47 protein-coding genes and 4 tRNA genes (1 of these 51 running past the window's edge) are annotated in these 57,671 nt (G+C 59.3%); 25 read left to right on the top strand and 26 right to left on the bottom strand.

The window, feature by feature from the left end:
* The 5 genes from N1078_RS09760 to nadE form a co-directional block, all read left to right on the top strand.
* Positions 1 to 488, top strand: the 3' portion of a protein-coding gene (locus N1078_RS09760) for an LEA type 2 family protein (protein WP_274088012.1). It extends 10 nt beyond the left edge of the window; 488 of the gene's 498 nt are visible here — the last part of the coding sequence; its start codon lies off the left edge, out of view; the stop codon is at positions 486 to 488.
* A 5-nt stretch (positions 489 to 493) separates the two neighbouring features.
* On the top strand, positions 494 to 697 hold the full coding sequence (locus tag N1078_RS09755) for an SEC-C metal-binding domain-containing protein (RefSeq protein ID WP_274087971.1): 204 nt from the start codon (positions 494 to 496) through the stop codon (positions 695 to 697).
* A 7-nt stretch (positions 698 to 704) separates the two neighbouring features.
* On the top strand, positions 705 to 1,169 hold the full coding sequence (locus N1078_RS09750) for a DUF2489 domain-containing protein (RefSeq protein ID WP_274087970.1): 465 nt from the start codon (positions 705 to 707) through the stop codon (positions 1,167 to 1,169).
* Between the two features lie 155 nt (positions 1,170 to 1,324).
* Positions 1,325 to 3,838 carry a penicillin acylase family protein gene (locus N1078_RS09745; RefSeq protein ID WP_443218105.1) on the top strand — a complete coding sequence of 838 codons (2,514 nt, stop codon included), beginning with the start codon at positions 1,325 to 1,327 and terminating at the stop codon, positions 3,836 to 3,838.
* Positions 3,839 to 4,122: 284 nt separating this feature from the next.
* Positions 4,123 to 4,950: an ammonia-dependent NAD(+) synthetase gene (nadE, locus tag N1078_RS09740; RefSeq protein ID WP_274087968.1), complete on the top strand. Its 828-nt coding sequence runs from the start codon at positions 4,123 to 4,125 to the stop codon at positions 4,948 to 4,950.
* Between the two features lie 90 nt (positions 4,951 to 5,040).
* On the opposite strand, the gene dcd is transcribed toward nadE, so the two are convergent.
* Positions 5,041 to 5,607: a dCTP deaminase gene (gene dcd / locus N1078_RS09735; RefSeq protein WP_274087967.1), complete on the bottom strand. Its 567-nt coding sequence runs from the start codon at positions 5,605 to 5,607 to the stop codon at positions 5,041 to 5,043.
* A 321-nt stretch (positions 5,608 to 5,928) separates the two neighbouring features.
* Between dcd and N1078_RS09730 the strand changes: the two genes are divergently transcribed.
* Positions 5,929 to 6,138 carry a cold-shock protein gene (locus tag N1078_RS09730; protein WP_090242762.1) on the top strand — a complete coding sequence of 70 codons (210 nt, stop codon included), beginning with the start codon at positions 5,929 to 5,931 and terminating at the stop codon, positions 6,136 to 6,138.
* Between the two features lie 108 nt (positions 6,139 to 6,246).
* Here the strand turns inward: N1078_RS09730 and apbC are convergent, their stop codons facing one another.
* On the bottom strand, positions 6,247 to 7,338 hold the full coding sequence (gene apbC, locus N1078_RS09725) for an iron-sulfur cluster carrier protein ApbC (protein WP_274087966.1): 1,092 nt from the start codon (positions 7,336 to 7,338) through the stop codon (positions 6,247 to 6,249).
* 157 nt (positions 7,339 to 7,495) lie between these two features.
* Here apbC and metG point away from each other — a divergent pair, with 157 nt between their 5' ends.
* The 9 genes from metG to N1078_RS09680 all read left to right on the top strand — a co-directional run bounded on the left by metG (position 7,496) and on the right by N1078_RS09680 (position 16,793).
* Entirely contained in the window at positions 7,496 to 9,538 is a 2,043-nt protein-coding gene (gene metG / locus N1078_RS09720; protein WP_274087965.1) for a methionine--tRNA ligase, read from the top strand.
* Positions 9,539 to 9,694: 156 nt separating this feature from the next.
* Entirely contained in the window at positions 9,695 to 10,279 is a 585-nt protein-coding gene (gene rsxA, locus N1078_RS09715; RefSeq protein WP_274087964.1) for an electron transport complex subunit RsxA, read from the top strand.
* Entirely contained in the window at positions 10,276 to 10,851 is a 576-nt protein-coding gene (rsxB, locus tag N1078_RS09710) for an electron transport complex subunit RsxB (RefSeq protein WP_274087963.1), read from the top strand. The genes rsxA and rsxB overlap by 4 nt, the downstream gene beginning before the upstream one ends.
* Entirely contained in the window at positions 10,848 to 13,349 is a 2,502-nt protein-coding gene (rsxC, locus tag N1078_RS09705) for an electron transport complex subunit RsxC (protein ID WP_274087962.1), read from the top strand. The genes rsxB and rsxC overlap by 4 nt, the downstream gene beginning before the upstream one ends.
* Before the next feature lie 140 nt (positions 13,350 to 13,489).
* Entirely contained in the window at positions 13,490 to 14,521 is a 1,032-nt protein-coding gene (locus N1078_RS09700; protein ID WP_274087961.1) for an RnfABCDGE type electron transport complex subunit D, read from the top strand.
* A gap of 2 nt (positions 14,522 to 14,523) precedes the next feature.
* Positions 14,524 to 15,165, top strand: coding sequence for an electron transport complex subunit RsxG (gene rsxG / locus N1078_RS09695; protein WP_274087960.1), 642 nt, complete (start codon positions 14,524 to 14,526; stop codon positions 15,163 to 15,165).
* The gene (locus N1078_RS09690; RefSeq protein WP_274087959.1) at positions 15,158 to 15,871 is read left to right on the top strand and encodes an electron transport complex subunit E; all 714 of its coding nucleotides are present in this window, start codon (positions 15,158 to 15,160) and stop codon (positions 15,869 to 15,871) included. The genes rsxG and N1078_RS09690 overlap by 8 nt, the downstream gene beginning before the upstream one ends.
* On the top strand, positions 15,868 to 16,506 hold the full coding sequence (nth, locus tag N1078_RS09685) for an endonuclease III (RefSeq protein ID WP_274087958.1): 639 nt from the start codon (positions 15,868 to 15,870) through the stop codon (positions 16,504 to 16,506). Before N1078_RS09690 ends, nth begins: the two co-directional genes overlap by 4 nt.
* Before the next feature lie 107 nt (positions 16,507 to 16,613).
* Positions 16,614 to 16,793, top strand: coding sequence for a PA3496 family putative envelope integrity protein (locus N1078_RS09680; protein WP_274087957.1), 180 nt, complete (start codon positions 16,614 to 16,616; stop codon positions 16,791 to 16,793).
* Positions 16,794 to 16,850: 57 nt separating this feature from the next.
* Here the strand turns inward: N1078_RS09680 and gloA are convergent, their stop codons facing one another.
* From gloA to N1078_RS09665, 3 genes are all read right to left on the bottom strand, one after another.
* Positions 16,851 to 17,243, bottom strand: coding sequence for a lactoylglutathione lyase (gene gloA / locus N1078_RS09675; RefSeq protein WP_274087956.1), 393 nt, complete (start codon positions 17,241 to 17,243; stop codon positions 16,851 to 16,853).
* 76 nt (positions 17,244 to 17,319) lie between these two features.
* Positions 17,320 to 18,537, bottom strand: a complete 1,218-nt coding sequence (locus N1078_RS09670; RefSeq protein WP_274087955.1) for an argininosuccinate synthase — start codon at positions 18,535 to 18,537, stop codon at positions 17,320 to 17,322.
* A 130-nt stretch (positions 18,538 to 18,667) separates the two neighbouring features.
* Positions 18,668 to 19,579: a flagellar protein MotY gene (locus tag N1078_RS09665; protein WP_274087954.1), complete on the bottom strand. Its 912-nt coding sequence runs from the start codon at positions 19,577 to 19,579 to the stop codon at positions 18,668 to 18,670.
* Between the two features lie 205 nt (positions 19,580 to 19,784).
* Here N1078_RS09665 and pyrC point away from each other — a divergent pair, with 205 nt between their 5' ends.
* Together pyrC and rnt are read left to right on the top strand one after the other, a co-directional pair.
* Positions 19,785 to 20,831, top strand: a complete 1,047-nt coding sequence (gene pyrC, locus N1078_RS09660; RefSeq protein ID WP_274087953.1) for a dihydroorotase — start codon at positions 19,785 to 19,787, stop codon at positions 20,829 to 20,831.
* Positions 20,828 to 21,502 (top strand): ribonuclease T, encoded by a 675-nt coding sequence (gene rnt / locus N1078_RS09655; protein WP_274087952.1) that lies wholly within the window; start codon positions 20,828 to 20,830, stop codon positions 21,500 to 21,502. The genes pyrC and rnt overlap by 4 nt, the downstream gene beginning before the upstream one ends.
* 103 nt (positions 21,503 to 21,605) lie before the next feature.
* Here rnt and N1078_RS09650 read toward each other — a convergent pair whose 3' ends face one another.
* Positions 21,606 to 26,447, bottom strand: a complete 4,842-nt coding sequence (locus N1078_RS09650; protein ID WP_274087951.1) for an NAD-glutamate dehydrogenase — start codon at positions 26,445 to 26,447, stop codon at positions 21,606 to 21,608.
* Between the two features lie 173 nt (positions 26,448 to 26,620).
* Between N1078_RS09650 and N1078_RS09645 the strand changes: the two genes are divergently transcribed.
* The 6 genes from N1078_RS09645 to N1078_RS09620 are packed head-to-tail and all read left to right on the top strand — an operon-like array spanning position 26,621 to position 33,445.
* The gene (locus tag N1078_RS09645) at positions 26,621 to 27,580 is read left to right on the top strand and encodes an AAA family ATPase (protein WP_274087950.1); all 960 of its coding nucleotides are present in this window, start codon (positions 26,621 to 26,623) and stop codon (positions 27,578 to 27,580) included.
* A 5-nt stretch (positions 27,581 to 27,585) separates the two neighbouring features.
* Positions 27,586 to 28,527, top strand: coding sequence for a DUF58 domain-containing protein (locus tag N1078_RS09640; RefSeq protein WP_274087949.1), 942 nt, complete (start codon positions 27,586 to 27,588; stop codon positions 28,525 to 28,527).
* Positions 28,524 to 29,018 (top strand): DUF4381 domain-containing protein, encoded by a 495-nt coding sequence (locus N1078_RS09635; RefSeq protein ID WP_274087948.1) that lies wholly within the window; start codon positions 28,524 to 28,526, stop codon positions 29,016 to 29,018. The genes N1078_RS09640 and N1078_RS09635 overlap by 4 nt, the downstream gene beginning before the upstream one ends.
* A complete protein-coding gene (locus N1078_RS09630) occupies positions 29,011 to 30,039 on the top strand; it encodes a vWA domain-containing protein (RefSeq protein ID WP_274087947.1) in 1,029 nt (342 codons plus the stop codon). Before N1078_RS09635 ends, N1078_RS09630 begins: the two co-directional genes overlap by 8 nt.
* On the top strand, positions 30,036 to 31,808 hold the full coding sequence (locus N1078_RS09625) for a VWA domain-containing protein (RefSeq protein ID WP_443218101.1): 1,773 nt from the start codon (positions 30,036 to 30,038) through the stop codon (positions 31,806 to 31,808). The genes N1078_RS09630 and N1078_RS09625 overlap by 4 nt, the downstream gene beginning before the upstream one ends.
* A complete protein-coding gene (locus N1078_RS09620) occupies positions 31,805 to 33,445 on the top strand; it encodes a BatD family protein (RefSeq protein WP_274087946.1) in 1,641 nt (546 codons plus the stop codon). The genes N1078_RS09625 and N1078_RS09620 overlap by 4 nt, the downstream gene beginning before the upstream one ends.
* A gap of 460 nt (positions 33,446 to 33,905) precedes the next feature.
* Here N1078_RS09620 and N1078_RS09615 read toward each other — a convergent pair whose 3' ends face one another.
* The 10 genes from N1078_RS09615 to N1078_RS09570 all read right to left on the bottom strand — a co-directional run bounded on the left by N1078_RS09615 (position 33,906) and on the right by N1078_RS09570 (position 48,253).
* Entirely contained in the window at positions 33,906 to 36,260 is a 2,355-nt protein-coding gene (locus N1078_RS09615; RefSeq protein WP_274087945.1) for an efflux RND transporter permease subunit, read from the bottom strand.
* A 15-nt stretch (positions 36,261 to 36,275) separates the two neighbouring features.
* Entirely contained in the window at positions 36,276 to 37,361 is a 1,086-nt protein-coding gene (locus N1078_RS09610; RefSeq protein WP_443218100.1) for a WD40/YVTN/BNR-like repeat-containing protein, read from the bottom strand.
* Between the two features lie 195 nt (positions 37,362 to 37,556).
* Positions 37,557 to 38,927: a DUF1329 domain-containing protein gene (locus N1078_RS09605; RefSeq protein ID WP_274087944.1), complete on the bottom strand. Its 1,371-nt coding sequence runs from the start codon at positions 38,925 to 38,927 to the stop codon at positions 37,557 to 37,559.
* Between the two features lie 66 nt (positions 38,928 to 38,993).
* On the bottom strand, positions 38,994 to 41,021 hold the full coding sequence (locus N1078_RS09600) for a DUF1302 domain-containing protein (RefSeq protein WP_274087943.1): 2,028 nt from the start codon (positions 41,019 to 41,021) through the stop codon (positions 38,994 to 38,996).
* 629 nt (positions 41,022 to 41,650) lie between these two features.
* On the bottom strand, positions 41,651 to 44,326 hold the full coding sequence (gene pepN / locus N1078_RS09595) for an aminopeptidase N (protein WP_274087942.1): 2,676 nt from the start codon (positions 44,324 to 44,326) through the stop codon (positions 41,651 to 41,653).
* Between the two features lie 54 nt (positions 44,327 to 44,380).
* Entirely contained in the window at positions 44,381 to 45,217 is an 837-nt protein-coding gene (locus N1078_RS09590; RefSeq protein WP_274087941.1) for a DUF2797 domain-containing protein, read from the bottom strand.
* Positions 45,217 to 45,480 (bottom strand): YeaC family protein, encoded by a 264-nt coding sequence (locus tag N1078_RS09585; protein WP_274087940.1) that lies wholly within the window; start codon positions 45,478 to 45,480, stop codon positions 45,217 to 45,219. Before N1078_RS09585 ends, N1078_RS09590 begins: the two co-directional genes overlap by 1 nt.
* A gap of 45 nt (positions 45,481 to 45,525) precedes the next feature.
* Positions 45,526 to 46,395, bottom strand: coding sequence for a rhomboid family intramembrane serine protease (locus N1078_RS09580; protein ID WP_274087939.1), 870 nt, complete (start codon positions 46,393 to 46,395; stop codon positions 45,526 to 45,528).
* Entirely contained in the window at positions 46,392 to 47,366 is a 975-nt protein-coding gene (locus tag N1078_RS09575; RefSeq protein WP_274087938.1) for a metallophosphoesterase, read from the bottom strand. Before N1078_RS09575 ends, N1078_RS09580 begins: the two co-directional genes overlap by 4 nt.
* Positions 47,366 to 48,253, bottom strand: a complete 888-nt coding sequence (locus tag N1078_RS09570) for an NAD(+) kinase (protein ID WP_274087937.1) — start codon at positions 48,251 to 48,253, stop codon at positions 47,366 to 47,368. Before N1078_RS09570 ends, N1078_RS09575 begins: the two co-directional genes overlap by 1 nt.
* Positions 48,254 to 48,348: 95 nt before the next feature.
* Here N1078_RS09570 and N1078_RS09565 point away from each other — a divergent pair, with 95 nt between their 5' ends.
* A complete protein-coding gene (locus N1078_RS09565) occupies positions 48,349 to 49,296 on the top strand; it encodes a DUF1853 family protein (RefSeq protein WP_274087936.1) in 948 nt (315 codons plus the stop codon).
* Positions 49,297 to 49,316: 20 nt separating this feature from the next.
* Here the strand turns inward: N1078_RS09565 and N1078_RS09560 are convergent, their stop codons facing one another.
* From N1078_RS09560 to N1078_RS09540, 5 genes are all read right to left on the bottom strand, one after another.
* The gene (locus N1078_RS09560) at positions 49,317 to 50,426 is read right to left on the bottom strand and encodes a cyclic nucleotide-binding domain-containing protein (RefSeq protein ID WP_274087935.1); all 1,110 of its coding nucleotides are present in this window, start codon (positions 50,424 to 50,426) and stop codon (positions 49,317 to 49,319) included.
* A 45-nt stretch (positions 50,427 to 50,471) separates the two neighbouring features.
* Positions 50,472 to 51,395, bottom strand: a complete 924-nt coding sequence (locus tag N1078_RS09555; protein ID WP_274088009.1) for a 1-aminocyclopropane-1-carboxylate deaminase/D-cysteine desulfhydrase — start codon at positions 51,393 to 51,395, stop codon at positions 50,472 to 50,474.
* Positions 51,396 to 51,403: 8 nt separating this feature from the next.
* Positions 51,404 to 52,774: a chromosome partitioning protein ParA gene (locus N1078_RS09550; protein WP_274087934.1), complete on the bottom strand. Its 1,371-nt coding sequence runs from the start codon at positions 52,772 to 52,774 to the stop codon at positions 51,404 to 51,406.
* Positions 52,775 to 53,037: 263 nt separating this feature from the next.
* Positions 53,038 to 53,451, bottom strand: a complete 414-nt coding sequence (locus tag N1078_RS09545) for a nuclear transport factor 2 family protein (protein WP_411912009.1) — start codon at positions 53,449 to 53,451, stop codon at positions 53,038 to 53,040.
* 82 nt (positions 53,452 to 53,533) lie between these two features.
* Positions 53,534 to 55,567 carry an NADPH-dependent 2,4-dienoyl-CoA reductase gene (locus tag N1078_RS09540; protein WP_274087933.1) on the bottom strand — a complete coding sequence of 678 codons (2,034 nt, stop codon included), beginning with the start codon at positions 55,565 to 55,567 and terminating at the stop codon, positions 53,534 to 53,536.
* 230 nt (positions 55,568 to 55,797) lie between these two features.
* Between N1078_RS09540 and N1078_RS09535 the strand changes: the two genes are divergently transcribed.
* Positions 55,798 to 56,838, top strand: coding sequence for an AraC family transcriptional regulator (locus tag N1078_RS09535; RefSeq protein ID WP_411912005.1), 1,041 nt, complete (start codon positions 55,798 to 55,800; stop codon positions 56,836 to 56,838).
* 6 nt (positions 56,839 to 56,844) lie between these two features.
* On the opposite strand, the gene N1078_RS09530 is transcribed toward N1078_RS09535, so the two are convergent.
* From N1078_RS09530 to N1078_RS09510, 5 genes are all read right to left on the bottom strand, one after another.
* Positions 56,845 to 56,982 carry a hypothetical protein gene (locus tag N1078_RS09530; RefSeq protein ID WP_274087932.1) on the bottom strand — a complete coding sequence of 46 codons (138 nt, stop codon included), beginning with the start codon at positions 56,980 to 56,982 and terminating at the stop codon, positions 56,845 to 56,847.
* Between the two features lie 127 nt (positions 56,983 to 57,109).
* Positions 57,110 to 57,186 (bottom strand) — tRNA-Asp (locus N1078_RS09525).
* A gap of 98 nt (positions 57,187 to 57,284) precedes the next feature.
* A tRNA-Asp gene (locus N1078_RS09520) sits at positions 57,285 to 57,361 on the bottom strand.
* A gap of 98 nt (positions 57,362 to 57,459) precedes the next feature.
* Positions 57,460 to 57,536: transfer RNA gene (locus N1078_RS09515), tRNA-Asp, on the bottom strand.
* Between the two features lie 38 nt (positions 57,537 to 57,574).
* Positions 57,575 to 57,650: transfer RNA gene (locus N1078_RS09510), tRNA-Val, on the bottom strand.
* Positions 57,651 to 57,671 lie beyond the last annotated feature (21 nt).

Genomic DNA, 57,671 nt, shown 5'->3' with positions numbered 1-57,671 from the left:
AGGCGCAAACGATAAGAATTCTCAGCCTATTGCTTTTTTTTGGCCTCCTTTCCGGCCTAGGCGGTTGTTCCTCTTGGTCATCAGGGGACTTTAAAGACCCCGCGGTCAGCTTGGTCAAAGTCGATGTGGTCAAAGCCAAACTGCTGGAGCAGCACTTCACGCTGCGCTTTCGCATCGACAACCCCAACAGCTTCAGCCTGCCGGTGCGCGGGCTGGACTACGTGGTGCACCTGAATCAGGTGAAACTTGCTGAGGGCGAGTCGAATGCGTCCTTCACCGTACCCGCTCATGGCCACTACATCTTCGACGTGCCGGTGCGCACCAACCTCTGGCGACACCTACGGCAAATCGTCAAGGCACTGGAAAAACCCGATAGACCCATACCCTATCGATTACAGGGTGCGGTCAAAACTGGCTGGTTATTCGGACGGAGCGTGCACATGTCGCGCAATGGCGAGATAATTCCCGGCAATTACATCCAGGAGTAACTCGCATGACCCAGCAAGAACACGTTCACGGCCCTGACTGCAATCATGACCACGATCACGCCCACAGCCATGATCACGGCCACGTACATGGTCCAGACTGCAATCATGGCCATCAGGAACCTGTGCGCAACGCGCTGAAAGACGTTGGCCGCAACGACCCTTGCCCATGCGGCAGCCAGAAAAAATTCAAGAAATGCCACGGCGCATAACCCTGCGATGAACAACCTCACTCTGCTCGCATTGATCACCAGCGCAGCGCTGATTACGGCGCTGGCACTCTACGCCCTGTATCTGTGGCGTCGCGTTTGGGCCAAGGAAAAAACGCAAACCGAGGCGCTCAATGCGCAGCGTGAGCGCATTGGTGGTGATCTACAGATTCTTGCCAGCAGTTTGCTCGACGGTCAGCTCCCGCTTATCGAGGGTGCGATTCGAATCAAGGTGCTGCTGGATAACTACGACAGCACCCTTAGTCAGAATCCGCGCTGTGAGGTTTTTCACCAGCTGTTCGTGGCAACCGCCCAAGTGCCGACCCACGCCGAGTGGAAAGCCTTGGAGAAAAGCGTGCGGCGCCAGCACGAGCAGCACTTCAGTGAATTGGAGCTGCAGCACAAAGCAGCTGCGCGCGCGGCCGCGCGCTGGCTGCTCGATGAAGCCTTGCCGGCAGGCCGCAAACACGCCTGATTTCACCCGCCACGCGCCTTGTCAGGCGCGTGGCCCCTGGCTAACGTAGTACGTCCGCACCTGCGCGCCCACGCACTTGCCGGAAGGCGCACACTCACCCGATCGTTTTCCATCCGCAAGGAGCCAGCTGCATGCTAGCGCGCGCGTTACGCCCCATGGCCCACCTCAGCCTCGCCGCCGTACTCACGGCAGTGGTCGCGCTGACTGGCTGCCAGTCACTCCTGAACAGCCGCTACAGCGACAGCGTGCCCGCGGATCAGGGAATTGTCAGGGTAAAAGGCCTGGCGCAAAGCGTGGTGATTCGTCGCAACCCTCTGGGCATGCCACTCATCGAAACCACCACCTTCCATGACGCGCTGTTCGCCCTCGGCTATGTACATGCCAGCGACCGCCTCAGCCAAATGGTCGGCCTGCGCTTGATGGCCGAAGGTCGCCTGGCTGAAATGGCCGGCCCCGGCGTGTTGGAAATGGACCGTTTCATGCGCGCGGTCAATTTGAAAAAGAGCGCTGAGGTGCTCTACAGCAGTGCATCGCCGCGGATCAAACGCTTCTTCGAGGTCTATGCTCGTGGGGTCAACGCCTACCTGTTCCGTTACCGTGACAAGCTGCCGATGGATCTGGCCGAATCCGGTTATCGCCCGGCGTACTGGAAGGCCGAAGACTCTGTATTGGTGTTCTGCCTGCTGAATTTTGGCTTGTCGGTCAACCTGCAGGAAGAAATCGCCGCCCTGGTACTCGCGCAAAAGGTCGGCAGCGAGCAGCTCGCCTGGTTGCTGCCGACCTACCCCGATGAGCCCTTACCAATTGAAGAAGCCAGCAAACTCCGCGGGCTTGACCTCAATGGACAGCTGGCCGGGCTAAGCGACGTTAGCGCGGCCGTCAGCCAATTTGCGGATACGCACATGCTCGGTGTGGCGGCATCCAACAACTGGGCGTTTACCCCTCAGCGCACGCGCAGCGGCAAAAGCTTGTTGGCCAACGACACCCACTTGCCATTGTCGATGCCATCCGTGTGGAATTTCGTGCAAATTCGCTCGCCCAAATACCAGGCCGCCGGCGTCTCGATTGCCGGCGTGCCCGCTGTGGTGGCGGGTTTTAACGGTAAGCTGGGCTGGGGCATGACCATGGTCATGGGCGACAACCAAGATTTATTCCTTGAGCAAGTCAAACGTCAGAACGGCCGCCTGCATTACCTGGCAGACGGTAAATGGTTACCCGCCCAAGAACGCCAAGAGACATTCTTCATCAAAGGGCAACGCCCCATCCGCGAAACCATTTTTGAAACCCGCCACGGCCCACTGCTGAATTCGGTGCTCAACGAGCGTAAGCACGCACTACAACCCATGCAGCTGAGCAGCGGCTATGGCCTGGCGCTGAAAACCACCCAATTCGAAGCGGATCAGACGCTCGATGCGTTTTTCGATCTGTCGCGCGCCCAGTCGGTCGAGCAGGCCTTTGAGGTCACCCGTGAAGTGCGTGCCATGCCGCTGAATATCGTCTTCGCCGATGCGCAGCATATTGGCTGGCAGGTCACCGGGCGCTTCCCCAATCGCCGCGCAGGTCTGGGTCTGATGCCCTCCCCCGGCTGGGACAGCCAGTACGACTGGGATGGGTTTGCCGACCCCATGCTGCACCCCTACGATCAAGACCCACCAAGCGGCTGGCTGGGCACCGCCAACCAGCGCACGGTACCGCGTGGCTATGGCATGCAACTGTCCAACTCCTGGTTTTACCCCGAGCGCGCCGAGCGTATCGCCGCACTGGCAGCAACGGGCAAGCATGACACCCAGAGCATGATCGCCATGCAGTACGACCAGACCTCGCCCTTCGTTGCCAAACTGCAGAATATGTTCAGCGCGCCCGGCATGGCGGAAGGCCTGAAGGCGGCTATCGACGCCCTGCCTGCAGCAGAACGCAGCAAAGCCCGTGAAGCGCACGGCCGGCTGATGAAGTTTGACGGCAAAATGGCCGCCACCTCGGCAGACGCCGCGCTGTATAGCGCCTTTCTCCACCAAAGCGCCAGGGAGACCTTCCTCGACGAGTTGGGCCCCGAAAGCAATCCAGCGTGGAAGGCTCTGGTCGAAACTGCCAACAGCTCCTACTCCGCCCAGGCCGACCACTTGCTGGGCCGGGAAGACAGCCCCTTCTGGAATGATCGCCGCACCGCACAGCAAGAAGACAAACCAACCATCCTCGCGCGCAGCCTCGCCGGCGCAGTGACGCTACTGGAAAACAAACTAGGCCGTGACCGTAGCGCCTGGCAGTGGGGCAAGTTGCACACCTACAACTGGACCACCGAGACCAGCCAACTGGCGCCCTACATGAGTGCCAGCCAGCGCAGCAGCATCAACGCCATCAAGGGCTACCTGGACCGCGGCCCCTACCCGGCCGGTGGTGATCACAGCACGCTGAATGTGGCGGCCTACAACTGGGGCGAGAACTTTGACACCTGGTTGATCCCAGCCATGCGCATCGTCGTCGACTTCGGCCGCGAAGAGCCGCTAATAGGCCTCAACAGTTCCGGCCAATCAGGCAACCCCGCCAGCAAACACTACGCCGACGGCATCGACGCCTGGCTCAAGGGCGGCTATATGAGCTTCCCGTTCCAGTCGCAAAACCTCGACAAGGTGTATGGCAGCAAGCGCCTGCTACTGATGCCGACAAACTGAAGCGCAGCAGCGACTGACCGTTCGTCGGCAACCACTGAACCAATTCAGCGGTCACCGTTCAGACAAGGCGGACTTACTCCACAGATCATCGTTTTAGGGCGCTTTTTAGCGCCCTTTCTTTTGCCTGCGATTCAGTCACCCTCCGGCATGCAGCTCTAGCGTGCACTTTGCCGCTGGTTCAACGTAAGCTTTGCACTTTGTCTTAACGCTTGATGCTGACAGCCGGGTAGTTGTGCCGCGCGACCGCATAAGCCATGTGTTCTGCTTCCCGTGAGGACTTTGAAATGAGCAACCGCCAAGCTGAAATTGCCGCTGCCCTGGATGTGATACCGCCTTTTTCTGACGAAGCCGCACTAGTCGCCGAAGTCGAACGACGCAAGACCTTTATCAAGCACTGCCTGCGCAATTCGGGCCTGAAGGTACTGGTGCTGGGCATCAGCGGCGGTGTCGACTCATTGACCGCCGGACGCCTGGCACAGCTATCAATTGAAGAGTTGCGTGAAGAAACCGGCGACTCGGCCTATCGCTTTATCGCCGTCCGCCTGCCCCATGGCACCCAGCACGACGAACATGACGCCCAAGCCTCGCTGCAATTTATCCGCGCGGATGAAGAAGACACGGTCAATATCGCAGGCAGCGTAACGGGTCTGGGCGAGCAGGTGACTCACCTGCAGAAGCTAAGCGACGCCCGCCGCGACTTTGTCATGGGTAACGTCAAGGCACGCATCCGCATGGTCGCCCAGTTCGCCATCGCTAACGCCAACAACGGCCTGGTCATCGGCACTGACCACGCCGCCGAAGCTGTGATGGGCTTCTTCACCAAATTTGGTGACGGTGCTTGCGACCTTGCCCCGCTCTCCGGCCTGGTCAAAGGCCAGGTACGTGCAATCGCCAAGCACTTGGGCGCGCCTGATAACTTAGCGTTCAAAGTGCCGACCGCCGACCTGGAAGAGCTGCGCCCCGGCAAACCGGATGAGGAAGCCCACGGCGTTAGCTATGCAGAAATAGACGCTTTCCTACACGGCCAACCGGTGCGCGAAGAAGCCTACGCCATTATCGTGCGCACCTTTGACGCCACCCGCCACAAGCGCGAACTGCCATTAGCACCATGAAAACCTAGGGGCTCACCAAGGATGGCGCCCCATAAAAATTACGGACAATAAAAAGCCGGGCATCGCCCGGCTTTTTATTGGATCAACCACTCAGGCCCTTGGCAGGGTCACGCCCAGCTGACCTTGGTACTTGCCACCCCGGTCCTTGTAGGACACTTCACAGGCCTCATCAGACTGCAGGAATAGCATTTGCGCGACGCCTTCGTTGGCGTAGATTTTCGCCGGCAAGGTGGTGGTGTTAGAGAATTCCAAGGTCACGTGGCCTTCCCATTCCGGCTCCAGCGGCGTGACGTTGACGATAATACCGCAGCGCGCATAGGTGCTTTTACCCAGGCAGATGGTCAACACATCACGAGGAATACGGAAGAATTCCACAGTGCGCGCCAGCGCAAAAGAGTTCGGTGGAATGATGCACACATCGCTTTTCACATCGACAAAGCTCTTCTCATCGAAGTTCTTAGGGTCGACAGTCGCCGAGTTGATGTTGGTGAACACCTTGAATTCATCAGCGCAACGTACGTCATAACCGTAGCTGGAAACGCCGTAAGAAATCAGTGGCTGCGCACCCTCAACACGTACCTGGCGCTCGACAAACGGCTCAATCATGCCGTGCTCTTGAGCCATGCGGCGAATCCACTTATCCGATTTGATGCTCATGGCGACTGTCCTGCTATAGCGAAGGGTGAAAAGTGCACGCATCTTACCGGGCCGCGCGACTGGGTTCAAAGGCTCTGAAAACAGCCGTAGGGCAAATCGCCAAGAGCAGCCCATCGCTAAATAACAGAAAGATGCACAGAGCATTCGCGCTTAGCGCTAAAAGCGGGTATCGTGTTCCCCACTGTGCTGCATGTGTCACCGCGAATCGCTTCATGATGCCTAGATTTCGATCCAAACATCGTCCGACTCCTAGTACTCGTTGCACTCAGTCCCGGCCTGGGCTTTTCCAGGGCTGTTAATAAAATCTTTAGGAGACATAACATGTCGAATCGTCAAAATGGCACCGTTAAGTGGTTCAACGATGAGAAAGGCTACGGCTTCATCACCCCACAGTCCGGTGACGACCTGTTCGTTCACTTCAAAGCGATCCAGAGCGATGGCTTCAAGAGCCTGAAAGAAGGCCAGGCAGTGACTTTCGTCGCTACCCGCGGCCAGAAAGGCATGCAGGCTGAGGAAGTTCAGGTTGTATAACCTGATCTAACTCGCTTGATAAAAAGCCCCGCCTAGTGCGGGGCTTTTTTATGGGCGCGCATTTATCTGCGAGCAAGATGTGGCGCACGTGCGTGCGCCACTGCCAAATCAATCTTCGCTGATCACAATGCTCGGCATCGCCTGCTGCGCGCCACCTTGAGCAATGCGTGCACCCACATTACGCGCAGTTTCCTGATAGATCATCGCGATCTGGCTTTCCGGATCAGCGATAGTGGTTGGCTTACCGCCATCAGACTGCATGCGAATGGCCATCGACAGCGGCAAGGATGCCAACAGATCGACGCCAAACTGCGCCGCCAGCTTCTCACCACCGCCTTCACCGAATAGATGCTCGGCATGACCGCAGTTCGAGCAGATATGTACGGCCATGTTTTCTACAACGCCAAGCACCGGAATGTTCACTTTACGGAACATCTCCACGCCCTTCTTAGCATCCAACAGGGCCAGATCCTGCGGCGTGGTGACGATTACCGCACCGGCCACTGGGACCTTTTGCGCCAGGGTCAGCTGGATATCACCGGTGCCCGGCGGCATGTCCACCACCAGGTAATCCAGGTCATTCCAGGCGGTCTGGGTGATCAATTGCAGCAGCGCACCGGAGACCATCGGCCCGCGCCAGACCACCGGGGTGTTTTCATCGGTGAGAAAGGCCATGGACATCACTTCCACACCATGGGCCTTGAGCGGCACAAACCACTTCTGGTCTTTCACCTCTGGCCGCGTGCCTTCGGGGATACCAAACATGATGCCCTGGCTCGGCCCATAGATATCGGCATCCAGAATGCCAACCTTGGCACCCTCACGAGCCAGCGCCAACGCCAGATTGGCGGCAGTGGTGGATTTACCCACCCCGCCTTTGCCGGATGCCACGGCAATCACGTTTTTCACATTCGCCAGCGCCGGCACCTGATCCTGCGCCTTGTGCGCCTCAATCACGCAATCGACCTGCACCAGCACACGCTCGACGCCATCGAGCGCCTCCAGTGCCATCTGCAGCATCTGCGCCCAGCCAGCCTTGAATAACCCGGCGGCATAGCCCAACTGCAGGCGCACCTTGACTTGACCACCCTGAATATCCACCTCACGCACGCAGCCGGCGCTGACCGGGTCCTGATTTAGGTGGGGGTCGGCGTATTGGGACAGCGCGGCTTCAACCGCTGCACGGGTAACGACACTCATGGAAGACTCCGAAAGACTGAGTAAAGCAGGCGGACATCCTACCCGAGCGCGCTTGCTGGCGCATGCCCATAGCCTGGCGCAGCGCTCATGGATGAAAAATATCCGCTGCACCTATATAGTTACCGGCTTCTCTGAGTTACCAGTGCAGCCAATTCCCATGAGCCAAGCCCGCAAAATTCTCGTCACCAGCGCCCTGCCCTACGCCAACGGTTCGATCCACCTCGGCCATATGCTCGAGTACATCCAGACCGACATGTGGGTGCGTTTCCAGAAGCTGCGCGGCAACCAGGCTATTTATGTGTGCGCCGACGATGCGCATGGCTCGGCAATCATGTTGCGCGCCGAGAAAGAAGGCATCACCCCAGAGCAGTTGATCGCCAATGTGCAAGCCGAGCACACCGCCGACTTCGCGGGCTTCGGGGTGAACTTCGACAACTACCACTCGACCCACTCGGATGAAAACCGCGAGCTGTCGGAGGCAATCTACTTAAAGTTGCGCGACGCTGGGCATATCGCTACGCGCTCGGTCACGCAGTACTTCGACCCTGAAAAGGGTATGTTCCTCGCTGACCGTTTTATCAAAGGCACCTGCCCGAAATGCGCGACCGAAGATCAGTACGGCGATAACTGCGAAAAGTGCGGCGCCACCTACGAGCCAACCGAGCTGAAGAACCCGCGCTCGGCGATCTCCGGCGCGATACCGGTACTGCGCGATTCCAAGCACTTTTTCTTCAAACTGCCTGATTTTGAGGCCATGCTGAAAAGCTGGACCCGCAGCGGCGCACTGCAAGACCCCGTCGCCAACAAGATTGCCGAATGGCTGGACTCCGGCCTGCAGGAATGGGACATCAGCCGTGATGCGCCGTACTTCGGTTTCGAGATCCCCGACGAGCCAGGCAAATACTTCTACGTTTGGCTGGATGCGCCAATCGGCTACATGGCCAGCTTCAAGAACCTCTGCGCGCGCACACCTGAACTGGATTTCAACGAGTTCTGGGGCAGCGATTCGACCGCCGAGCTGTACCACTTTATCGGCAAGGACATCGTCAACTTCCACACCCTGTTCTGGCCGGCCATGCTCGAAGGCGCGGGCTACCGCAAGCCTACCGCAGTCGCTGTGCACGGCTACCTGACGGTCAACGGGCAAAAAATGTCCAAATCGCGCGGCACCTTTATTAAAGCGCGCACCTACCTCGACCACCTTAACCCCGAGTACCTGCGCTACTACTACGCAGCCAAACTGGGCCGTGGCGTGGATGACCTTGACCTCAACCTCGAAGACTTTGTGCAGAAGGTCAATTCCGACCTAGTCGGCAAAGTGGTGAATATCGCCAGCCGCTGCGCCGGTTTTATCCACAAAGGCAATAACGGCCTGCTCTTGGCCGGCAACATCGCCCCCGAGCTGACCGAGGCCTTTGCCGACGCTGCGCCGTCTATCGCCGAAGCCTATGAAGTCCGTGACTTCGCCCGTGCCATGCGCGAAATCATGGCCCTGGCCGACCGCGCCAACGCCTGGATCGCCGACAAAGCCCCGTGGGCGCTGAACAAACAAGAAGGCAAGGAGGCCGAAGTACAGGCCATCTGCGCCCTGGGCGTGAACCTGTTCCGGCAGTTGGTGATTTTCTTGAAGCCGGTGCTGCCGCAACTGGCTAAAGATGCCGAAGCCTTCCTCAATGTGGCGCCACTGACCTGGGACGACCATCAGTACTGGCTGGCGGACCACCAGCTCAACCCATTCAGCGCCCTGCTAACCCGTATCGAGCCTGCGAAAATCGACGCCATGATCGAAGCCTCAAAAGAAGACCTGGCCGCCAGCGAAGCCGCTCCGGCAGCCGCTGGCAATGGCGAGCTGAGCAAAGACCCGCTGGCTGCCGAGATCGCCTTTGATGCCTTTGCCGCCGTCGACCTGCGCATTGCCCTGATCGAGAAGTGCGAGTTCGTTGAAGGGGCCGACAAATTGCTGCGCCTGACCTTGGATATCGGCGATTCCAAGCGCAACGTGTTCAGCGGCATCAAGAGCGCCTACCCGGACCCAAGCAAGCTGGAAGGCCGCCTGACCCTGTACGTGGCCAACCTGGCCGCACGCAAGATGAAGTTCGGCGTCAGCGAAGGCATGGTCCTGGCTGCTGGCCCTGGCGGTGAAGAAATCTACCTGCTCAGCCCTGACAGCGGCGCTAAGCCGGGCCAGCGGGTTAAGTAAACTCTGCGACGGATCAGCGCAGTCAGGACTCTCTGCCTGCGCTAGCCTTATGCCCACACCTCAGGAACGCTGATCCGGCTTGTATGGCCGCATCGGCTTATCGATAATAAGCGCCCTTTTCCTGCGGCCTTTGCCCGTCCATTAACGGAACCTGCAATGACCGAACTCGCCTTGATCATGGTCAGCGCCATCCTGGTTAACAACTTCGTGTTGGTCCAGTTTCTCGGCCTGTGCCCATTTATGGGGGTTTCGAAGAAAATCGAGACCGCCATCGGCCTGTCCCTGGCCACCACTTTCGTGCTGACCCTGGCTGCTATGTGCAGTTATCTGGTGCAGCAGTACGTGCTCAAGCCGCTGGATATCGAATACCTGCGCACCATCAGTTTTATTCTGGTGATTGCCGTGGTGGTGCAGTTCACCGAGATGGTGGTGAACAAGACCAGCCCCTTGCTGTACCGCGTGCTGGGCATCTTCCTGCCGCTGATCACCACCAACTGCATTGTCCTCGGCGTAGCCCTGCTCAACGCCAACAAGGCCGAATTCACCTTTATCACCGCCACCGCCAATGGCTTCGCCGCCGGCCTGGGCTTCTCCCTGGTGCTGGTGTTGTTTGCCGCCATGCGTGAGCGCATTGCCATTGCCGACGTGCCGAAGTCCTTCCAGGGCGCGGCCATCGGCATGATCACCGCCGGGCTGATGTCCCTGGCCTTTATGGGCTTTAGCGGGCTGATCAAGCTATGAGCCTGGTGCTGATCGCCGTTCTGGCATTGCTCGCCCTGTGCTTGGTGGCCGGCGCCATTCTTGGCTTCGCAGCCGTACGCTTCAAGGTCGAAGGCAACCCGATTGCCGAACAAATCAACGCCTTGCTGCCACAAACCCAGTGCGGCCAGTGCGGCTACCCCGGCTGTAAGCCCTACGCCGAGGCGATTGCCGGCGGCGACAAGATCAATAAATGCCCGCCGGGCGGCGAATCAACCATCCAAGCGCTGGCGGATCTGCTCGATGTTGAAGCCGAGCCACTGGACGCCGTGGAAGGCGAAAAACCGCAGATGGTCGCCTACATCCGCGAAGCCGAATGCATCGGCTGCACCAAGTGCATTCAGGCCTGCCCGGTGGACGCCATTGTCGGCGCGGCCAAGCAGATGCACACCGTGATCGTCAGCGAATGCACCGGCTGCGACCTGTGCGTCGAGCCCTGCCCGGTGGATTGCATCGACATGCTCGAAGTGGGCAGCAGCGTACAAAGCTGGAAATGGGAAAAACCCCTGCCCCCCGGCCAACTGATTGCCAGTGACCGGGAGCAAGCAGCATGACCGCACAACAACGTATCTGGGATATCCCCGGCGGCATTCACCCGGCCGAGCGCAAAGCGCTGTCCAACCGCACGCCGATCCAGCAAGCACCGCTGGCCAAGCGCCTAACACTGCCGCTGAACCAGCATATCGGCGCGCCGGCCGAGCCGGTTGTCGCCGTCGGTGAGCGCGTACTGAAAGGTCAGCTGATTGCCGCTGCCAATGGTTTTGTCAGTGTGCCCGTGCATGCGCCCACCTCTGGCACCGTGAGTTTTATCGGCCCGCAGCCTTACCCGCACGTATCCGGCATGCTCGCCCCGGCCATCGTGATCGACAGCGACGGCCTGGAGCAGTGGTGCGAACTGACGCCATGCCCGGACTATCGCCACCTGGAACACAGCGCCCTGGTTGAGTTGATTCGCCAGGCCGGCATCAGCGGCCTCGGTGGTGCGGGTTTTCCTACGGCCGTCAAAGTCAATGCGCGGCCAACGCAGAAAATTCACACGCTGATCATCAACGGCACCGAGTGCGAGCCCTACATCACCGCCGATGACCTGCTGATGCGCGAGCGCGCCAGCGAACTGGTCTCCGGGATCGACATTCTGGTGCAGCTGATCAACCCAGATGGGGTGGTGATCGGCATTGAGGACAACAAACCCGAAGCCATCGCCGCCATGCGCGCGGCGTTGGCCGAGCGCAGCTATCAGCTCAAGGTATTCCCGACCAAGTACCCCTCGGGCGGCGAGAAGCAGCTAATCCAGATCCTCACCGGCGTGGAAGTGCCCAGCGGCGGCCTACCGGCGGATATCGGCATGCTCTGCCAGAACGTCGGCACCTGTGTGGCGATCCACGATGCCGTGCAGCTGGGCAAACCGCTGATCTCGCGCATCACCACCCTGACTGGCGAAGCACTGGCGCGGCCGATGAACGTCGAGGTGCTGCTCGGCACCCCCGTCGGTGAACTGCTGACGTTTGCCGGGCTGGACAAAGCCAAGCTGAACCGCCTGATCATGGGCGGCCCTATGATGGGTTTTACCCTGCCCGACTTCGCCGTACCCGTGATCAAAACCACCAACTGCCTGTTGGCCTCGACCAGCGCCGAGCTGCCGCCACCGCCGCCGGCCATGCCGTGCATCCGTTGCGGCGAATGCGCCGAAGCCTGCCCGGCCAGCTTGCTGCCGCAACAGCTGCACTTCTTCGCCATCGGTCAGGAACACGAGCAGCTCAAGGCACATAACCTGTTCGACTGCATCGAATGCGGCGCTTGCGCCTATGTCTGCCCGTCGAGCATCCCCCTGGTGCAGTACTACCGCGCCGCCAAAGGCGAAATTCGCGACCTTGAGCAGAAACAGCTGAAGGCCGAACAGTCCAAGCAGCGTTTCGAACTGCGCCAAGAGCGCCTGCGCCGCGCCGAAGAGCAAAAAGAAGCCGACCGCCAGGCCCGCGCCGCTAAAGCCGCGCAAGCCAAGGCCGCCCAGGCTCAAGCCGCCCCCGCAGGAGGCAGCGATGCACCTGCCACCAAACCAGCGGGCCTGAGCGACGAACAGAAGAAACTGAAGATCGAAGCCAGCATGGCGCAGGTGGCGCTGAAGAAAGCCGAAAAGCAGCTGGCCACCCACGCCACAAGCGAATTGCAAACCCAGGTCGACGCGCTACGCAGCGCTGCCGCTGCCGCACAACTGGCACTGGATACCGCGCTGGCAGCCAATCCCCCAGCACCTGTGGCAGCCGCAGCCCCCGTAGCCGACGACAGCGCACTGAAAAAAGCCAAGATCGACGCCGCCATGCTCCGCGCCCAAGTGCGCAAGCTGGAAAAACTCGAAGCACCAAGCGGCGAGCAACAGGCCGAACTGCAACAACTGCGCAGCCAACTCGACGCCGCGCAGACATTGCTGGCTAGCCTGCAAGCCGAGGCACCAGCGCCTGCCGCGCCCGCAGCACAAGCCGCGCCCGACGATAGCGCACTGAAGAAAGCCAAGATCGACGCTGCCATGCTCCGCGCCCAGGTGCGCAAGCTGGAAAAACTCGAAGCGCCGAGCGACGAGCAACAGGCCGAACTGCAACAACTGCGCAGCCAACTCGACGCTGCGCAAACGCTGCTGGCGGGCCTTGAAGCCCAAGCCACTGCTGCCCACGCTAAAAACACAGAAGCCACAACCGTCGACCCGCTGAAAAAGGCCAAAGTCGAGTTGGCCATGAAACGCGCGGAGCTAAAGAAAGCTGAGAAAGCCGAGCGCGACGAGGCCACCCTCAACAGTTTGCGCGAAGCATTGACCCAGGCGGAGCAAGCGCTGCACGCAGCTGAAGCGGCGTCCGGCAAGCCGGCACCGGAATTAGTGCGTACCGACAAAAAGCCGATTGACGAAGCCACCCGTGCACTGAAAACCGAAGTCGCCTTTGCCCGCGCCGACCTGCGCAAACTGGAGCGTGACGACAACAGCGCAGCGGATGTGCTCGCCGCGGCCCGGCAGCGTTTGGCGGATGCCGAACAACAATTGCTGAAACAGCAAACACCATAAATTCGTAGGGTGGGTTAGCCCCAGGCGTAACCCACCAAAGGCAGCCAGGCTGCCATAACCGCTGACCACGCGGCCAGTCGGTGAGTTAGGTCGCTACACGGCTAACCCACCCTACAACAGCTTGTTCAACCGGAGCACTCATGGCCCTGCCCCGCATCACCTCGCCCCACGCTAAGGGCAACAACCGCACCCAGCAAGTGATGCTGCAGGTGCTGCTGGCTGCCGTACCGGGCATCCTGGTCATGACCTGGCTGTTTGGTATCGGCACCTTGATTAACCTGCTGTGGGCCAGCGCATGCGCCCTGGGCTTCGAGGCGGCCATCCTGGCCTTGCGCAAACGCCCAGTGGTGTTCTTCCTCAAGGACTACAGCGTACTGGTCACGGCCGTGCTGCTGGCCCTAGCGCTGCCGCCTTACTCCCCTTGGTGGCTAACCCTGGTGGCCACCGGCTTTGCGGTGATTTTAGGCAAGCAGCTGTATGGCGGCCTTGGGCAAAACCCCTTCAACCCGGCCATGCTCGGCTACGTCGTGGTACTGGTGTCTTTCCCAGTAGAAATGACCAGCTGGCCAGCCCCCCATGCAGTGGGCATGCTCGAAGGCCTGCAACAGATTCTCGGCATCGCCAATCTGCCCGATGGCTGGGCCCAAGCCACTGCGCTGGACGCCTTGAAGATCAATAAAAGTCTGACCATAGACGAGCTGTGGACGCAGAACCCGGCGTTCGGCCGATTTGGCGGCGCAGGCAGCGAAGCGGTTAACTTAGCCTTCCTCGCGGGCGGTCTGTACCTGCTGCACAAACGCCTGTTCACCTGGCATGCCCCCGTCGGCATGCTCGCTGCTCTAGCGCTGATGAGCCTGCTGTTTTGGAACGGCTCAGGCTCCGACTCGCACGGTTCCCCGCTGTTTCACCTGCTCACCGGCGCGACCATGCTCGGCGCCTTCTTTATCGTCACCGACCCCGTCAGCGGCGCCACCAGTAACCTCGGCCGCTTGATTTTCGGCATAGGTGTCGGCGTGTTGGTGTATGTGATTCGCGCCTGGGGCGGTTACCCGGACGCGATCGCCTTTGCCGTGTTGCTGATGAATTTGGCCGCCCCGACCATCGACTACTACACACGGCCGCGCACCTACGGCCACCGCAAGCCGACACGCGGCTTCAAGCTGGGAGAGTGACCATGGCCCTGCCTGAAATTAGCCGTTCGATGCTGAAAAACAGCCTGGTGCTGGGGCTTTTTGCCATTGCCACCGTGGGGCTGGTAGCGGTATTGCAGCAAGCCACTGCCGGGCGCATCGCCAACGCCGAGCGCGAAGCGCAGGTGCGCGCCCTGAGTGAAATCCTGCCCCAGGGCAGCTATGACAATCATTTGCTCGACAATAGTATCCAGCTGCACGACCCGTTGCTCGGCAGCAAGTCGCTACAAACCGCCTACATCGCCCTGAAAGACGGTAAACCCAGCGCCATCATCCTCCGCGCGACCGCGCCAGACGGCTACAGTGGCGCGATCCAATTGCTGATTGGCATTCAGGCGGATGGCCGCTTGGCTGGCGTGCGCGTGCTCAATCACCGGGAAACTCCAGGGCTTGGCGACAAAATAGAGCTGGCTAAGAGCAGCTGGATACGCAGCTTTGATGGCAGATCATTGAGCAACCCCGCAGAGGATGGCTGGGCAGTGAAGAAAGATCGCGGCGCATTCGACCAGTTTGCCGGCGCCACCATCACCCCGCGCGCCGTGGTCAAAGCCGTGCACAAAGCCCTGCAGTATTTCGATGCCAATCAGCAACAGCTGTTCGCAGCCCAGGTGAAGTCCAATGGCTAGTCCCAGCTACCGCGAAATCACCCTCAACGGCCTGTGGAAGAACAACCCGGCCCTGGTGCAACTGCTCGGCCTCTGCCCGCTGCTAGGGGTGAGCAACTCGGCGGTCAACGCCCTAGGCCTGGCACTGGCAAGCGCCCTGGTGCTGATTTGTTCAGGCACAGCGGTTTCACTGGTGCGCGGCGTGGTCAATACCGCCGTGCGTCTGCCGGCCTTTGTGATGATCATCGCGGCCCTGACCACCTGCATTGAGCTGCTGATGCAGGCCTTCACCTACGAGCTGTACCAGATACTCGGCATCTTTATTCCGCTGATCACCACCAATTGCGTGATTCTCGGGCGCGCGGATGGCTTTGCGGCGAAAAACGACCCGGCTCGCGCCGCCTATGACGGCCTGATGATGGGCCTGGGTTTTGGCATCGTATTAGTGATGATCGGCGCGCTGCGCGAGCTGTTTGGTACCGGTGCGGTATTTGCCAATATGCATTTGTTGTTCGGCCCGCTGGCCGCCAACTGGCAGCTCACCCTGATCCCCGAATACAAAGGCTTCCTCCTGGCCATCCTGCCGCCTGGCGCATTTATCGTGCTCGGTCTGCTGATTGCCTGCAAAAACCGCGTCGATGAAGTCCTGGCCGAACGGGCCAAGGCGCAACAGGTCGAAGTGCCCGTGCAGAGCCGCCGCGTACGGGTAACCGGAGTGATTGAGTGAACGCTGCCAAACGCCTGGAGATCTTCCGCCGCCTGCACGAAGACAATCCCGAGCCAAAAACCGAGCTGGCCTACAACTCACCCTTCGAGCTGCTGATTGCCGTCACGCTCTCGGCCCAAGCCACTGATGTCAGCGTCAACAAGGCCACAGCCAAGCTCTTCCCAGTGGCCAATACACCAGAAGCCATCTATGCCCTGGGCGTTGAGGGCCTGAGCGAATACATCAAGACCATCGGCCTGTACAACAGCAAAGCCAAAAACGTGATTGAAACCTGCCGCCTGCTGATTGAGCGGCACGGCAGCCAGGTGCCGGAAACTCGCGAGGAACTTGAAGCCTTGCCGGGCGTCGGCCGCAAGACCGCCAACGTGGTGCTTAACACGGCGTTTCGCCAGCTAGCCATGGCGGTGGACACGCATATTTTCCGCGTCAGCAACCGCACCGGCATCGCCCCTGGCAAGAATGTCGTGGAGGTGGAAAACAAGCTGATGAAGTTTGTACCCAAGGAATTTCTGCTCGATTCACACCACTGGCTGATCCTGCATGGCCGCTATGTGTGTCAGGCGCGCAAACCGCGTTGTGGCAGTTGCCGCATCGAAGATCTGTGCGAATACAAGCAAAAGACCTCTGACGATTGAGCAGCTATTCAGCCACTCAATGAGTCGATTGAAAAAAACTTTTTTACCCACTCCGCTTTTGCCGCTATAAGGTGCGCAAATGGCCCTTGTAGCCTGGAGTGAGACAAATGAGCACTGATAAAGAAGATCTTGAGCTCGACGAAGATTTTGTGGCCGATGATGCTGATGAAGCCGAGGCGCCGATTGAGGTGGCCAAAACTAACCTGACCAAACGCCGCATCATCGATAATCTCTTGGATGAGCGCCGCCTGAACAGGCAGCTTTCTGAATACGACTTTGATCTGTAAGTACAAATAAAAAAGCCCCGCTACGATGCGGGGCTTTTTCTTATACGCGCGTAACGATCAATCCGCGCGCGATGGCGACAGCAGTTCGATCTTGTAGCCATCCGGATCTTCAACGAAGGCTAGGATGCTGCTGCCGTGCTTCATCGGGCCAGGCTCACGGGTGATCTTGCCACCGCGGGCGCGAATGTCTTCGCAGGCCTTGTACACATCGGCCACTTCCAGGGCGATGTGGCCATAGCCGGTGCCCAACTCGTAACTGTCTACACCCCAGTTATGGGTCAGTTCGATCACGCTGTTGTGCGCCTCGTCGCCGTAACCGACAAACGCCAGGGTGAATTGCCCTTCCGGGTAGTCCTTACGCCGCAGCAGGGTCATGCCCAGTACCTCGGTGTAGAACGCGATGGATTTGTCCATATCGCCGACGCGCAGCATGGTATGCAGCAGTCTCATCAGGTGTCTCCTCATCGTAAAAATGCAAACCCCGGCTTATGGCCGGGGTCTGTTCAGGCTCAGGTGCTCAGGTTTATCAGAGCATCTTGCGCCCTTTGCCGGCAGCAATGCGCATACGCAGGGCGTTAAGCTTGATAAAGCCGGCTGCGTCCTGCTGATTATAGGCGCCACCATCTTCTTCGAAGGTGGCGATATTGGCATCAAACAGCGAATCATCGGACTTGCGACCAGTGATGATCACGTTGCCCTTGTACAGCTTCATGCGTACCACGCCGTTCACGTTGGCCTGGGAGGCGTCGATCATCTGTTGCAGCATCAGACGCTCTGGGCTCCACCAGAAACCGTTGTAGATCAGGCTGGCGTACTTGGGCATCAGCTCGTCTTTCAGGTGAGCGACTTCGCGATCCAGGGTGATCGACTCAATGGCGCGATGGCCCTTGAGCATGATGGTGCCGCCGGGGGTCTCGTAGCAGCCACGGGACTTCATACCGACGAAACGGTTCTCGACGATATCCAGACGACCGATGCCATTTGCACCGCCGATACGGTTCAGTTCGGCCAGCACGGTGGCTGGGCTCATTTCCTTGCCGTCGATGGCAACGATGTCGCCCTTGCGGTAGGTCAGCTCGATGTAGGTCGCTTGATCTGGCGCAGCCTCAGGGGAGACCGTCCACTTCCACATGTCTTCTTCGTGCTCGGTCCAGGTGTCTTCCAGCACGCCGCCTTCATAGGAGATGTGCAGCAGGTTGGCATCCATGGAGTACGGCGACTTCTTCTTGCCGTGACGCTCAATCGGGATAGCGTGCTTCTCGGCGTAGTCCATCAGCTTCTCGCGCGACAGCAGGTCCCACTCGCGCCAAGGGGCGATGACTTTCACGCCGGGCTTGAGTGCGTAGGCACCCAGTTCGAAACGCACCTGGTCGTTACCCTTGCCGGTCGCACCGTGGGAGATGGCATCAGCGCCGGTCTCGTTGGCGATCTCGATCAAGCGTTTGGCGATCAACGGACGCGCAATAGAGGTGCCCAGCAGGTACTCGCCTTCGTAGACGGTATTGGCACGGAACATCGGGTAGACGAAGTCGCGAACGAATTCTTCGCGCAAGTCATCGATGTAGATTTCCTTGACGCCCATGGCCTGAGCCTTGGCGCGGGCCGGCTCGACTTCCTCACCTTGGCCGAGGTCAGCGGTGAAAGTCACCACTTCGCAGTTATAGGTATCTTGCAGCCACTTGAGGATCACGGAAGTGTCCAGGCCACCGGAATATGCCAGGACTACCTTGTTTACGTCGGCCATGCCATCAACTCCACGGGGTTGTGCGGGAAACCCGTGATTCTACTGCCCATGCCGGCTGATTTACAGAGGCGTGACAGCTTGTGACGACCAGGCGACGGTTTATTGTTGGACAGCAGGTTAGTCGCAGGGGCTAAGAAGTCGCCGCAGGATCGGCCGGTGCAGCAGCCGGAACCGGCGGCGTAGCGGCTTCCGGGACACGGTCAAGGAAGATACTGACCCGGCGATTTTTGGCCCGGTTGACTTCCTTATTATTTGGCGCCAGCGGGTAACGCTCACCGTGGAAGCGCAGGGTGATCTGCTCGGCCGGAATACCATTGGCCTTGAGATACTCCATCACCGCCAGCGCACGACGGCGCGACAGGTCGCGATTGGTCAGGCGGTTGCCACTGTTATCGGCATGACCATCGAGCTGGATGCGATTAACGCTGGGGTCGGCCTTGAGATAGCTGAGGATGATATCCAGCTTGGCCTGTGCCAGCGGTTCAAGCTCGACACCGCCACCGGGAAAGCCCACCAGGCTTTTGCGCACTTGATCAAAGTTCACCGGCAGCAACTTAGCCGTGCAACCCAGATACTCGTTGTAGGCTTTGTTGAATTTGGCCGGCAGCAGGCGCACTTCAACCACATCACCGCCCATGGCCGCACGATGGCGCACCAAGGGGCTGCGCCCTTCAAGCAAGCCGGTGAGCAAGCGCGCGCCCTGCTCCTGAGAACTATTAAACAACACCTCAGCATTCGCCACGCTGACAGAACCGAGGTTGATGTCGCCGCGCCCTGGCTGCCAAGGCGCGGCAGCCGCCAGCAAGGTCGCATTACCACGGCCCAGCCAACGCTCGCGGGCTTTCAGGCTAAAGGTTACCTGCTCCCCCGCACGCCGCACGAACACCCCGGAGCCGAAATCGGTGATGGGTTGCGCAAGACGGCACTCAAACTGATCGCCTTCGACCTGCCACTCAACCTTCTCCAGACGGGTCTGGAAGCTGATGGCAAGAACTGGCTGGCTGGCCAGCAGGCACAGCACCGCGAGTGGGTAGGGTCGCACGACAGACTCCAGTGAATACGGCTTACCCCTTTTCTATCGGTGCCAACGCGCAAAACTTGAGCGGATCAGCATGCCGGGTGTACACGCGGCTGCGCAGTGCCGCTCGGCCGCCAGTCAGCTTTGCCCGATGAGCCCGCTTTCAACGTGCTGCCGAGGGGCTTTTCCGGTAGCATTCTCGCCACGTTTTGCCCGCCTGGAAGCTTCCATGACTGACCGCCTTACCCTGCTGCGTCCTGACGACTGGCACATCCACCTGCGTGACGGTAGCGTGCTACCGCACACCGTCGCCGATGTAGCCCGTACCTTTGGCCGTGCCATCATCATGCCTAACCTGGTGCCGCCCGTGCGCAATGCCAGCGAAGCCGATGCCTACCGCCAGCGCATTCTCAGCGCTCGCCCAGCCGGCAGTAATTTTCAACCGCTGATGGTGCTCTACCTCACCGACCTGACCCAGCCTGCTGATATCCGCAGCGCAATGGCTTCAGGCTTTGTGCATGCCGCCAAGCTCTACCCGGCCGGCGCGACCACCAACTCCGATTCCGGCGTGACCAGCATCGACACGATTTTCCCGGTGCTTGAAACCATGGCCGAAGTGGGTATGCCGCTGCTGGTGCACGGTGAAGTGACACGCAGCGAGATCGACATTTTCGACCGCGAAAAAATCTTTATCGGTGAACACCTCAGTCGCGTAGTCGAGCGTTTCCCGACGCTGAAAGTGGTGTTCGAGCACATCACCACCCGCGATGCGGTGGAGTTCGTGCAAGGTGCTTCGGCCAACGTTGGCGCCACCATCACCGCCCATCACCTGCTGTACAACCGCAATCACATGCTGGTTGGCGGTATCCGTCCGCACCTGTTTTGCCTGCCAGTCCTTAAGCGCAACAGCCATCAGGAAGCGCTGCTGGATGCGGCCACCAGTGGCAGCGCCAAGTTCTTCCTCGGTACAGATTCGGCGCCCCACGCCAAACACGCCAAGGAAGCCGCCTGCGGCTGCGCCGGGTGCTACAGCGCCTATGCGGCGATTGAGCTGTATGCCGAAGCCTTCGAGCAGCGCAATGCACTGGATAAGCTGGAAGCCTTCGCCAGCCTCAACGGCCCGGACTTCTACGGCCTGCCGCGCAACAGCGACAGCATCACCCTGGTCCGTGAAGACTGGACGGCCCCTGACAGCTTGCCCCTGGGCGAGCAAATCGTAATCCCCCTGCGCGCCGGTGAAACCCTGCGCTGGCGTTTGCTGGAGAACCACGCGTGAGTGAAGACCTGTATGACGACGAGCCCGAGAGCAACAGCCACTCAGGCCCGCGCCACCCGATGGCCGCACGCTTTCGTGGCTACCTGCCGGTAGTCGTAGATGTGGAAACCGGTGGTTTTAACTGCGCCACCGATGCCCTGCTGGAAATTGCTGCCACCACCATTGGCATGGACGAAGGCGGCTTCCTCTATCCGGAGCACACCCAGTTTTTCCGTGTTGAGCCGTTTGAAGGTGCGAACATCGAACAAGCCGCACTGGATTTCACCGGGATCAAACTTGATCATCCGCTGCGCATGGCCGTCACGGAAGAACACGCACTGACGGAAATCTTCCGCAGCCTGCGTAAATCGCTGAAAGCCAATAGCTGCAAACGGGCGATTCTGGTCGGCCATAACAGCAGCTTCGACCTGGGCTTCCTCAATGCTGCCGTGGCGCGTACCGGGATCAAGCGTAATCCGTTTCACCCGTTCTCCAGCTTCGACACCGCCACCATGGCCGGCCTGGCTTATGGCCAAACCGTGCTAGCTAAAGCGTGCCAGGCGGCAGGCATCGATTTCGATGGTAAGGAAGCCCACTCGGCTCGCTACGACACCGAGAAGACAGCCGAGCTGTACTGCGGCATCGTCAATCGTTGGAAGGAGATGGGCGGCTGGATGGATTTCGACGACTGAATTCTGCCGTTGTCACTTAACCATCAGCAATAAAAAGCCCCGCACTAGACGGGGCTTTTTATTGGGACAGGAGCAGCACAGGCAAGGCCTGCGCCGATCGCTTTTAAGCGTTTTGCGCCAAGTCCATCAACTCACGATTGGCCACGGCATACATGGCGTAATCGGTGTTGGTGGCTGCGCGCAGCTCGCCTAGCATGAGCTTCCAACGATCCACCAGACGGCGGTGCTGATCCAGCCATACGCCAACCCGCTCTTCGATATCCGCAGGGCCTTCGGCCATTTGCAGTACCGACACGGTGATAGCGCGTTGCTGCCAGTCGAGGTCATCGCGGAAAGCCTCACGGGCCAGCGCTTGCCAGTTGTTTTCCACCGGCAGGCTGGTGATCTGCTGCAGATACCAAGACAGCTCCAGCGCGCCACCGATGGCGAAGTATGCCGCCGCAACCCGAGCCGGCTCCTGCGCTGTCACATCCGACGCTTCGATGATCGGCAACAGGGTGTACAGATGACTGGTGCCCGCAACCACGCGCGCCAGCTCTTCCGGCACGCCGGCTTCGACATAGGCTTGGAAGCGCGCCAGCCACTGTTCACGGGCTGGGCCTTCAAGCAGTTCGTCCAAGCGGCCGACCAAGGCCTCGATACGCGGTGCGAAATGCGCCACATCTCGCGCCGCATCCAGGTCATTACGGCGGTTACGCAAGAACCAGCGGGTAGCGCGGCGGCCCAAGCGCATCAGCTCATCCATCAATTGCAGTTGCAACTCGGCGGGCACCTTGGAGTCCAGCGCTTCAATCTGCTGCCACCAGTGCGGCAGACGGAACAGGTCACGCACAATCACATACGCGCCAGCGACATTAGCCGCGCTCATGCCTGTGGACTCCTTCAAGCGCTGCACGAAGGTGATGCCCATATGGTTAACCAGATCGTTGGCGATCTGCGTGCTAACGATTTCGCGCTTGAGGCGATGACGACGCATCGGCTCGCCAAACTTCTCCGCCAACAAGGGCGGGAAGGCAGTTTCCATTTCCCGCGCCAGGTACTCGTCATCCGGCACCAGGGATTTGAGCAGCGACTCCTTGAGGTCGATCTTGCTGTAGGAGATCAGCACCGACAATTCTGGGCGGGTCAGACCCAACCCATTGGCGGCGCGCTCGTTGAGTTCATCATCAGAGGGCAGAAACTCCAGGGCGCGGTCCAGTTTGCCTGCAGCTTCTAGTGCCGACATCAGGCGTTTGTATTCACCCACGCGCTCACGGGCACGGCGTTCGGCCAGCGACAATGCCTGGGTCTGCTTGTAGTTGTTGCCCAACACCAGGCCACCGACGGCATCGGTCATTTCCACCATCAGCTTGTTGCGCTGCTTGCCGGTCATATCGCCCGCAGCAACGATTTCGCCGAGCAGAATCTTGATATTCACTTCGTGGTCGGAGCAGTCCACACCACCGGCGTTGTCGATAAAGTCGGTGTTGCTCTTACCGCCATTGAGACCGTATTCAACGCGACCCAGCTGGGTCATGCCGAGGTTACCGCCCTCGCCCACCACCTTGGCGCGCAGTTCGCGGCCATCTACACGCAGCAGGTCGTTGGCCTTGTCGCCGACATCGGCGTGGCTTTCTTTGCTGGATTTAACGTAGGTGCCGATACCGCCATTCCACAGCAAATCCACCGGGGCTTTGAGCAGGGCATTGAGCAGCTCGGTCGGTGCCAGCTTGTCGGCACTGATGTCGAAGCGCTCTTTCATCTGTGCACTGATCGGGATGCTCTTGGCGCTGCGCAGGAAGATCCCGCCGCCGTCCGAGATCAGCTTGGCGTCATAGTCGGTCCAGCTGGAGCGCGGCAGATCAAACAGGCGCTGACGCTCGACAAAGCTCTTGGCGGCGTCTGGGTTCGGGTCAATGAAGATATGCATATGGTTAAAGGCGGCGACCAGCTGCAGGCTTTCCGAGAGCAGCAGGCCGTTGCCGAATACGTCGCCGGCCATGTCGCCGATACCGATGACCGTGACGTGGTCTTTCTGCACATCAATGCCGCGCTCACGGAAGTGCCGCTGCACCGAGACCCACGCGCCTTTAGCGGTAATGCCCATGCCTTTGTGGTCGTAACCCGCCGAACCACCCGAGGCGAATGCATCGTCCAGCCAGAAGCCATAATCGGCAGCAATACCGTTGGCGATGTCGGAGAAGGTCGCGGTGCCTTTGTCGGCGGCCACCACCAAATAAGGATCGTCACCGTCGTGGCGCACCACATTCTGCGGCGGCACCACGACACCCTCTTTGAGGTTGTCGGTGATATCCAACAGCCCGCTGATGAAGATGCGGTAGCAGGCAATGCCCTCCGCCAACACGTCATCGCGCGAACCACCCAGCGGCAGACGGCGTGGTACAAAGCCGCCTTTGGCGCCCATCGGTACGATCACTGCGTTCTTCACCTGCTGCGCCTTGACCAGGCCCAGCACCTCGGTGCGGAAGTCTTCCTCGCGGTCCGACCAACGCAGGCCGCCACGGGCGACATCGCCAAAGCGCAGGTGCACGCCTTCAACCCGCGGCGAATAGACGAAGATTTCGAACTTCGGCGTTGGCCGTGGAATATCCGGAATCGCGCGCGGATTCAGCTTGAAGCTGAAGTAGGGCTTGTTCTGCCCGGCCGCATCGGTCTGGTAGAAGTTGGTGCGCAGGGTGGCTTTGATCAGGTCCAGGTAGCGACGCAGGATGCGGTCTTCGTTAAGCACCGCAACATCATCCAACGCGGCGAGAATCGCCTGCTCAAGCTTCTGTTGTTTGTCTTCCAGGTCTTCTGCAGTCAGCTTGCGCGCCAGATAAAAGCGCGTTTTAAACAGGCGTACCAGTTCCTTGGCGATATCCGCATGGTTGACCAAGGTGCTGGCGATGTAGCTGAGGTCAAAGCCCAGGCGAATCTGCTTGAGGTAACGCGCGTAGGCGCGCAGCAGTGCCACATCACGCCACGGCATGGCGGCCATCAGCACCAGACGGTTGAAGCCGTCGTTCTCCGCCGCGCTGCCAACGATTTTAACGAAGGCGTCTTGCAGGGTGTCGTTGAGCTGCTGGATGTCGACATCCAGGCCTTCGGCATAGGTAAAGGCAAAATCGTGAATCCAGAACTCGCGGCCATCGGCGCGGCGCAGCTTGTAAGGGAACTCACCCAAAACGCGCAGGCCGAGGTTTTCCAGGATCGGCAGCACGTCTGACAGCGGCAGCGGCGTATCGGCGTGGTAGAGCTTGCAGTGCAACTGCTGCTCGCCCTGGGTCAGCGGCTGGTAGAAGCTCATCACCAACTGACGCTCGCTGTTCAGGCTGAGCAGGTGCTGCATGTCCACCACCGCCGAATGTGGGGCGAAACGCTCACGGTAGCCCGCCGGGAAGCCATCCGGGAACTCGCTGAGCACTTCAGTGCCCTGAGCCTCGCCGAGGCTCTCGACCATCAGGCTGGTGTAATCGTCCTTCCACGAACGGCAGGCCTGGATGACTTCTTTTTCCAGGCGCACAGGGTCGATTTGCACACGGTTTTTCGGGTCGACCTTGAGAATAAACTGCACCCGCGCCAGCACCGACTCGGAGAAGAAGGTCCAGAACTCGCAATCAATCCCCTGCAGGCGATCCATCAGCACTTGCTGGATTTTTACCCGGGTCTCGGTGGAGTACACATCACGCGGTACATAGGCCAGGCAGTAGCAGAAACGACCGTAAGGATCGCGGCGCAGGAAGACGCGAATCTTGTTGCGCTCCTGAATCTGCACGATCGCCAAAGTGGTGTTGAACAGCTCATCCACCGAGGTTTGGAACAAGTCATCACGCGGCAGCACTTCCAGCACCTGAGCCAGCTCTTTGCCCAGGTGAGCGCTGCTATCAAAGCCCGAGCGCTGCTCGATGACTGCAATTTTGCGGCGGATATAGGGGATGTTCCACACGCTCTCGGCATACACCGATGAGGTGTAGAGGCCCATAAAGCGGCATTCCTTAATGACCTTGCCGGTGCTGTCCAGCTCACGAATCGACACCAAATCCGGATACGCCGGGCGGTGCACGCGGCTCGGCACCGCCGCCTTGGCAAACGACAGCAACTGCGCTTCACGCAGGTAGCAGACCGCCTCCGGCTCGATGTGCGTATCTTCGGCCGTCAGCCCGCTGCGCAGGCGTTTGGACAGTCCCAGCAGGGACTTTTCGTCATAGACAATGCTGCCGCCATCAACACTGTCGGCAACGGTGAACTCTTCATAACCGAGGAAGGTGAAGTGGTCGTCGAGCAACCAGCTCATAAACACCTTGACCTCTTCCAGCTCAGCGCCTTCAACCTTGAGCTTGGCCTTATCCAGCCAGGCGCGCAGCTCCTTGGCCTTGTCCTTCATTGGCTGGAAATCCGCCACACTCAGGCGCACATCAGCGAATACCTCGCGCAGGGCTTTTTCCAGGACTTTCAGCTCGCCGTTACTGGAGCAACGGTCAATCTCCAGGAACATCAGCGCTTCTTGCTGCACGTCCTTGCCTTGAGCACCTTTAGGCAGAATTTCCTGCAGCTCACCACTCTTGTTGCGGCGCACGCTGAACACGCTGTTCTGCAAGGTGTGGATGCTGTAACCGCGACGGTTGAGCTCCATGCGTACCGAGTCGACCAGGAAGGGAATATCGCTGTGCAGAATTTCCACCGCGGTGTGCGTGGACTGCCAGCCGTGTTTCTCATAATCGGGGTTAAAGACCCGCACCTCTGGCTTGCTCGGTGCAAAACGCTCCAGCAACCGCCAGGACGATAACGTGCAGCCGACCAGATCAGAGAGGCGACGTTGGGTCAGCTCCTCAAGGGCGATGATGCCGAAGAATTGCTCGGCGAACAGGGCTACTTGTGGCAGAGCCTGTTCGCTGACGTGCTGTGCCAGGGCCGTTTGCAGGTGGTGCTGAAAATCGGCTTTGCTGGCCGCCGTAAAGAACGCCATGGGTGTGCTCCATTTGGCTTGTTATTCGATCAGGGGCAGCCGCGAAAAGGATCTTCGCCACAACCTTGTTGTTCAACGTTAGTCTAGGAGGCCGCGATTGCATTAAAGTGGCTGCCACTTAACTCTGGCGAGACTCAAGACTCGCTGGTCACATTTGCCGGATGAGCTTAACGATGGAACACCGTGAAGCGCTTATCGCGCTGCGACATTTTCTTTCAAGCCAGATCCTCGGCCAGGAAAAACTCATCGAAAGGCTGCTGATTGCCTTGCTCGCTGATGGCCATATGCTGGTTGAGGGCGCACCTGGGCTCGCCAAAACCAAGGCGATCAAGGAACTGGCTGAAGGCATTGAAGCCGAATTCCACCGTATTCAGTTCACCCCGGACCTGCTCCCGGCCGACATCACCGGCACCGAGATCTACCGCCCGGAAACAGGCAGTTTTGTGTTCCAGCAGGGGCCAATCTTCCACAACCTGGTGCTGGCCGATGAGATCAACCGGGCGCCAGCCAAGGTGCAATCGGCACTGCTCGAGGCCATGGCCGAACGCCAGGTCAGCGTCGGACGCAGCACCTATAACCTGTCGCCGCTGTTTCTGGTGATGGCCACGCAAAATCCGATCGAGCAAGAAGGCACCTATCCACTGCCCGAAGCCCAACTCGACCGCTTTTTGATGCACGTGAAGATCGGTTTCCCCGACGCCAGCGTCGAACGCAAGATCCTCGCCCAGGCCCGTGGCGAAGCGCTCAATGGCGAAACCAAGCCCGAGCAGCTGGTCAGTCAACAGGCAATCTTTGCCGCGCGCCAGGAAATCCTCGGCCTGTATATGGCCGATGCGGTGGAAGAGTATTTGGTGCAACTGGTGATGGCCTCGCGCACCCCGGCCAAATTCGACCCGGAACTGGCTGAATGGATTGCCTACGGCGCCAGCCCGCGCGGCTCGATTGCCCTGGATCGCTGTGCTCGGGCGCACGCCTGGCTGGCCGGTCGGGATTTTGTCAGCCCGGAAGATATCCAGGCCGTGCTGTTCGACGTCTTGCGTCACCGCATCATTCTCTCGTTCGAGGCAGAAGCCGCCGGCATCGACCAGGACCGCGTGGTGCAGCGCATTCTCGACGTTGTGGCGGTCGCCTAAGCGCCATGTTTGAGCAACCCACGCAGCCCGGCATTCGCGTCAGCCTCGGTGAACTGATCGAGATGCGCCACCGTGTGCGTGAAGTGCAGCTGTTTTCCACCCCGGCGCAGCGCAGCCCACTGATTGGCCTGCACCATTCCAAGCTACGTGGCCGCGGGGTCGACTTTGACCAGGTGCGCGTTTATCAACCCGGCGACGATGTGCGCACCATCGACTGGCGCGTGACCGCTCGGACCCAGGAGCCGCACACCAAGCTGTTCCATGAAGAGCGCGAGCGACCGATCTACATCATGGTCGAGCAAAGCCGGCAATTGTTCTTCGGCTCCGGGCTGATGCTTAAATCGGTCCTCGCCGCCCAGGCGGCTAGCCTGATTGGCTGGGCGGCGCTGGGCCATAACGACCGCATCGGCGGCCTGGTGTTCGGTGATCAGGAACACCACGAAGTCAAACCGCGGCGCAGCAAGCAGAGCCTGCTGCAACTGCTCAGCCGCCTGGCTAAAGCCAACCAAGCCCTGAGTAACGACAGCCAAGGCGAGCGCGACAGCTTTGGCCTGGCCCTGCGCCGCGCCCGCGAAGTGCTGCGCCCGGGCAGCCTGGTGGTGGTGCTGTGTGATGAACGCACCCTGAACGACAGCAGCGAGCAACAGCTACAACTGCTCGCGCGGCACACTGACCTGCTGCTGCTGCCGCTTTCCGATCCGCTCGACCATGCCCTGCCCAACGCCGGCCTGCTGCGCTTCAGCGAACAGGGTACGCAACTGGAACTCGACACCCAGAATGCCGAACTGCGCCAAGCCTACCGCAGCCTGGCCGATGCTCGTCAGGCACGCTGGCAGCGTCTGGCGCAGAAGCTCAGCGTGCCGTTGCTGCCATTGAGTACGCAAAGCGAAATGATTGAACAGCTGCGCGAACACATGAATGTTCAGCGCTCAAGGAAAGCTCTGTGAATCCGCTGGATCAACTCGAACCGCTGATCGCACCGCCGGCGATCAGTTGGTGGCCACCGGCGCCGGGCTGGTGGCTGCTCACCTTGCTGCTGCCGCTGCTGTTGTGGGCCGCCGTCACCTTACTCAAACGCCTACCGCACAAAACCAAGCAGGCTGAGCGCGACGCCCCTCTCGATCCATTGCGCCAGGCCGCCCTGATCGAACTCGAACAACTGCCCAAACCCTACGACGGTGCCGAAGCCGGCCCTTGGTTACAGCAGCTTAATGCCATCCTTAAACGCCTATGCCGTGAGCGCTACCCACAAAACCACAGCCACACCCTGAGCAGCCGCGCCTGGCTGGCCTTTCTCGACAGCCGCTGCCCAGCGGCGGGCTTGACCCGCTGGATGATTCTGGTCGAAGGCGCCTATCGCCCGCACTGCAGCCTGGATGACAAGGCCATCGCCGGCCTTAATCAGGCCGTGGCGATCTGGATTCGCAAACATGTTTGAATTTGCCTGGCCCTGGGTCTTTCTTCTCGCCCCCTTGCCCTGGCTGCTGCGCGCCTGGTTACCCCCTGCGGACAGTGGCGAGGCCGCGCTGAAAGTCAGCTTTCTGGCTGAACTGGAAAGCCTCAGTGGCCGTCGCGCCCGCCCCCGGCTGCCGGCCTTGCGCCAACAGGCACCGTTTGTGCTGATCTGGCTCTTACTGCTGCTCGCCTGTGCCCGCCCGCAATGGCTCGGTGAACCCCTGCCGCTGCCTGCAAGTGGCCGCGACCTGTTGCTGGCCGTGGATGTCTCCGGTTCCATGGACTACTCGGATATGACCTGGGAAGACCAGGAGGTCAGCCGCCTGACCTTGATCAAACACCTGCTCGGCGACTTTATCGACGGCCGCCAGGGTGATCGCGTCGGTTTGATCCTGTTTGGCAGCCGCGCCTACCTGCAATCCCCCCTGACCTTTGATCGGCAAACCGTGCTCACCTGGCTCAATGAGGCGCAAATCAATATCGCGGGCCCACAAACAGCCATCGGCGACGCCATTGGTCTGGCGGTCAAACGTTTGCGTGAACGCCCCGCGCAAAGCCGGGTGCTCATTCTTGTCACTGACGGTGCCAACAATGGCGGTGAAATTGACCCGATGACCGCTGCGCGCCTGGCTGCCGAGGAAGGCATCACCATTTATCCCATCGGTATCGGCGCCGACCCTGAACAAGGCGGCGTACTGGGCATGCTTGGCTTCAACCCCGGCATCGACCTGGACGAGCCAAGCCTGCGGGCGATTGCCGATGCCACCGGCGGCGAATACTTCCGTGCCCGTGACAGCGACGAATTGCAAGCCATCGAAGCCACTCTGGACCGCCTGGAGCCGGTGGCACAAAAACCAACCCTGGCGCGCCCAACACTGCCACTCTATCCCTGGCCACTGGGCCTTGCCCTCGCACTGAGCCTGCTGCTGGTCAGCCAAACGCTCTGGCCAACGCTGCAACAGCGCGTGCACACGTGGCTGGCCAAAGGGGGTAACGCATCATGAGCGAACTGAGCAGCCTCTGGCCGCACTGGCAACGGCCCTTATGGCTCTTACTGATCCCGCTTCTGGGCGTGCTGCTGTGGAAACTCTGGCACCGAGAAAAACGCAGCGGGCGCTGGCAAGCCTTGCTGCCGACCGCCTTCCAGGCGGCACTGCTGACAGCCGGCAGTGGACGCAACAGCCGCCTGCCCTGGCTAGCCCTCGGCCTGGTCTGGTTGCTTGCCGTGCTGGCGCTACTTGGACCGACTTGGCAACGTATCGAACAACACAACCCCAAACCGGCCGACCCGCTGGTGGTGCTGCTTGAGCTGACGCCGGAGATGCTCGCCAGCGACGCCTCGCCCAATCGCCTGGCCCAGGCCAAACGCAAACTGCTCGATCTGCTGGAACAGCGCCAGGATGCGCAAACGGCCATCATCGTCTATGCCGGCAGCGCGCACACCGTGGTGCCACTTTCCGACGACCTGTCCACCAGTCGTAACCTGCTCGACGCGCTGAATCCGGGGATCATGCCGGAGCCCGGCAAGCGCGCCGATCTGGCCGTGCTTAAGGCCCTGCAGCTGCTCGAACAGGGCGCCCAAGGCAACGGCCGCTTACTGCTGCTGACCAGCACCCTCAGCGAAATCGAGCGCCAGGGCATCGCCCAGGCACTCGGCCGCCGTGGCGAACGCTTGCACATTCTCGGGATTGGCAGCACCCAGGGCGCGCCGATCATTCAAGAGGACGGCTCGTTCCTCAAGGATGCCCAAGGAGCCATTCTACTGCCGCGCCTGGACAGCTTCGGCCTCAAGCGTTTTGCCAGTGAACTAGGCGGCCGCTACCAGGGCCTCACGCTGGATGAACAGGACTTGCGCAACCTCGGGCTGCTCGATGCGCCGCAACAGGTGCGCCGTGACGGCGAGCTGACCCGCCTGCAAGCCTGGGCAGACCAGAGCCACTGGCTATTGCTGCCGCTGCTATTACTCGCCGCCTGCGCCGCACGCCGCGGTTGGCTGCTGTGCCTACCGCTGTTGCTGCTGGGCCTGCCGCAGAACAGCTATGCCTTCAGCTTTGAAGACCTCTGGCTACGTGCCGACCAGCAAGGCCAGCGCCTGCTCGACGCGCAACAACCCGCAGAGGCCGCGCAGCGCTTCAATGACCCGCGCTGGCAAGGTCTTGCGCTCTATAAGGCGGGGGATTACGCCGCAGCTGCTGAACGTTTCGCCAACGGTGACACCGCCAGCGATCACTACAACCGTGGCAACGCCCTGGCGCGCAGTAATGAGCTGGAGGCCGCCATCGATGCCTATGCCCAGGCGCTGGAGTTGCAGCCTGATCTGGCTCAGGCGCAAAAAAACAAGGCGCTGGTGGAAAGCGTGTTGCAGCAAAAGCAGCGGCAACAAGATCAATCAGATGACTCGCAAGAATCCGGTGATGCGCAGAATCCGCCGAGTGAGCCGCCGCAAACTGGCCAGCCCGAACAAAATGCGCAGCAGCAGCAGTCCGAGCAAACGCCCGCCTCCCAGGGCGAGTCTCAGGAAGAACCTGCTGAACCGGGCAAGCAGCCCGCACCACCCAGCCCTGACGACGGCACAGAGAAACCGCCTGCATCGCCCGCAGAAGACGACGGCGACAGTAATGAAGAACAAATCGCCAACGCCGAACCGACTCTCGACAGCGAACGTCGCCAGGCATTGGAACAATGGCTGCGGCAGATCCCCGACGATCCGGGTGAGTTGCTGCGGCGTAAATTCAGGCTGGAACAACAACAGCGCCAGGAACAACTGCAATGAGCCGACTGCTCTGTACCCTTTTGCTTAGTCTGCTGACCCTAAACGTCAGCGCGCAGAGCCTGAACGCCACTGTCGACCGCACTCGCCTGAATGCCGGCGAGAGCGTCGAACTCACGCTTGAGTCCCAGGACACCACGCTATTCGGCAAACCCGACCTGCAGCCGCTCTATGAGTTGTTCGAGGTGCTCGGCACCCGCCAGGTCAATCGCCTGACCAATAATGGCAGTGCCGCGCAAGCCAGTACGCGCTGGATCATCACCCTCCAACCCAAGCACAGCGGCTATGTGGTGATACCACCGCTGAAACTTGCCCAGCTGCAAAGCACACCGATCACCCTGCACGTGCAGCAAGGCACGAGCGCCGCTGACAGCCGTTTAGCCCCGGTGTTTATCGATGCCAGCCTGGATCAGGAAAGCGTCTACGTGCAGGCGCAAACAGTGCTGACGCTGCGGATCTACCACTCTGTTTCACTTTACGATGACAGCAGCCTGAGCCCGCTCGAGATGCCCCAGGCCCGCGTTGAGCCGCTGGGTGAGCCGCGCACCTATGAGAAAGACATCAATGGCATACGCCATGGCGTGATCGAATTGCGCTACGCCATCTTCCCCCAAGAAAGCGGCGAGCTATTGATTCCCGCGCAAGCCTTTTCCGCCACGGCGGTTGATCGCGCCAGCAGCAATACCTACAACCCATTCGGCCCCCGGCCGGGCAAGGTGGTGCGGGTTAAGTCCCCAGAAATCCCACTGCAGGTGAAGGCCAAGCCGGCCAGCTATCCGCCCGACGCACCCTGGCTGCCAGCGCGCGCCGTGAGCCTAAGTGAAGTGTGGAGCCCGCAACCAGACGAGGCGAGAGTTGGCGACTCACTGACCCGCAGCCTGCTGCTCAAGGCCGAAGGGTTGGCCAGCGCACAATTACCGCCATTGCCCGCCACCCAGGTAAACGGCCTACGGCGCTACCCGGACCAGCCACAACTGGCCAATCAAGCCAGTGACAACGGACTGATAGGTAGCCGCGAAGAACGCGAAGCCTTGGTGGCCAATCGTGAAGGGATAATTGCCCTGCCGGCCATTGAAGTGCTGTGGTGGAACACCACAACCGATCAACTGGAGCGCAGCAATTTGCCAGCCCGCACCCTGCAGGTGGCCGCCAATCCGAACCTTGAGACGCTGGCGGTTGAAACCACACGACCTGTGCCCGTCAGCGTATCCACCGTACAACTCTGGCCTTGGCAGTTGAGCAGTGCGCTGCTGAGCCTGACCACCCTGCTCGGCTTTACCCTTTGGTGGCGTGCCCGCCGCCAGCCGGCCGTATTGCCGAACCAGCAAGCAGGCCCCAACCCACGCGATCTGCTCGACGAACTCAAGCGCACATGCCTGGCCAACGACACGCAAGCGACCCGCCATGCATTGGATGCCTGGGCCCGCCAACAGCCGGAAACCCTTGCTGATATGGCCGCGCGCTTTACCCCGCTGTCCGACGCCCTCGACGGCCTGAATGGCGCCCTGTACAGCGAAAGCGGCCAACACTGGCAGGGCCGTAACCTGTGGCTGGCGATCCGTAGCCTACCCGCCGCAGAAGACCTCGAAGGCACCGCCAGCCAAGACACCAGCGCCCTGCCACCGCTGTATCCGCGCTAGTCAGAGAGCAGGCACACACAGTGTTTGCAAGGCGAGTGAGTGGCGCAAAGCCGGACTTGAGCATTAGCTGCGTAATCAATGTGCCGCCTAACCCAGCAGCAGTTATCGGGTTGCCTCGCTAACGGGTTACGGGGCAGCCATGAAGGTACAGGCCGTAGGAGGGGCTTTAGCCGCGAGCTTTTGCTATTCAGCACGTAGCCCGAACAAGCTCAGCGCAGTCCCGGGCATGGATGCTTGCGCAGTGGCCTGTGAGTTGGGCGGAGGCTGCCTCCCGGATTGCGCCAAGACTTATCCGGGCTACGGAGCCCACTGTTGTGGAGCGGCCTGGCCGCGACACTTCCAGAATCAACACGCTTCGCGGGCAAGCCAGCGCCACAAAAGCCATCTGCAGACCTAACGCCTAGGCAATAAAAAACCGCGACCCAAGGGCCGCGGTTTTTAGTGGGGCTGCGTATCAGGCTCAGGCCTTGTTGCGCAGCTTCTCTGGGTTGATCAGGAAGCGTGCCAGAGCAGGCAGCAGCCAGATCGCGCCAATCATGTTCCAGAGGAACATAAAGGTCAGCATCAAGCCCATGTCAGCCTGGAACTTGATCGTCGAGAAGATCCAGGTGGCCACACCGATCGCCAGGCAAACGCCGGTGAACAGCACCGCTTTACCTGTCGACTTGAGCGTCTCGTAATAGGCTTCCTGCAACGACAAACCTTGACGCAAGTAGGTCTCCAGACGGCTGTAGATATAGATGCCGTAGTCGACACCAATACCCACACCCAGGGCGATTACTGGAAGCGTCGCGACCTTCACACCAATGCCCATATAGGCCATCAACGCGTTGCCCAGCACCGAAGTCAGTACCAGCGGCAGGATTACGCACAGTGTTGCGGCCAACGAACGGAAGGTCAGCAGGCACATGATGCTCACGGCCGCATACACCGCGATCAGCATGGTGGTTTCAGACGCGGCAATCACCTCATTGGTGGCCGCCTCGATACCCGCGTTACCGGCCGCCAGGATGAACTCCAGGCCGTCCTTGTTGTTCTCTTTGGCAAACTCTTCGGCAACGTTAACCGCACGCGTCAGGGTTTCGGCCTTATGGTCGGTGAGGAAGATCAGCACCGGCGCCACTGAGCAATCGCCATTATACAGGCCATCGGCCCGGGCAATGGAGTTGTTCAGTACGTCCTGGTTACGCGACAGGGTTTCCCATTTCAGGTTGCCCTCGTTCATGCCCTTGATCACCTGACGCGACACGGTGACCATGGAAATGGCCGACTGCACGCCTTCGGTGTTCTCCATCTTCCACATCAACTCATCCATGGCCGACAGAGTCGGGTAAGTCGAGCAGCCTTCAGCCGCCGTCTTGACCATGATCACCAGAACATCGGAGCTGGTGGAGTAGTTGCGGATGACGAAGTCGTTATCCAGGTTGTAACGCGAATCCGGATGCAGCTCCGGTGCACCTTGGTCAAGGTCACCGATCTTCAGGTTCTGCCCGTACCACACACCGCCAGCCAAGGCGACGACCGCCACCACCACGGAAATCGGGGCCACCATGGGGTGCGCGCAGTTCGAGATTAAGCGCCAGAACGGGTGTTCTTTAACCGCGTCTTCACGGCTGATCTGCACCGCTTTCTTGCTGATGCCGATATAGGAAATCATCACCGGCAGCAGAATCAAGTTGGTCAGGATGATTACCGCGACACCCATGGAGGCGCCAATGGCCAGCTCGCGGATCACACCGATGTCGATCAACAACAGGGTGATAAAGCCCACGGCGTCCGACAACAGCGCGACCAACCCCGGAATAAACAGCTGACGGAAGGCCATGCGTGCGGCTGACAGCGAGTCGGTTGCCTCGCCAGAAGCCATGGCAATACCGTTAATCTTCTGCACACCGTGGGAAATACCGATGGCAAACACCAGAAACGGTACCAGCATCGAATAAGGGTCAAGACCAAAACCTAGGGTGTGCAACAGGCCCAACTGCCAGACCACGGCAATCAGGGTGGTCAATACCACCGCCAGGGTGCTCTTGAAGCAGTGGGTGAACCACAGCAGCAGCACGAAGGTGATGGCGATTGCCACAGCAAAGAACAGTGCCACGCCAATCAGGCCATCGATCAAATCACCGACTTTCTTGGCAAAACCGATAATGTGGATTTTGACGTTGGGGTTCTGCGCTTCGTACTTGTCGCGGATCTTCTCTTCCAGTTCGTGGGAGAACTTCTGGTAATCCAGCGGGATCTGCTTGCTCTGATCTGCAGGGTCGGCATAGGACTCCAGCAACGGCAAATCGACAATGCTCGATTTGAAGTTGTTGGCCACCAGACGGCCGATCTGCCCGGACTTGAGGATGTTGCTGCGCAGCTCCTCCAGGCTTTCGGAAGAACCGTCGTAGGTTTGCGGAATCACTTCACCGCCGGCAAAACCTTCTTCAGTCACTTCGGTCCAGCGTACGCTTGGGCTCCACAGCGACTTCAGGCCAGAACGATCGACACCCGGAATATAGAAGGCTTCGTCGTTGATCTGACGCAGCGTCTCCATGTATTCCTTGCTGAAGATATCGCCGTCCACCGCTTCCACCGAGATGCGCACGGTGTTACCCAGGTTAGCCAGATCATTACGGTGCTCAAGCATCTTCTGGATGTAGGGATGCCCCAGCGGAATCATCTTCTCGAAGCTGGTCTGCGGACGTACTTGCGCCGCCTGGAAGAACAGAAACAAACTGATCAACAAGCACAGCAGAATCACGGCCGGACGATTGTTGAAAATCAACCGCTCTAGAAAGGAGGCAGGTTGTTGTTGATGCTTACTCATGCAAAGGCTCCCGGCTTATTGTTGTTGGCCCAGATCAGCGCCCGTAGGTGCAGCAGCGTGAACGCCACCCTGCCCTACTAGAATCAGATTGCCGTTTTCCATTGCTGCAACGCCAGCCAGCGAAAGCCGGTCGGCACGATTGGTCACACTGAAATTGCGGCCGTTGTCGGTACTCTTGAGTACTGTGCCACCATGCCCAACCACCACAATGGAACCGTCGGCCAGACGGTTACCGTCAGCCAGACCAAACTCAAGCGGGCCATTGTTAGCAGTGTTCAGGCTAATCGCCTGCCAGGTGGTACCGAAGTCGGCGGAACGGAACAAATGCCCGCGCAGGCCATAGACCAGCAGCGTTCCGGCTTCATCAGTACCCAGGGCACCGAACAGCGAACCCTCGTAAGGCCCTTCCAGGGTTTCCCAGGTCTGCCCCCAATCTGGGGAACGGAACATCACCCCCTGCTCGCCGACGACGAACAGGCCAGAGTCTTTGACTTCGACAATGGCGTTCAGGTGATAGGCATCTTCGTTATCCATGCGCTCGCTGATGTCTTCCCAGTTGGCGCCACCATCGGTGCTTTCCAACAAGGCGCCATACGCGCCGACGGCATAACCGTTGTTGCGGTCTTTGAACCAGACATCCAGTAGCGGCGCTTCACGCTCAAGGTCTTCGAACTGCTTGACCCATGTCGCGCCGCCATCGGTCGTGGCGAGAATCTGCGCATCGTGGCCCACGGCCCAGCCATGGCTGTCGTCGATAAAGAACACGGCAGTGAGCATTTGCTTGGTCGGCACTTTGGCCTGAACCCAGCTGGCGCCATTGTCATCGGAGTAGAGGATGTGCCCGCGATCACCGACGGTGACCAGGCGTTTACCCAGGCTGGCGACATCGAGCAAAAGCGTGTGTGAGGCTTTAGCAGACATTACTGAAAATTTACTGCCTGCATTGCCGGCAGCTTGCAGTGGCGCACTGGCCAACATCAGCATGGATAGCACACCGCACAGCGACAGCGCTTTGGCTATCGGTGAGTGGCGGAGCACCGGTGTGCGGGAAAACCCCACAGCATGACCGGCCTGGGTGCGCCGCATAACGGGCTCACTCATATACCTTCCCCCTTATTCTTATAGGTAGCACTACGCTTATAGCAGTACGCCTATCCTACTGAGCTTTCAAAAGGCCTGACAATCGGCGCGACGTTATGTTTTGTTAAACCCGGCCGTCTACCATGCCCTGTTCGACTGACAAATAGCAAAAGGCCGCTACAACAGTAGCGGCCTTTTGCTCAACCTAGTCGCGGCTTAACGCGTACCGCGGCGACGCAGCGCAGCAGGCTTGAAGTAACCGTCATCCGGCACGGCCTGGCTGAAGTCGATGGTGCTTGGCTCTTCGTTATCCAGGTTTTGCACGTGATAACGACGCGCCTGCAGGTCATGGAAGGTATCCAGCGCAGACCAGGTGGTCGGCAGGTCATAGTAGTTTTTCAGGTAGGCAATCGAGACGCGCCACAACTCGCCGCGACCGTCGTACTGATCAGCCACAGCAACCTGCCAGCTGTCCTCGTCGAGGAACAAGGTACGCTTGGAATAAATATGGCGAGCGCCAGACTTCAGCGTGCCCTCAACCACCCATACGCGGTGCAATTCGTTACGCGTAAACGCCGGATTCAGGTGACCCACTTGCAGCAGGTCCTCGTACTTGACGTCCGGGCTGGTGACTTTGTAGCTGTTGTAAGGAATATAGATTTCCTTCTTGCCCACCAGCTTCCAGTCATAACGATCTGGCGAGCCGTTGATCATGTCGGTGTCGTCTGCAGTGCGCAGGCCGTCAGCCGCAGCAATCGGCGTGTCATAGGCCAGGTTAGGCGCACGACGGACGCGACGCTGACCGGCGTTATAGCCCCAAGCCTGACGCGGCTCTTTTACCTGGTCGAGGGTTTCGTGTACCAGTACTGCACCACCGGCCAAACGCGCAGGGCTCTTGGTGAAGGACAGGTAGTAGAACATGATGTTGTTCAGGTCGGCTGCGGTCCCTTTCGGGTCGTAGAACTTGAACATGGCTTCCTGCTGCGAGGTCACCAGGGAGTAGCTGCCGTTACGCTGCACAGCCACTTCGGATGCACGACGCACAATGTAAGTACCACGGTAGCGGGCAATGTGGTTCCACAGCGCCTCTACACCATTCTGCGGGATCGGAAATGGAATACCGCCGTAGGCATCGGAGAAGCCGTTACCGCCATCGAGCAGCTTGGCAGTGGTGGCGTTCTTCAGCGTGTTGTCATACACCCACTGCGGCGCCGAGCCAGAGCGGCGGGTCTGGTAGACCGGCATCTGGTAGCTATTAGGGTATGTGTTGAACATGGCAATCTGACCTGGGGTCAGGTTGTCTTTGTACTGGTCGAGGTTGGCCTTGGTGATGGTGAACAGCGGCTTATCACCGGCGAAGGGGTCAATGTGGTGCTGGCCCGGCTGGGTATAACCTGCCGGCGCCTTGGTGATACCACCCGTCCACTCAGGGATGGTGCCCGCCGCGTTACCGGCTTTATCGGCACCAAACGGGGTAAGGCTTTCGCCCAACTTGGCCGCTTCTTGCGGCGAAACTGCAGCCAGCGCGCTGCCAGCGGACAAGGCCAGCGCAATGGCAGCACCCATCAGCGTGTGCTTTTTCAGCATCTTGATTCTCCGTGAAATAAGTCATCAACCGAGCGCCCGCAAGCACTCGGTATTTTCTAGTTATGCTTAGAAGGAATACTTGACGTTCAGACCGATATTGTCGCGATCACGGCTGCCGTTATTTTGGCCAGCACCATAGAACTCGGTGTATTGGATCTCAGCTTCCAAGCTGTTCAGGTAACTGGCACGCATACCCAAAGTGTACGCCTGGCGACCTTCGATAAAGTTACCGGTCTGATGCGAGTTACCTTCAAAGTCATTTTTATAAACCGCGAAAGGCGAGACGTTTACACCTGCATAAACGTCGTTCCAAGTACCCGACAGTACCAGGGTATAGCCATAGGAGTTCTTGTTGATCTGGTCTTCACGGTCATAGCCGGAGATATAAGAGCCATTGCCACGACCAGAGTAATAACGATTAACTCCGTTATAACCCCTGTATTGCAGGCCATCACCGCGCAAATGCTCGGAAGCCAGTTCAGCAATACCAAACAAGGAATCGAAGCTCAATGCCGGGCCGAAGTTATGGATGGCACCCAACGACAGGTTATAGGCCTCGACTCGTGTGTAGTTGCTGATCGAATCGCCCAAACGAACAGTCTGACCGGCAACCAGAGCGGACCCATCAAGCCCGCCGAAAGCTGGGCCAGCCAGTGCAGGGTTATTGTTGGACAGCTTTGCGGCCTGCCCGATCAAATCCCCCAAAAGGTCGTTAGTGGTAGCAATACCAATCGGTAGATTCGGGCGATAGGCCAACTCACCAAACACCGATGTTTCGTTCAGTGTGGTGTTGAAGCTCAAGCCATACATGCGGATATCTTCCGCGTACTCACGACGAGCCTGAACGTTGGCCAGCGTATCGAGCGTGGTCAAACCACCGGCTGCCGGCACAAATCCACCCCAGCCAGCAGGGCCAGCACAAGCTGCACCACCACCACCTGCCGCACAAAGCCCCTGAGCAACCTGTACCATATCAACACCAGCATAAGAACCAAGATCTGCATAGATCGACGGCTCCTTAGCGTGGTAGTTGACCATGTAGAAGCCGAATTCAGTCGAGTTCAGCTCTTCCGCGACATAACGGAAGTTCACGCCATATTGGCCATCATTCTTGGCGTTGAGATCACCCTTCACATCAGCCACATGAACAAGCGTACTGCCTGGATAAGTGAAGTTCTTGCCGCCTGCGCACAGACCACCTACACCACACAAAGCACCAGTATTGTAGAGACCTAGAACGGAGCCACCTGGAACGGGCTGAGGCGCGACCAACGCGGTGCCGGCCAGCGAGGTATAGGCAGTATTGCCACCGTCAGCAAACAGATCCGTTTCAGAGAAGAACGTGCCGCTCGGATCAATCGCACTCTCTTTCCAGTTGAACTGGTAAAAGGTTTCCATCGACAGGTTATCGGTCAAACCCAGGTTGAAGCTAAGCGCCTCGACCGGCACCAACACTTCTTTCAGTTCCGAACCAGGCAGGCGGAACTTGGCAGCATCCACTGGGTTAGTGGTGTTGATGCCACCACGGTAGAACAGGCCTTCGCCCCAATTGAATACCTGCTTGCCAATACGACCGGTGACTGGCATATCCGCAATGTCCCAGTTGCCATACAGATAGGCATCAAGGATCTGTGCATCGCGGCCCGCCTTGTGGCGGGTTTCATAGGTAAAGCTGTTATCCCGCGGATAGCTCTGGCTCGGCTGCGCGGGGGTATTGTTGTCGTAGTAGTCGTTACGTTTATCCATGATCTGCGTGTCATAGAACGCAGACCCACGAATGAAAGCGCCATAATTCTGGTAAGTCACTTCCAGATCGGTTGTGATCTTGAACACTTCGGAAACCAAACCAGTGTCGAAATTACGATTACCGTCGTTGGCGTTAACGTCGTTATTGGTCTTGTCCTGACCCTGTACGCGCCAGAGTTGGCCGTAGGACACGGTGGTGTCGATGGAGCCGGTGATTTCATTGTCGGCGAAGCTGAATTCCACGGCCTGGGCATGCGCAGCCACCAGCAGAGGCAGGATGCCTACAAACGCAAAACCTGCCTTGGCAGGCGCAAAACGCAATACGGGCTTACGGGACTTAATTTCCATCGAAACGCTTCTCCGTGTACAGATCATCTTTTTTGCACCCAAACCACCGGGCACGTTATGGCCGTACTGATGACGACCTTAAATGTTGATTGGAAGGCAACCCCCAACGCGCTTACACGCACCCCACTGATTGGCATACACCATGACGAGGTCAAATCTGCTTAGCACCTGCAACCATGGTGCCAATTCAAACGGTCGTATAAAAAATAGCCACACGCCGTGACAGAACTACTCAACCGAACTGTGACTGATCATTCAGCAAACAAATAAAGCGAGGGATTCGCGCAGACTGCATCTTTTGTCCTACGATCTGGCGCGTTTTGCCACTCAAGCCCGAAATAGAGCGCTCAGCGCTTTCAAATAATTCAGCCAGGGTCAAGCCCAACCGCTAATAAAAGCGCCGCACGAGGTGGCTACAACTTGATGGGTAACAGATAAGTGTTACCTGACTAGAGCAAGTAACACTTTCACGCGGTCAATAAGGCCTGAAATAAGACCCTGCGAGCCGATGCATTGCACATGGCTCACAGGATCGACCTTAAGTATTAGTACGACGCAAAAAACAGCCGACACATGGCCGCTCAGATTTAATTGGGCGGCGCGCTGCAGCATAAATTACGCCACAGCGATTAATCCGCCAGACTCTTGCTGACCACTTCATAGACATCACTGGACAGCTCACCCGAGCCTAGAATGCGCTGCAACTCAGCCTTCATTTGCGCCTGACGGGCACTGCCATATTTAGCCCAACGAGTGAGTGGCGCCAGCAAGCGCGAAGCGATCTGTGGATTGAGGGCATTCAGGGTGATCACCTGATCAGCAAGGAAGCGGTAGCCACTGCCGTCGGCCTGGTGGAAGCCCAGCAAGTTCTGCCCAGCAAAAGCGCCGATCAAGGCGCGCACCTTGTTCGGGTTTTTCAGGGTAAACGCCGGGTGCTGCATCAACTGCTCAACGCGCTGCAGCGCGCCTGGCAAGGCGCATGCAGCCTGTACGCTGAACCACTGATCCATGACCAACGGATTGTCCTTGAAGTAGTCAGCAAAGCTGGCCAGCGCTGCGGCCTTCTCAGTCTCAAATGGCGAATTGACCAGTACGGCCAAGGCTGCCAAGCGCTCGGTCATGTTGTCGGCGTTTTCAAACTGCTCCAGGCACGCCGCCAACACCTCAGCATTACCGCTGAGCATCAGGTAGGACAGCGCAATGTTCTGCAGGCTCCGCCGGGCAAAGTGCTCGGCCTCGGCCACATAGGCGCTATTGCGGGACACTTCACGGTTAGCCTGATAACGCTGCCACAGCAGATCAAACAGTGCATCGGCGAGCTGCTGGCGGGCAAATTCTCGAGCCGCGTGGATGGCCTCGACATCGGCCACTTCACTGATTTGAGTCAAATACGCCTCGCCTGGCAGCGAGAGCATCTCAGCGACCATGGCCTGATCCAGCGAGTCGTCCGCCAACAGGGTACGGAAGGCCTCAACCAGACGCTGATCGAGCACCAGCGGCTCGCCGCGTTGATGCTCACCGATCAAGTCTTGTAGCACCTGCACGGATAACTGTTGGCCGGCCTCCCAGCGATTAAAACCATCACTGTCATGCTGCATCAGGAACATCAATTGATCGCGGCTGTAGGGGAAGCTCAGCTTGATCGGCGCTGAAAACCCACGCAGCAAGGAAGGCAGTGGCTTTTCCGCCACGTTGATAAAGGTGAACGCCTGTTCGGCTTCGCTCACCTGCAGTACGCGCGCGCCCGCTAAGGCCGTATCTTCGCCCACCAACTGCAGCGGCAACTCACGCCCTTGGGCATCGAGCAACGCCAACTCAACAGGAATCACAAAAGGCAGCTTCTGCGCCTGTCCCGGCGTCGCAGGACAGCTTTGGCGGAACGCCAGACGGTAGCTATTGGCCGCCGCGTCATAGCTTTCGCTGACTTCCAGATGCGGCGTACCCGCCTGACTGTACCAGCGCTTGAACTGGGTCAGGTCGATACCATTAGCCTCTTCCATCGCGCGGATAAAATCGTCGCAGGTCACAGCCTGGCCATCATGGCGCTCGAAATACAGATCACTGCCTTTGCGGAAGCCCTCTGCGCCGACCAAGGTACGGATCATCCGCACCACTTCCGAGCCCTTCTCGTAGATCGTCAGGGTGTAGAAGTTGGAGATTTCCATGTAGGCGTCCGGACGGACCGGGTGAGCCATCGGGCCGGCATCTTCGGCGAACTGGTGGGTACGCAGGTAGGCCACGTCCTCAATGCGCTTGACGGTACGCGAGTGCATGTCGGCGCTGAACTCGGCGTCGCGGAACACGGTGAAACCTTCCTTGAGCGACAGCTGGAACCAGTCACGGCAGGTCACGCGATTGCCCGACCAGTTGTGGAAGTACTCGTGGGCCACCACCGCCTCGACCCGCTGGTGGGCAGCGTCAGTGGCAGTTTCGGCCTTGGCCAGCACGCAGCTGGAGTTGAAGATATTCAGGCCCTTGTTTTCCATGGCGCCCATGTTGAAGTCGTTGACCGCGACGATCATAAAGATGTCGAGGTCGTACTCACGGCCATAGACCTCTTCATCCCACTTCATGGACTTCTTCAGGCTGTCCATGGCGTGCTGGCATTTGTCGATATTTTCCGGCTCGACATAGATACGCAGCGCCACTTCGCGCTCGCTCATGGTGGTGAAGCTGTCTTCCACACACCAGAGATCACCCGCCACCAGCGCAAACAGGTACGCCGGCTTCATAAACGGATCTTCCCAGGTCGCCCAATGCCGACCATCACCCTCGTTACCGCTGGCAATCGGGTTGCCGTTGGACAGCAGCACCGGGTAGCTGTGCTGCTCGGCGCTCAGGGTGGTGGTGAACTTGCTCATCACATCTGGGCGGTCAAGGTAGTAAGTGATTTTGCGGAAGCCCTCAGCCTCGCACTGGGTGCAGAACATACCGCTGGATTTGTACAGGCCTTCCAGAGCGGTGTTGCTTTCGGGGTGGATGCGCACACTGCTGTCGATCACGAAGTTCGCAGCGGTTGGCTGCAAGGTCAGGTGACTGTCGCTCAGCTGGTAATCAGCGGCACTCAGTTCGCGGTCATCCAGCACCAGCGACAGCAGTTCCAGCTGCTGGCCGTCCAGCACCAGCGGCGGCATGCGGGCTTCCGACAGGCCGCTGCCGGCCGCCGGATTACGCCGCATCACCAGCTGCGCATGTACCAGGGTGTGGTCCTCGAACAACTCGAAGGTCAGGTGCGTTTCATCGATCAGATAATCCGGAACCTGGTAATCCTTGAGGTAGATCATCTTCGGCTGTTCGGTGCGCATGGCGTGTGGCCCTTTATCTACGGCGCGCAGGCGCCGGATTGGCGAATAGAAAACTCAGACGGCCAGTTCGTGGACGGCGAGTTGATAAGCGGTGTATTTGCGGATATTGATCACGCCGGTGTCGAACATCAGGTACTGCCCCTTGATGCCCAGCAGCGTGCCTTCGGCTAGCGGATTCTTGTCCAGATTGAAACTGCTGATCTTGGCCGGGTAGCCCTCAATCGGATAGGCAATCTGCACCACAGGCTGATCACTCAGCGGCTGAATGGCCTGAATACCAAAGCGCTGCTGCAATTCAGTCAAGCCGCTGCTGCAATTGGCAAACAACTGCTCGCGCACGGCGATAAGGTCGACCGGCGCCGCATCACCTTTGAGCAGCGCGCGCCAGTTGGTTTTGTCCGCCACCTGACTGCGCAGCAGGTCTTCAACAAAGCCGGACTGCTGGCGAGTGGCGACGCGCAAGATCGGCAGCGCTTGGCTAGCACCCTGATCGATCCAGCGGGTGGGGATTTGCGTGGCGCGGGTAATACCGACCTTCACTCCAGAAGAGTTAGCCAAATAGACCACGTGATCGGTCATGCAAAACTGCTCGCCCCAACTCGGCTCGCGGCAGGTGCCGGCGTCATAGTGGCAACGCTCGGGACTCATGATGCAGATGTCGCACTGCGCCAGTTTCTGCATACAGGGGTAGCAATAGCCCTGGCTGTAACTGTTTTTAGTCTTGCGCCCACAATGGCTGCAGTGGATCGCGCCGAGGAATTCCAGGCGCAGGGTTTTACCGATCAGCGGATTGACTGGCAGCAGCTCATCGCCCAGGCGAAAGCTGTATTGCACCGGCGCGTCCAACTGTGCAGCCATTTTGCTCAGGGCACCGCGGGCTAACTCACTCATCAGTGCAGGGTATCCGAGGACTTGAACAACAGATTGGGCACTGGCGCGGATTTCGAGCTGCATTCCTGCGGGCCCATATAACCGATACGCTCTTCTTCTGGGAGATTTTGGCTTTCCCAGGCGATCAGCGCCTGCAGCGTCAGTTCTTTCTGCTCCTGGGTCAGCTTGCGGCCATCCGGCCATTTACCGATTTCCACAGCCAGCTTGAGGCTCTGATAAATCTCAGGGGTGATGTTTTCAATCGCTTCAATAAAAGACGACATGACGCCTCCAAATGCAAAGTGGCAGTTTACCAGCCTGATGAATAACTAACTGTGTTGCCGGCGCGCCAGCACACCGCCAAGCAGCCCGGTCAGGCAACCAGCCAGCAGGCCCCCGACGTGCGCGGCATTGGCAATCGCGCCAAATTGCAGCAACTCGAAGATTCCGGTCATGCAGATCAGCAGCCAGGCCAGCATCATCACCAACACTCCCGGCGGTAGTCGATAGGCCGGCGTGGGGGCTAAGCGCTGGAAGATCCAGCAATGCCCAAGCAAGCCATAGAGCACGCCGGACAGCCCGCCAAACAGCGAAGGCCCGGCATGCAGGTACTGCGCGAAGTTGGCCGCCAGACTGAACAGCAAGGTGAGCAGCAACAGCATCAACGGCCCTTGCCGCACCTCGATTCGTCGTCCCAACTCCCAGTACCACAGGGTGTTCATCGCCAAATGGAGAATGCCGAAGTGAATCAGCATGGGCGTCAACAGCCGCCACCACTGGCCACTGGCCAAAGTCCCGTTGAGGTAGTCGAAATAGATGTAATCGCCCTGCACGCGGTAATCGACAAAACTCAGCCAGCTCACTGCCGCCAGGTTATCGCCGAGCAACGTCAGGGCCGCAACGATAAAGGTCAGTAACAGCACAGCAGCGGTCATACGACTGGCGCGCAGTTGCTGGACAAAACTCGGCGGGGTATTGGCTGCACGCGGCGGCGGATCAAGCGTGACAGCAGCGTCCCCCAGCGGATAACGCGCATAGAGCGCACATACCTGTTCGGCCAATTGCTCGTCAGGCACCCAGAGCACCTGCTCACCCGCCTCTTCCGCGACCCGGTGCGGCACCTGCAACCGCTGTAGCAAGCCGATAAAGCCGCTCAAGTCGACCTGTTCGGGTAAACGCATCGCCGCGACGCCGCTCATGGTCGCGCCTCCGGGCTGTCAACATTGACCCACACAAACTTATTGGGATCCAAGCGCACCTCCTGGTCGAGTCGATAGGCGACCATCTTGCCGTTGAGGACGGCGCTGTAATCCAGACAGGCCAGGTTGCTGCGAATCGGCGCAGGTTTGCCGCTGCGCCAGTAGTGGCCAACAAACAACAACGGCTGATCTGCCCCGTACTTGAGCAACTCGGTCTTCTGCGACTCGCTGAGCGGCATCTGCGCCGCCAACTCCGGCAAGGCATCGGGCTGAAAGACGATATCGCCGTACGTTTGTGGGTCTTCTTCCCAGAACTTGGTGCGAAAGTGCGCGCGGGTAAAACCGTCATCACTGGTCAGGGTCATGCCATGTGGCAGGCGCATGTCGGTGCCCCGCAACAAACGATCAAACGCAGTATTGGCAAAACTGCCATGCACTGCGGCGGCCTGCAGGAAATGCTCATCAATGCAGCCATCGGCAAACTGCGCACGCAATGGCTCGATCAGGCTGGCGTCCCAGCAGGCATGCACCACGCGAAAAAAACCCGCATCAATAAACAGCGGTAACTCATAGAACCAGTCGAGAAACGACTGCCACTCAGCGGGGTATGCCTCGAACTGTTCGAGGGTTTCCTTGATCAGACGGGCATGCCGCGGCGTGTGCTCACGGACGAACTGCTGGCCACTGCCGGGCGCGGCCGGTGTGCTCCAGGCCAACGCATTGAATTCATGGTTGCCCATGATGCACAGCGCCTGACCGGCCGCGACCATGTCACGCACCAGGTGCAAGGCTTCACGGATGCGCGGACCACGGTCAACCAAGTCGCCGAGAAAAATCGCCATACGCTGTGGATGACGCCAAACACCCGCCTGCTGCCGATAGCCCAGGGTCGTCAGTAGATGCTCCAGGGTTTTCGCGCAGCCATGAATATCGCCAATCAAATCGTAACCACGCGCAGGATCGAGGTGCATTAATCACCCCCGCCGAGCCGGCTACCCCAGCCCAGTTTGTTGCGGCAGACCTCGTAGAAGTTGTGGTCAAGCGGATGAATCAGGCGCAGCTTCTGCGGCCGTTTGGCCACAGTAATGGTGTCACCCGGGGCACAGGTGAAGTGGTTTTGTCCGTCACAGGAGATCAGTGGATAAATCTGCAAATCCTTGGACACGACGATTTTCAGCTCGCTGTTGCCGTCCACCACGATTGGCCGGCTAGACAACGTATGCGGGTACATCGGCACGATCACGATGGCATCTAGTTTGGGGTGCATGATCGGCCCGCCCGCAGACAACGCATAGGCCGTCGAGCCAGTCGGCGTCGCGACAATCAGGCCGTCAGCCTTTTGGCTAAGGACGAACTGGCCGTCGATATACAGCTCAAACTCGATCATCCGTGTCGACTTACCGGGATGCAGCACCACGTCATTAAGCGCATCACCCTGACCGATGGCTTCACCATGACGGCGTACTTCGGATTGAAGCAGAAAGCGATTCTCCGTCAGGTAGTGCCCTTCAAGCACCTGCGCGACCTTCACCTCCAGCTCATCGGGGCGAATATCGGTGAGAAAGCCCAAACTGCCACGGTTCACACCCAGCACCGGCACCTTGTGCCGCGCCAGCGCGCGCGCCGCACCGAGCATGCTGCCGTCACCGCCAACCACAATCACCAGATCGCAGATTTCCCCAAGAATCTTCCGCGAGGAAGTCTGCAGGCCATGACCGGGTAGCACTTCGGCAATGGTGTCTTCGAGAATCACATGCAGGTGACGAGCGAGCAGAAATTTCTTCAGCCGGCGAATGGTATCCAGCACCTGGGTGCTGCCCAGCCGACCGATGATGCCAATATTACGAAATTGCTCCATGGGGCTCCCGCCAGGCTCTATCTAATGGCTCGGATTATGGGCGAAAGGCTATGGCAGCAGCAAACCGCTGACCGGCTCTGCGCTATGCTCGCAGCATGATGCCCTTCCCTTCGCTCACCGAGTTGCCCACGCACCTACGCCAACCTGCCGTCCGTGATCTAGCGTGGGCGCTGCTTTCTCCACCGCTGCTGGCAGACTCACCCTGGCCACAGCGCCACCCGCTCAGGGCCAGCAGCTGGAGCCAGCACCCCGAAAAACTGGCTGACTGGTTAATGAGCCTGGATGCCGACAGCCATGCACTGCAGCAGTGGCTAAGCCAACACTCGGTGCGCCGTTTGGGGCTGTACTACGAACGCCTCTGGCAGTTTGCCCTGCACGCTGCGCCCGACGTTGAAGTGCTAGCCGCCAACCTGCCCATCCGCCTGCACGGCCATACCCTGGGTGAGCTGGATATGTTGCTGCGTGATGACGAAGGTGTGCATCACTTGGAACTGGCCATCAAGCTGTACCTGGGCCAGCCGCATTGCAGCGGCGCGGATCCTGCGCATTGGCTCGGCCCAGGCAGCCACGACCGCCTGGATATCAAATTGGCGCATTTAGGTCAGCACCAGTTGCCGCTTTCATCACGGACTGAAGCCCTACAGAGGCTGGCTGAGCTGGATATTCAGCGACCCCAGGCGGCACTCTGGCTGGCCGGCTACCTGTTTCGCCCTTGGCGGCAAGCCTATGCCGCACCGCACGGAGAGAACCCGGCCCATTTGCGTGGGCGCTGGCTCCATCGCGCAGACTGGGCACACTTTGCCATGCAGCACCCTGGTCACTGGCAAGCACTGCCACGCCAGGCCTGGCTGGCCCCCGCACGTATTGAGCAAGAGCAACTGTGGACGTGCGAGCAATTTACCCACTGGCTGGCGGCATTGCCTAACGATGCCAATGCGCAGTTACTTGTGCACTTAATTGAAGCCCCGCAACAACACTGCTGGCGGGAAGCCGAGCGGGTGTTTCTGGTGAATGATCAATGGCCGGCGCAGGCCACCGAATAACTGGGTACAGAGCCCGCCGCTTATAGACTGCGCTCTGTGCGCCCACCCGAGCGCGCCAAATAGCCCGAGCCACTTTCACACAACAACGCATCTCGCTGCACCGCCGGTAAGGCATCCACACCCTCGCGCAAGGCATAGGCGCTATAGCCCAACTGTGAAAGCAAAAAAACCGCACTGGCACTGCGCTTGCCACTGTCGCAATAACACAGGTAAGTGCGCGTTTTATCCAGCAAGCGGGCTTTCAAACGCAGCAACTGCAGAGGCATGTTCAATGACTGCAAGGCATGAGCGCGCTCGTACTCTTCTTGCAAGCGCACATCCAGCCACTGCGCACCACCGGCCAGCAGGCGCGAAGCCTCGCCGAGCGAGACCTCGTTGACCACTGGCGCTTTAAGCAGGGCGAAAAAGTCTTGGCGATTCAGACGCAACACCACACCGTCTTCGAGCATGGTCACTGTGGCATTACGCGGGCTGTCGGCCAGCAAGGCTTCTTCACCAAAGCAGGCGCCAATCTCCAGCTCAGCCAATACCTGCTGCGCGCTACCTGCTCCGCGAATCACCTCGGCCCGGCCACTGTTCAGGAAGTAGCAGCTGTCGCCGACATCACCTTCCTGCAGTACGGTACTGCCGGCAGCTACCTCAACCCGCTGCAAGCGCTCAAGCATGGCGCGCACGTTGGACGGTGGCACCTTGGCAAACAGTGGGTTCTCCAGCAGGCGCTCCAGCCACTCGACATCTTCATGGCTGTGCCCCAATTCCAGCAGCAGATCCTGATAAGCCAAGCGCCAGGTCAGTAAGCGATTGAGGGTGCTGGTATCCAGCGCCAGCACGCTGGCATCAGTCAGCGCACGGGCCTCATGCAAACGCGGCAAGCTCGGCGACAGCGGATGGCAACTGGCCTCACTGCCTGCCTGTATGCGTTGCGCCTGACCATCGGCAGATTGCAGCAACAACTCACCCGCTAGCAGGTAATAGGTCAAACGCGCCTGATCCCCCGGGCGAAACAACAATTGCCCCGCCAGCAGCGGCTGCGGAACCAGTTGCCCACGCAATTCCCGCCACTGCTGTTCGGACAGCACATTGAGTGGCGTCAGGCTGCGTAATTGTTCGGGATTAAGAGCTTCGCTCATGGCATATCCAGCTCGCGGGTGAAATTTAGTGTAGCCACGTTACGCCTACGGGTGCTGCATCAACGCCGCCGCACGGCCTTGCAGGCCGCCGGTATGGACAAACACCAAGCGACTACCGCGAGCAAAGTAACCGGCCTCAACCTGCTGGCGCAACGCCATTAAGGCCTTGGCGGTATACAGCGGCTCCAGTGGCACCCCGCCTTCTGCCTCTGCGGCCTGCATAAAGCCAAGCAACTCGGCATCCACCTTGGCAAATCCACCACGGCAGGCTGCATGCAAATGATAAGGCCCAATCGGCATCGCGGCAGCCTCAACAATCGCCTGCACCTGCTGCTCGACACCATGGTCGGCTGGCACAGCCAACGCCGCATGCACTGGGTGCGCGGCCGCCTCACCCAACAGCAGGCCTGCCAACGTGGTGCCCGTGCCGGCCGCCAGCCACCAGGCGTCATAATTGTCCCACCCCAGGCTTGCCAGCTGCTCGCGCACCTGCGACACCAAACACATGCAGCCCAATGCACCCGACAGGCCACCACCACCCTCAGGCACCGGATAAAATTCAGGGTAATCCGCCAGCCAGGGCAGCCAGAACTCGGGCGCATGACGGGCTCGATAGCCGGCATAACCCAGCCAATGCAACTGCATGCCGAAAGCCTGCAAATCAGCCACTGTCGGCGTCTGCTGCGGATGGCCGCGCAATAACCCGATGGTCCGGAAGTTGAAACGCTTACCGGCAGCCGCCAGGGCATGTAAATGATTGGAGTGCGCTCCACCCAGACTGATCACGCCGCTGGCGCCACTGTCTTGCGCAGCACGCAAATGATGAGAGAGCTTGAACCACTTATTGCCGCTAATCAGCGGATCAAGCAGATCCAGGCGCAACACCGCCAATTCAACTCCGGCGGCAATCGACCACTCCAGTCGCAGGGTTTGCAGAGGGGCACGTGGCGCCCAATCAGGCAAGACAATAGGCAAGGTTAACTAACAGTGCGCAAACGGCTACTGGCTTTGTGCCGCGCACAGCAATTGGACTCCGCTAGGGTAAAGCGGCTGGGCGTATCAATGCGGTCGATCGGGATGGCGCAACGCTCGCCACTGGGCAGCAAAGCCTCGCAGCTGGGCTGCTGGTAATGCGCCAGCCATTGGCGGTACTGCTCTTCACTGACAAAGCATTTGGCGGCCGCGTAAGCCTGTGGGTTGTCTTGATAAGTGCTGATGTCTTGCAAGGGGATGGTCAGATGACCGGCACCTGGGTGATACACCACAAAGACCACTCCAAGCTTGGCTAAGCGCTCGAGAATCTGATCACCGCCCTGGCTGGCCAAATCCGCGTAGGCGCGCTTGAGGCGATTTATTTCCTGCAACGCCTGGGTGTCTTGCTCACTGCGATAGGCCAGCTCAACATCGCGAATGGCAATTTGCTCTTTGTACTCGGCCACCGCAGAGGCGATCTTGGCCTGCATCTCACCTTCGTATTGCGCACGCAGGCTGTCGCTTTCACTGCGCCCATCATGTTCCAGCGCCCGCAGCTGTTCGGTCATGTCTTCGCGGGCTGCTTGGAAGCTCGCCGCCTGCGCGGCCAGCTGAGCCTTCAACGCAGTATTGTGTTCTTCCTGCTGACGCAGCGCCTGGTGCAAGCCATGGATCTGCGCCTGCAAATTCTTGCTCTGTGCCTCGCTGGCCAACTTGAACTTGGCCAGTTCTTCCTCATGCTGCTGGCTGAGGCTGCTGATGCGTAATCGCTGCTGTTTGATCAGTTGCGCGGCTTTCAGGCGCTGTTCGTGATCAAGTTTGTGGCTAGCCTTGACGGTTTCTTCCTGGCCCGGATCAGGGGCGTACCACTTGTCCTCCGAGGCCATTTGCAAGCGCTCTGGCGCGACCGCTTGAGCGCCCTCATCTTCGACCAGCAAACCCAGGGTGTTGCGTTTAACCGCATCGCGCAGCAGCACCAAATCATTATTGCCAGGGCTCAGGCCGGGGTCCCAGAGGTGCATCTGATGCCAGGAGACAGGACACTGGCTGCGGCACGCCAGGCGAATTGGCCCGGCACCTAGATCAGGGCCGCGCCCAGCGCGTTCGGCCAGCGCCTGCAAAGGAATATTCCAACCGGAGTCGGGCGCGCCTTTTTCATCAAAATCCAGATAGAAGAACACCAGCGCTTTGATCAGCAGGCGTGGGTTGATCAGCATGTAGGCCACGCGCATCTGCTGATCGGCGAATTCGGGCATATTGACTACGCCATCGAGCAAGGCCTCGAATTCGGGGAAAAACATTTGCTTGCCGATGCCGCCGCGTTCACTAAAGAACATTACGGCCTCAACCATCTGCGGCTTGTTCTGCATGCTCATTGGTTATCCCCTAGGCCGAGACGGGCGCTCCGCTCAGCGCGCGACATATCTTGCCTATGCTGCGCAAAAAATGGCACACATAGCAAGACTGCCAACTTTCTGACGAGTTAAGCAAAGCCTGTGTTTAAGGCGCTATACCCTTGCTTGGGCAAGTCTAGGGGAAAAACCAAGCCCAGCAATGTGACTGGGTTGGCAGTCGCTCTGCCAACCCGCCGTGAAAACGGGCCTACAGGGCGAAACTGTGATGGGCTTGGTGCAACGCGTCAGGCTTTTGCCGCCGCCAGAAAAGGCGCCAGACGACGCCCCATTTCATCACCCAAGGCTTGCAGGCCGCTCATAGGGCGAATCATCACCTCAAACTCAATGATCTTGCCTGCCTCATCGAAACGGATCATGTCGATGCCTTTCAGTTCACGCTCGCCCACCCTGGCACTGAACTCCAGCACCACACTGAGGCCATCGGCGCTGACCAGTTCGCGGTGGTAGGCAAAATCGATAAACACCTTGCTCACGGTATTGAGAATCAGCGAGACCATCGGTGCACCAACGTACGGCTTGTATGCCATGGGTGAGCGGAACACCGCTTGCGGATGAAGCAACGCAGGCAATCCGCCAAGATCATTTTTCAGCATCAAGGCATGCCACTGAGCAAGCGTGACGGCGGCTTCTGAATGCAGCTGAGTGCTATGAGGCACGGGCTTCTCCTTGTTTTTATGAGCCACATACAAAACGCCCCGCACAAGGCGGGGCGTTGAGTGCTTAAAGTTCGGCGGCGAGACGCGAGCCCTGGTTAATTGCCCGTTTAGCATCCAGCTCACTGGCCACATCAGCCCCGCCGATCAGGTGTACGTTCTGCCCGGCAGCCACTAGGCCGTCCTGTAGCTCGCGCAACGGGTCCTGACCGGCGCAAACGATGATGGTATCGACAGGCAGCACCTGCGGCTCGCCACCGGCGATACTGATATGCAGGCCAGCGTCGTCGACCTTGAGGTACTCGACCGCATTGAGCATCTGCACGTTCTTGTTCTTCAGACCGGTGCGGTGGATCCAGCCGGTGGTTTTACCCAGGCCGTCACCTACCTTGGTTTTCTTGCGCTGCAACAAGAACACCTCACGCGCCGCTGGATGCGGATGCGCCTGAATGCCGGCGACGCCACCACGGGCCTCCAGCGCCGCATCAATACCCCACTCTTTCCAGAACTCCTCGCGATTAAGGCTGGTAGCTTCGCCCTGGTGCGTAATGAACTCGGACACATCGAAGCCGATACCGCCGGCACCGATCACCGCGACTTTCTGCCCCACCGGCTTACGCTCAAGGATGGCGTCCAAGTAGCTGATGACTTTGGCGTGCTCGATACCGGGAATCGCTGGCGTACGCGGGGCAATACCGGTGGCCAGAATGATTTCGTCATAGCCGCCCTTGGCCAGCTCATCAGCCGAGACACGGGTGTTAAGGCGCAGTTCAACCCCGGTGGTTTCCAGCTTGCGCTTGAAGTAACGCAGGGTTTCAAAGAACTCTTCCTTGCCCGGCACGCGCTTAGCCACATTGAACTGGCCACCGATCTCGCTGGCCGAATCAAACAAGGTGACGCTATGACCACGCTCAGCCACTACGGTGGCAGCGGATAAGCCCGCAGGACCGGCACCGACCACCGCGATTTTCTTCACTGCAGCAGTCGGGATGTAGTTCAGTTCCGTTTCGTGACAGGCGCGCGGGTTAACCAGGCAGCTGGTCAACTTGCCGCCGAAGGTGTGATCCAGGCAGGCCTGGTTGCAGCCGATGCAGGTGTTGATTTCATCACTGCGACCTTCGGCAGCTTTATTGACGAAGTCCGGGTCGGCAAGGAACGGGCGCGCCATCGACACCATGTCAGCATCGCCTTCGGCCAGCACCTGCTCAGCAATCTCTGGGGTGTTGATGCGGTTGGTGGTGATCAGCGGGATATTCACCTCGCCGCGCAACTTGGCGGTAACCTTGGTAAAGGCCGCGCGCGGTACCTTGGTGGCGATGGTGGGGATACGCGCTTCGTGCCAGCCGATCCCGGTATTGATCAGGGTCGCACCAGCTTTTTCGATAGCCTTGGCCAGCAGCACGATTTCATCCCAGGTGCTGCCACCTTCCACCAAGTCGAGCATCGACAGGCGATAAATGATGATGAAGTTCGGGCCGACCGCTTCACGCACACGGCGGACAATTTCCACCGGCAGGCGCATGCGGTTTTCGTAGCTACCGCCCCAGCGGTCGTTACGGTGGTTGGTGTGGGCGGCGAGGAACTGGTTAATGAAATAACCTTCCGAACCCATGATTTCCACACCGTCGTATTCGGCCTGCTGGGCCAGCACGGAGCAATTGATGAAATCCTGAATCTGCTTCTCGATGCCCTCTTCATCCAACTCGCGTGGCTTGAACGGGTTGATCGGCGCCTGAATCGCGCTTGGCGCCACCGATTTTGGGCTGTAGGCATAGCGCCCGGCGTGGAGAATCTGCATGCAGATCTTGCCATCCGCTTCATGCACCGCGCGGGTGACGATTTTGTGCTTTTCGGCTTCTTCAACAGTGGTCAGCTTGGCCGCACCGGAATACACGCCACCCTCTTCGTTCGGGCCGATACCGCCAGTCACCATCAGGCCGACACCACCACGGGCGCGTTCGGCGAAGTAAGCGGCCATACGCTCAAAACCATTGGGTTTTTCTTCCAACCCGGTGTGCATGGAGCCCATCAAGGTGCGGTTCTTCAGGGTGGTGAAGCCCAGATCAAGCGGGGCCAGCAGGTGCGGGTAGAGAGCGGTCATGAAAATCTCCAGATCAAACAGAGGCATTACACGGATGCCGCCACCTCTTAGTGGGTCGCGGTCGATATGGTCTAGACGATAGTCAGCCCAGCCGAACGGCTCAATGACTCAAAGTGACAACCTACTGATCAAAAAGAGCAGCGAGCCTTGGCAAAGCCCAAACACCCACTTACCCTGACGCCTTATCTAAATGCCCAAGACTAAATGGGCGCAGACGGGATAACGCTGCAATGCTGAAAAGCACACGGGTCAAACTCGGTGACCTGTCGGTGGGTTTTGTCGGCAGCCTGGCGGACGCCATGCGCCATTGTGCTCAGGACCCTCAGCCGCTGCTCGACAGCTACGGCCTGGATGCGGCACGCCTGGCCGAGCCGCGCGCACGGCTATCGATCCCGCGCTATATGCGCTTAGGTCATGCGGCGATTCAGCAATGCTCGCAGCCAGGGCTGGGGCTGCTTATGGGGCAAACCAGCCGCCTCAGCCAACTCGGCCTGGCCGGCGTCACCGCCATGCAAGCCCCTACGGTCCGCGAAGCGGCGCGCGCACTGATCCGCTTCGAGCCGCTGTATGCCAGCAATTACCGCGGCCAATCCAGCCTGCATGAAGACGCCCGCGGCGCGTGGCTGCGCTTCTACTCGATCAGCCCGTATAACGCCTATAACCGCTTTGTCGTCGATTCCGTACTGGCCAGCTGGGCGCAACAACTGAGCAAGCTCGCGCAACAGAGCCTGCCCGTGGAAAAAGTGCAGATCGAATTCCCCGCCCCCGACTACGCAGCGCAGTATGCCGAATTGTTTGCCTGCCCGGTGGAGTTTGCCTGTGAGCACAATCAGCTGCGCCTGAATCAGCAGAGCCTGAACCTGCGCAACCCTGAACACTGTCCAAGCACCTGGCGGCACCTGCTGGAAATCTGCGAAGGGGAACTGCAGCAACTGACTCGCACACGCAGCCTGCGTGAACGCATCACCCAGCTGCTCGGCCCTCTGCTGCATGGCCACGAGCCCGACTTGGCGGAAGTCGCGGCGCGCTTGCAATTACCCACCTGGACCCTGCGGCGCAAACTGGCCGAGGAAGACACGCAATTTCGCAGCATCCTTAACGACACCCGCCGCGACCTGGCTATGGCGTATATCCGCGACACAGAACTGGCTTTCGGTGAAATCGCCTACCTGCTTGGCTTTGCCTCCGCCGAAGCCTTCCAGCGCGCATTCAAGCGCTGGAACCAGCAAACCCCGGGCGAGTACCGCCGGGAGCAGCGCAGAGCGCTCTAATACCCGCTAGAGCTCAGTGGCGTCTTCGTCACCTGCCGGCACATCCAGCTCGGTGGTGCGGGCTTCTAGCAGCTCTTCTTGATATTCATCCATTACCTGTTCTCCCACTCGATACGTCAGCGACGGCTTGGTTACACAGCGCATGCCAATCAAGCTAGAGGAGAAAGATGAATACAAGATGACAGGTTGTCGCGCAGCAACCCTCAGCGCGAGCGCAAAAATCGCAAGCAATAAAAAACCCGCTGATATCGCTATCAGCGGGCTTCCTATATGGCGCAGCGGACGGGACTCGAACCCGCGACCCCCGGCGTGACAGGCCGGTATTCTAACCGACTGAACTACCGCTGCATGTCGGTGGACTTTCGTCCGTGTAACGCTTGCTTCATCTGACGAATCAGCCTTTGGGCTTTTTCATCTCACCCAGAGCGAACTCAGGCTGGAAAATATGGCGCAGCGGACGGGACTCGAACCCGCGACCCCCGGCGTGACAGGCCGGTATTCTAACCGACTGAACTACCGCTGCATGTCGGTGGACTTTCGTCCGTGTAACGCTTGCTTCATCTGACGAATCAGCCTTTGGGCTTTTTCATCTCACCCAGAGCGAACTCAGGCTGGAAAATATGGCGCAGCGGACGGGACTCGAACCCGCGACCCCCGGCGTGACAGGCCGGTATTCTAACCGACTGAACTACCGCTGCGCGTCGGTGGACTTTCGTCCGGTAAACTTCTCGGCAAGTGGTGGGTGATGACGGGATCGAACCGCCGACCCGCTGCTTGTAAGGCAGCTGCTCTCCCAGCTGAGCTAATCACCCTTGGCCTTGCGAGGTGGCGAA

Source organism: Pseudomonas sp. MIL19, from assembly GCF_028680365.1.
Taxonomy (GTDB): Bacteria; Pseudomonadota; Gammaproteobacteria; order Pseudomonadales; family Pseudomonadaceae; genus Aquipseudomonas; species Aquipseudomonas spirodelae.
The sequence above is the reverse complement of the archived record's forward strand: the minus strand, read 5'-3'. Positions and strand labels throughout refer to the sequence as shown.

Coding starts and splice junctions, on each gene's coding strand:
- N1078_RS09575 (WP_274087938.1), bottom strand. CDS start 47,366: ATGCACCTCGATCCTGCGCGTGGTTACGATTTGATTGGCGATATTCAT.
- N1078_RS09530 (WP_274087932.1), bottom strand. CDS start 56,982: ATGCGCTGTGTAACCAAGCCGTCGCTGACGTATCGAGTGGGAGAACAG.
- N1078_RS09535 (WP_411912005.1), top strand. CDS start 55,798: ATGCTGAAAAGCACACGGGTCAAACTCGGTGACCTGTCGGTGGGTTTT.
- N1078_RS09650 (WP_274087951.1), bottom strand. CDS start 26,447: ATGGCGTTCTTTACGGCGGCCAGCAAAGCCGATTTTCAGCACCACCTG.
- N1078_RS09620 (WP_274087946.1), top strand. CDS start 31,805: ATGAGCCGACTGCTCTGTACCCTTTTGCTTAGTCTGCTGACCCTAAAC.
- N1078_RS09590 (WP_274087941.1), bottom strand. CDS start 45,217: ATGAGTGAGTTAGCCCGCGGTGCCCTGAGCAAAATGGCTGCACAGTTG.
- N1078_RS09570 (WP_274087937.1), bottom strand. CDS start 48,253: ATGGAGCAATTTCGTAATATTGGCATCATCGGTCGGCTGGGCAGCACC.
- N1078_RS09680 (WP_274087957.1), top strand. CDS start 16,614: ATGAGCACTGATAAAGAAGATCTTGAGCTCGACGAAGATTTTGTGGCC.
- N1078_RS09745 (WP_443218105.1), top strand. CDS start 1,325: ATGGCCCACCTCAGCCTCGCCGCCGTACTCACGGCAGTGGTCGCGCTG.
- nadE (WP_274087968.1), top strand. CDS start 4,123: ATGAGCAACCGCCAAGCTGAAATTGCCGCTGCCCTGGATGTGATACCG.
- rsxB (WP_274087963.1), top strand. CDS start 10,276: ATGAGCCTGGTGCTGATCGCCGTTCTGGCATTGCTCGCCCTGTGCTTG.
- N1078_RS09750 (WP_274087970.1), top strand. CDS start 705: ATGAACAACCTCACTCTGCTCGCATTGATCACCAGCGCAGCGCTGATT.
- gloA (WP_274087956.1), bottom strand. CDS start 17,243: ATGAGACTGCTGCATACCATGCTGCGCGTCGGCGATATGGACAAATCC.
- N1078_RS09730 (WP_090242762.1), top strand. CDS start 5,929: ATGTCGAATCGTCAAAATGGCACCGTTAAGTGGTTCAACGATGAGAAA.
- pepN (WP_274087942.1), bottom strand. CDS start 44,326: ATGCGCACCGAACAGCCGAAGATGATCTACCTCAAGGATTACCAGGTT.
- pyrC (WP_274087953.1), top strand. CDS start 19,785: ATGACTGACCGCCTTACCCTGCTGCGTCCTGACGACTGGCACATCCAC.
- N1078_RS09755 (WP_274087971.1), top strand. CDS start 494: ATGACCCAGCAAGAACACGTTCACGGCCCTGACTGCAATCATGACCAC.
- N1078_RS09625 (WP_443218101.1), top strand. CDS start 30,036: ATGAGCGAACTGAGCAGCCTCTGGCCGCACTGGCAACGGCCCTTATGG.
- N1078_RS09605 (WP_274087944.1), bottom strand. CDS start 38,927: ATGCTGAAAAAGCACACGCTGATGGGTGCTGCCATTGCGCTGGCCTTG.
- dcd (WP_274087967.1), bottom strand. CDS start 5,607: ATGAGCATCAAATCGGATAAGTGGATTCGCCGCATGGCTCAAGAGCAC.
- N1078_RS09580 (WP_274087939.1), bottom strand. CDS start 46,395: ATGAGCGGCGTCGCGGCGATGCGTTTACCCGAACAGGTCGACTTGAGC.
- N1078_RS09690 (WP_274087959.1), top strand. CDS start 15,158: ATGGCTAGTCCCAGCTACCGCGAAATCACCCTCAACGGCCTGTGGAAG.
- rsxG (WP_274087960.1), top strand. CDS start 14,524: ATGGCCCTGCCTGAAATTAGCCGTTCGATGCTGAAAAACAGCCTGGTG.
- N1078_RS09630 (WP_274087947.1), top strand. CDS start 29,011: ATGTTTGAATTTGCCTGGCCCTGGGTCTTTCTTCTCGCCCCCTTGCCC.
- N1078_RS09700 (WP_274087961.1), top strand. CDS start 13,490: ATGGCCCTGCCCCGCATCACCTCGCCCCACGCTAAGGGCAACAACCGC.
- N1078_RS09645 (WP_274087950.1), top strand. CDS start 26,621: ATGGAACACCGTGAAGCGCTTATCGCGCTGCGACATTTTCTTTCAAGC.
- N1078_RS09615 (WP_274087945.1), bottom strand. CDS start 36,260: ATGAGTAAGCATCAACAACAACCTGCCTCCTTTCTAGAGCGGTTGATT.
- rsxC (WP_274087962.1), top strand. CDS start 10,848: ATGACCGCACAACAACGTATCTGGGATATCCCCGGCGGCATTCACCCG.
- N1078_RS09600 (WP_274087943.1), bottom strand. CDS start 41,021: ATGGAAATTAAGTCCCGTAAGCCCGTATTGCGTTTTGCGCCTGCCAAG.
- N1078_RS09540 (WP_274087933.1), bottom strand. CDS start 55,567: ATGACCGCTCTCTACCCGCACCTGCTGGCCCCGCTTGATCTGGGCTTC.
- N1078_RS09610 (WP_443218100.1), bottom strand. CDS start 37,361: ATGAGTGAGCCCGTTATGCGGCGCACCCAGGCCGGTCATGCTGTGGGG.
- rsxA (WP_274087964.1), top strand. CDS start 9,695: ATGACCGAACTCGCCTTGATCATGGTCAGCGCCATCCTGGTTAACAAC.
- N1078_RS09670 (WP_274087955.1), bottom strand. CDS start 18,537: ATGGCCGACGTAAACAAGGTAGTCCTGGCATATTCCGGTGGCCTGGAC.
- N1078_RS09585 (WP_274087940.1), bottom strand. CDS start 45,480: ATGTCGTCTTTTATTGAAGCGATTGAAAACATCACCCCTGAGATTTAT.
- N1078_RS09640 (WP_274087949.1), top strand. CDS start 27,586: ATGTTTGAGCAACCCACGCAGCCCGGCATTCGCGTCAGCCTCGGTGAA.
- N1078_RS09550 (WP_274087934.1), bottom strand. CDS start 52,774: ATGAGCATGCAGAACAAGCCGCAGATGGTTGAGGCCGTAATGTTCTTT.
- N1078_RS09560 (WP_274087935.1), bottom strand. CDS start 50,426: ATGAGCGAAGCTCTTAATCCCGAACAATTACGCAGCCTGACGCCACTC.
- apbC (WP_274087966.1), bottom strand. CDS start 7,338: ATGAGTGTCGTTACCCGTGCAGCGGTTGAAGCCGCGCTGTCCCAATAC.
- metG (WP_274087965.1), top strand. CDS start 7,496: ATGAGCCAAGCCCGCAAAATTCTCGTCACCAGCGCCCTGCCCTACGCC.
- N1078_RS09565 (WP_274087936.1), top strand. CDS start 48,349: ATGATGCCCTTCCCTTCGCTCACCGAGTTGCCCACGCACCTACGCCAA.